The sequence below is a fragment of the Hymenobacter persicinus genome, from assembly GCF_004167665.1.
Taxonomy (GTDB): domain Bacteria; phylum Bacteroidota; class Bacteroidia; order Cytophagales; family Hymenobacteraceae; genus Hymenobacter; species Hymenobacter persicinus.
In genome coordinates this window covers 1-57,671 of sequence record NZ_SEWE01000028.1, presented here as the reverse complement: position 1 = coordinate 57,671, position 57,671 = coordinate 1, and the positions used below count along the sequence as shown (strand labels likewise).

Below are 57,671 nucleotides of genomic sequence, written 5' to 3'. Positions count from 1 at the left end.
TGCCGGTACGGAGCTGCATCCAGCCCGAGCAGGGCCGCCAGCTCGGCGGCCCGCTGGTTGGCGAAGTAGTTGTAAGCCGACGAATGGGTGACGCCGCCCCCGCTGTACTGCAGGGCGTCGGAAGCCCAGATGGCGGCGTAGGCGTCGTAGAGGCCGTCGTGGTCAGGGTCGAAGTTGCGCTTTTCCCAGGCCAGGTGGCGCTCCAATACCGGCCACATTTCCCGGGCAAAGGCTAGGTCGCCGGTCCAGCGCAGGTGGCGCAGCAGCTCGTCGATGTAGACCAGGTTCATGTCGTAGTGGTGGGGCCGGAAGTCGCCGCCGGGGTTGCGGCTCACATAGCCGCGGCTGTACACGCTGGTGCCGAGCTTTTCCTGGCTGCGGGCCAGGTTCCGGGCCGTATCCATCACCACGGCCCCGGTGGCGGGCTCCGTCAGCTGGGACTGGGCGTAGGCCCGGAAGTGGGTCTGGGCCCGGTCGTGCCAGCCCAGCGGGTCGGCGGCGTAGGGGCCGCGCCAGCCGTTGAGGCGCATGCGCCAGGCCACTGCCCCGTGCAGGTACGAGGGCGCTTCCCAGATGGCGTCGGCGGCCACGCTCAGCGCCCCACCCAAGGTGTTGAGGTAGGCATCGGGCGTACTCACCCGCACCCGCCCGGCCAGGGCCTGCCGGGCGGCTTCAGCCTGGGCAAACAACCCGGGCAGCTCAGCGTAGCGCCGGACGGAGCCGGTTTCGGACTTTTGCACCAGCAGGTACAGGTCCTGGCCGGCTTTTACCGGCACCGAACCCACCAGCACCGGCGCGGCCCCGGCTTTCGATTCCCACAGCTGCTGCGGGCTCAGCTGCTGGCCGGCATCGGCCACGCGCAACTCGGCGCCGGCGGGCCCTAGGCCGGCCAGGGTTTTGCGCTCAGCCTTGGGGACGGCCTCCCCGGGTTTGGCCTTGGCGGGCAGGCCGTATTCGAGGGTAAACGCGTTGCTGCTCAGCTTGACCACGTTGCCCTGGCAGTACTCGGGCTTGAGGTCAAAGCTGGATTCAGGGTCGGCCCCGATGTCGCCGTCGCGGCTGAATTTCTTGCCCGTTGCGCCCCCGAAAGCCCAGAGCAGGCGGCCGGTACCGGCAGGCACGTTCTCGAAGCGGGCCTTGACGATGACGCCCTCGGCGGCAGCCAGGGCCAGCACTTCGAGGTGAAGCTTACCGGCGGAACCCAGCAGCGGGTCCTGGATGGTGTAGAGCATGGCCCCGGGCCGGTAGCGGGCCTCGATGCGGGCGGCCCGGGTAAGCCACTTGCTCTGCCCATCGAGTAGCAGCCCCAGTTTGAGGTTGCCGCCCATGCCGGGCAAGTAGAGAGCAAACTCGGGCAAGTCGCCGGCTTCCACCCGGAAGGCGGTGTTGGTGCCGTACAGAGCCCGGGTGAAGCGGTGGGTGCCGTTGTGAATCACGAAGTCGGAGCCCTCGGGGTGGTAGCGCAGGGTGCGGGCCTGGTTGTGCCAGAGCGGCTCGGGGGCCGGGCCCGGCTGGGCGAGCAGAGGCCCACTGGCCAGCAGCGTCCCGGCCAGCAGCGCGCGGCCAGCCAACGTGGCTGCCCGGCGCAACCCCACGGCGGCAACTACTTTCCCTAAAACATCAACGACACTTCGACGCATTCAGCTGGCAGTAAGAGGCTCGGCCCGCCCGTTCTCAGAACTCCTGAAAACGTGCAGGCCGAGCCCGTAAATCACCTCAAATTTAGTTGTAGCCCGGGTTCTGCTTGTACAGGTAGCCCGAGGCCGCCATTTCCGACTGGGGAACCGGATAAATCAGGTCGTTGGCGTTGATGGGCTTGCGCATCCGGTTGCGGATGTCGTCGGCCGCAATCCAGTTGTTCATGATGTTCACGGCGCTGGGGGAGCGCAGCAGGTCGTGCCAGCGCAGGCCTTCGCCCACAAACTCGCGGCGGCGCTCTTCCATGAGCTGGTCAAACGTGGTACCGGTCACGAGCGGAGCGTTGGCAATGCCGCGGCGGCGCACCTGGTTCATGATGCCGTCCACGTCGCCGGCCCCACCGCCCTTGAGTACGCACTCGGCCTTCATCATCAGAATGTCGGTGTAGCGCAGCACAATGAAGTTGATGGACCAGTCGGTGCGGGAGCTGCCGCGCTTGGGCACGTCGAGGTACTTCTTGAAGGCCGCCCGGGGTTCCGTGACGGCGGGCGTGCTGCCGCTGGCCGGCACCGTGAAGCCCACCTGCAGGGCCTGGGCCCGGCGCAGGTCGTTTTGGGCGTAGGTGTTGATCAGGTTGTCGGAGGCCGCGCGCAGCTCGTCGCCGGTGCTGAAGCCCGAGGTGTTGGCCACCACCGAGTTGAAGTAGTTGCCCGTCACCAGGATTGAGGGGTAGCTGGCACCCAGGCCGGTACCGCCGGAAATGTACTGGATGTCAAACAGGACCTCCTTGTTGTTCTCGTTGGTGTAGGAGAAGATGTCGGCATACACCGGCAGGAAGGTGAAGAGCTTGCTGTTGATAATCTCGTCGAGCAGGGTGTTGGCGGCGGCGTAGTCGTTGGTACCGCGGCCGGGGCCGTCGATGCCGTGCGTGGGGCCCGAGCGGGTGATGTAGACGCGGGCCAGCATGCCCTTAGCGGCCCACTTGGTGGCCCGGCCCACGTCGGCGCCGGTGTAGGACGAGGAGAGCTTGTCGCCGGCCGTCTGCAGGTCCCGAATAATCAGGTCGTAGACCTCCGCTACCGGCGTGCGGTTGATGGTGCGCACCGCGGCCGGGTCCAGGGGCTTGTCGACGAGCGGCACGGGGCCGAAGTACTGCACGAGGTTGAAGTAGTAAAAGGCGCGCAGAAACTTGGCCTCCCCTTCCATCCGGTTGCGGGCGTCGTCGGTCAGCACCGAGCCGTTCTGGGCCAGCTGGTCGAGCAGCACGTTGGCGCGGAAGATACCGGTGTAGTTCGAGCTCCAGGCATCATCCACGTACTCGCTGGTGGCCAGCGTGGTGGCGAAATTGTTGACCGACTCCCAGGGCCGGATGCCCTGGGTGCTCACCCCGTAGATATTATCGGAGCGGGTTTCGGACAAGGTCAGCTCCCGGTCGGGGTAGCCGCGCAGCACGCTGTAGGTGGCGCTCAAGGCCTGGTTGAAGTCGGTGGCGGAGCGGTAGAAGGTCGGTACTGAGCCGCTGGAAATCGGGGACTGGTCCAGCTCGTCTTCGCAGCTGCTGAAGGTCAGAAACGCGGCGGCGAGCAGCAGGTAGGATATCTTTTTCATGGGTGGGAATGCTTAGAAAGTAACGTTCAGGCCCAGGGTCATCGACTTGGTCAGCGGGAGTCCGCCGTAGTCGGTGGCCACCGAGAAGCCGTCACTGCTGTTGCTGGAGTTGGTGGCCTCCACGTTGTAGCCGCCGGTGTAGTTGTCGTGGCCGAAGAAGTTCTCGGCCGACAGGTACACTCGGGCGCCCTGGGCGATACGCTTGTTGAGCACGTTGCCCAGGTTGTAGCCCACCGTGATGTTGCGCACGCGGTAGTAGTTGGTCGAGTACAGCCAGGAGCTGCTCAGCAGGGGGCTGAAGTTGGCCCGGGCCTGGCCGCGGATGCCGGCGCCGGGGCTGTCGACGGAGCGCCACCGGTCCCGCTGGTTGCCCGACACGTTCTGGTTGTAGCCCATGCTGGTGCCGTCGATGGCGCGGCCGATGAGCGAGTACATGCTGCCGCCGTTCTGGCCCTGCACCAGCACACTCAAGTCGAAACCCTTGTAGTTGAAGGTGTTGGTGATACCCCACACCAGCTTGGGGCTGGGCTGGCCCATGATTTTACGGTCGGCCACGCTAATGATCCCGTCGCCGTTGGCATCGAAGTACTTGGGGTCCCCCACGGTCTGGCCCTGGATGATGGGCGTGCCGTTGTCGAGGTCCTGCTGGGTGAGGATGCCGGTTTGCTCCACCACGTAAATGGAGTACATGGGCTGACCCACCTGCAGCAGCACGCTGGCCGCGCCGTAGGCTGCCGTCCCGATTTCAATCGGGGCGTCGCCGGCGCCCAAGTGTTTCACCTGGTTCTGGTTGTGGGTCAGGTTCAGGGCCGTGTTCCACTGGAAGGCGCCGGTCAGGTTGCGGGTGTTCATCTCCACTTCCCAGCCGCGGTTCACCACTTCGCCGATGTTGACGAGCTGGGAGCCGAAGCCCGACGAGCCCGGTACCGGCTGGTTCAGCAGCAGGTCGCTGCTGGTTTTGGTGTAGTAGTCAAACGAGCCGAAAATGCGGTTTTTCAGGAAGCCGTAGTCCAGGCCGAAGTCCACGGTGCGCGACTTTTCCCAGCGCAGGTCGGGGTTGGCGGCAATGTTGGGGGCCTGGCCCGTGCTCAGCGCGTTGCCGAACACGTAGTTGTAGATGCCCAGCGTAGGCACGCTGCTGTAGTCGCCGATGCCGTTGTTGCCGGAGTAGCCCAGGCTGGCGCGCAGCTTCAGCTCACTGACGGGCTTGACGGCCTGCATGAAGCTTTCCTGGGAAATGCGCCAGCCCACCGAAGCAGCCGGGAACACGCCCCACTTGTCGTTTTCGCCGAAGCGGGACGACCCGTCGCGGCGGACGCTAGCCGAGAGCAGGTACTTGCCGTCGAAGGCGTACTGCAGGCGGCCGAAGTACGAGAGCAGCACGTTCTGGGTCTCGGAAGTGCCGTTGTCGGCGGTGCCGCTGATGTTCTGGGCCCCGTTGAGCGTGGTCACGGCCCCGTTCACGAAGCCGCCCGACGACTTAAGCTTGTCGGTTTCGGTTTTGAAGAAGTTGTAGGAATAACCCGCCAGGGCCGAGATGCTGTGCTTGTCGAACAGGGTGCGGTTGTAGCCCAGGGTGTTTTCGTTCACGAAGGCCTGCTTGCGGTAGGCGCTGAACGTGCCGGTGGCGCCGAGGCCGCCGGAGGTGGCGTTGGGCACGTACGACTTGTTGCGGGCGTCGTTGTTGTCCAGGTTCAGGGTGGTGCGGAAGCGCAGCCCCTCAATGATTTGCAGCTCGCCAAACACCGTGCTCAGGGTGCGGAAGTTGGTGCTGCGCTGCTGACGGTCGGTGAGCAGGCTGTAGGGGCTGTTGTTGGAGTTGGCCCACAGATAGCGGTCAAACTTGCCGTAGTTGGTGTTCAGGCCGGCCGTCGACTCCACCACGGGAGCCGTGGTGATGAGCTTTTGCAGGATGTTGTCCTTGCCTTCCACGCCGGGGTCGTTCGAAATGGAGTACGAGGGCGAGATGTTCAGGCCGAACTTGAGGCGCTTGCTGGCCTGCACCTCCATGTTGGCCCGGGCCGAGTAGCGTTTGTAGTTGACGCCAATGACGATACCGTCCTGGTTGGTGTAGTTGCCCGACACGTAGTAGTTCACGTTGTCGGTGGCGCCGGCGGCCGACACCTGGTAGTTCTGCACTTTGCCGGTGCGGAAAATCTCATCCTGCCAGTCCACGTAGTCGAGGCCGGGGTGGCCGGGCTGGCTCCACCGGTCGTCGGGCATCAGGCCCGGGTCGTAGGCGCCGGGGGCCAGCTTGAGGGCCGCGCGGCGCACGTCGTTGTTGTCGGAGGCGCTGCGGCCGGGAGCCGAGCGCACCCAGGCGCCGTTGATGAGTTCGGTGGCCCGCTCAATCCACTCCTCCGAGCTGAGCAGGTCCATCTTGCGCACGGCCTGCGAGACGCCGGCGTAGGTGTTGAAGCTGATCTGGGGCTTGCCGGTCTTACCGCGCTTGGTGGTCACGAGCACCACGCCGTTGGCGGCCCGGGAGCCGTAGATGGCGGCGGCGGCGGCATCCTTGAGCACCTCAATCGACTGAATGTCGTTGGGGTTGATGTTGTCGAGCGGGCTGCCGTTGGCGTAGTTGCCGTTGGAGTTGGGGCTCACGGCCTCCAGGGGGAAGCCGTCGATAACGTAGAGGGGCTGGTTGTTGGCCGTAATCGAGCCGTTGCCGCGAATCTGGACCGTGAAGCCCCGGCCCGGCAGGCCGGTGTTCTGCTGCACCTGCACGCCGGCCAGCGTGCCCACCAGCGCCTGGTCGACGCGCAGGATGGGGCGCTCCTCGAGCTTGCTGGCGTCGAGCGTGGCAATGGCGCCGGTCACGTCGGCCTTTTTCTGGGTGCCGTAGCCTACCACCACTACCTCGTCCAGGGCCTTGGTGTCTTCGGCCAGCTTCACGCTGAACGACTGGGCCCCGGTGAAGGAACGTTCCTGGGTCAGGAAGCCGATGGAGCTGAAGACCAGCGTGCCGGCCGATTCGGGCACGGCGATGGTGAAGCTGCCGTCGGCGCCGGTGGTCGTGCCCCGGGTCGAGCCCTTCAGCACCACGGTCACGCCGGGAATGCCTTCGCCGTTGGCCGAAGTAACCTTACCGGTCAGCTGCCACTCGGCAACTGCTTTGAACGAGGCACGGGCCTGCACTGCGGTAACGCCCGGGCCGGCTAGCAGCAGCAGCGGCAGGCACACCACGAGTGGGCCGCGCCGCCAGGTGTAACTTTTCTTCATAGGTGTATGGGTAGGATTTGAAGTGAGACAACCGGAGGGAAGGACTTTAACTACCGCTAAAGTATTGGCTCACTCACCCGGACCCGTCCTGTACTCTACCGGCCCGCTCCTATTCCCCAAAAATATTTTTTTCAGCCGGCAGCTACCGCAACCTTTTACATACCAAAAAACACATATACCTAACCGACTGCCACTTACCCGGCGCATAAAAAAACTCCCGCCCTGGCCCGAAAGCCAGCGGCGGGAGTTTCGTCCGGTTTCGGCGCGGGCTCAGGAGCCCAGGTAGTTGCCGATACCCACCACTACAGTCGACAGCACCACGGTCAGGATGCCGAGCTGAATGGTGCGCATGGTAGGGCGGTTGGCCCCGCGCCACTCGTGCAGAATCAGGCCCCACATCGAGCTGAAGGCAATGATGAAGGCCATGTGCAGGGTCCAGCCCGAGAAGCGGTACTCGCCCATCTGCGAGTCGCCCATGCCGTAGAAGAAGAACTGCAGATACCAGGTCAGGCCGGCCAGGGCGCAGAACAGGATGTTGCGCAGGGCCGGGAAGCTGGGGTTGGCGTAGTCAGTGTAGGTGCGGTTCTTGACGTTGAGGTAGATGCACCAGATGGCGTTGGTGGTCAGGCCGCCGAGCAGGATAATGACCAGGGAAGCATTGTTGACGTAGAGCGGGTTGGTGCCGTTGGCGGCCGCCAGCTTGGCAATGGGCTCCCCGGCGGTGAGGCCAAACGACATGCAGGCGCTCATGATGCCCGAAAACACGGCCACCAGCAGGCCCTTGCGCAGGTCGAATTCGGCGATGGTGGCGGTTTTCTCGTCGGCGGTCAGGTTTTTCTCCTTCATCATGCCGGCCAGCCCGCAGATGATGATGCCCAGCACGCACACGCCCAGCCCGGCCACAATGACCTGCCCGGAGGTGCTCTGGATCAGGCGGGAAAACTCTCCTTTATAAATAGGCGGCACCAGCGTGCCAAACACGGCGCACAAGCCCAGGGTGAAAGCCATGCCCAGCGAGAGGCCCAGGTAGCGCATGGCCAGGCCAAAAGTGAGCCCGCCCAGGCCCCAGAGTGCCCCCCAGAGGTAAGTCCAGAGCAGGGTTTCGCGGCTGGTTTGGGCCAGCACCTCAAACAGGTGCGGAACGGTAACCGAGCCCAGCACCAGCGGGGCCACCAGCCACGAGACGATGCCGCCCACCAGCCAGTAGCTTTCCCAGGCCCAGCCTTGCACTTTTTTGTAGGGCAGATAAAAGCTGCCGGAGGCGAAGCCGCCGATAGCGTGCAGGATTACTCCGAGTAAAACGCTCATAGAAAGGAATGTCGTGGGTGTGGGTTCAAAGCTGCCGGATTCACGAGCCGGAACCTTCCTGCTCTCTCCTGAAAGCAGGAAACTACCCGTGAGTAAGCCCTCACCCCAGCTAGTTGAAAGAAAGTTCAGCTTTTTCGGGTTCGAACAGGAGAGTGCAGGAGTTTTGCCGCCGCCCGGTCCGCGTCCTTTGTGCTCATCATCCCCCACCTCTGTTTTCGACCTTCAAACCGAAGCCTCAATATGGAAAAAACGCTCACCTTTCAGCACGTCAGCTACCTGTGGGACGAAGCCCGGGCCCTGGAGCTCAGCGGCGACGAAGTAGCGCTGTTTATCTACCGCTCCAACCTGCTCGGGGCCGACCTGCGCCTGACCAACTACGCCGGCGGCAATACCTCGTGCAAGATTACGGAAACCGATCCGGTTACGGGCCAGCCCGTGGAAGTAATGTGGGTGAAGGGCTCGGGCGGCGACATCGGCACGCTCACCAAGGCCGGCTGCGCCAACCTCTACGTGGAGAAGCTCCACCAGCTCAAAAACCGCTACCGGGGCCTCGAATTTGAGGATGAGATGGTGGCCCTGTTCGAGCACTGCCTGTTTGACCCCAAGTGCGCCACGCCTTCCATCGACACCCCGCTGCACGGCCTGCTGCCCTTCAAGCACATCGACCACCTGCACCCCGACGCGCTGATTGCCATTGCCGCCAGCAAGGACGGCGAGCAGATCATGAAGGAAATCTGGGGCGACACCATGGCTTGGCTGCCCTGGCAGAAGCCGGGCTTCGACCTGGGCCTGCAGCTGGAGAAAGTGGTGGCCGAAAACCCTGGCCTGCGCGGCGTGATTCTGGGCGGCCACGGCCTGTTTACCTGGGGCGACACCTCGTACTCGTCCTATATCAACACGCTGGAAGTCATTGAGCAGGCCGCGGCCTACCTCGAGGAAAACTACGGCAAAAACCGGCCGGTTTTCGGCGGCCCGAAGCTGGAAAGCCTCTCCCCCGACGCCCGCCGCAGTGCCGCCGCAGCTTTGCTGCCGACTTTGCGCGGGCTGGCTTCCCAGCAGCGCCGCATGCTGGGCCACTTCACCGACGACGCCCGGGTACTGGAGTTCATCAACTCCCACGACCTGGCCCGCCTGGCTCCGAAAGGCACCTCCTGCCCCGACCACTTCCTGCGCACCAAAATCCGCCCGCTGGTGCTGGACGCCGACGTGATGCAGCAAGCCGAAGGCGTGCAGGACTACCTGAAAGCGCAGTTTGAGGCCTACCGCCAGGACTACACCGCTTACTACGAGCGCAGCAAGCACCCCAACTCCCCCGCCCTGCGCGACCCGAACCCGGTCGTCATTCTGTGGCCCGGCGTGGGCATGTTCACCTTCGCCAAGGACAAGCAGACCGCCCGGGTGGCTGCCGAGTTCTACACCAACGCCATCAACGTGATGAAGGGCGCTGAGGCCGTGAGCGAATACCAGGGCCTGCCCGAGCAGGAAGCCTTCAACATTGAGTACTGGCTGCTCGAAGAAGCCAAGCTCCAGCGCATGCCCAAGCCCAAGAGCCTCTCGGGCCAGGTGGCCTTCGTAACCGGCGGCACCGGCGGCATCGGCAAGGCCATCTGCGAGACGCTGCTCCAGCACGGCGCCTGCGTGGTAGCCGTCGACCGGGACCGGCTCGACGAAACCCAGGCCGAGCTGCGCAAAAAGTACGGCAAGGACAATGCGCTGTCGGCGAAAATCGACGTGACCGATGCCGACAGCATCGCCGAATCGGTGAAGCAGACAGTCTTGCAGTTCGGCGGCCTGGACATCGTGGTGAACTGCGCCGGCCTCTCGATCAGCAAGCCCCTGGGCGAAACCACCCAGGCCGACTGGGACATCCTGCAGGACGTGCTGGTGAAGGGCCAGTTCCTGGTGAGCCAGCAGGCCGTGGAAGTCTTGCGCAAGCAGGCTTTCGGGGGCAGCATCGTGAATATTGCCAGCAAAAACGGCCTGGTGGCCGGCCCCAACAACGTGGCCTACGGCACGGCTAAAGCGGCCCAGCTGCACATGTCGCGCCTGCTGGCCGCCGAGCTGGGCCCCGACAAAATCCGCGTCAACACCGTTAACCCCGATGCCGTGCTGCGCGGCTCCAAGATCTGGGAAGGCGACTGGGCTGCCGGCCGGGCCAAGGCCTATGGCGTGTCGGTCGAGGATTTGCCGGCCCACTACGCCAAGCGCACCCTGCTGGGCGAAGAAGTGCTGGCCGAGGACATTGCCAAGGCCGTGCTCGTGTTCGTCGACGACCAGCTGGCCAAGTCCACCGGCAACGTGCTCAACGTGGACGGCGGCGTGGCTATGGCCTTCGTGCGCTAGGCTCACGTTAGCCAGACGTTTTCCTTCGGGCCGGCTGCAGAGCCGGCCCGTTTGGTTTGCGGCCCGACGGCAGCCCGACTCCGGGTGCCAAGGCTGTTTTGGGAACGTTCCCGGTAACGATTGCGCAAGTAAGCCGGGCCGAAGCTTCCCGTTTTAGCCGGTTCTGTGTAAATTAAGCCCTATTCAGCCCTTCCCACCCGAGCCAGGAGTTGCCGCCGGACGCTTGTTTGTCCGGCTTCGACTTTCCCCTATTGCCTGGCTTTCCCACCCTTAACAAGGCTGAATGCGCGGGCTCATGGCCACTATCCTTCCCACCCAAGGCATGTACAAGCTGCAGTTCAAACCGTTCGACAAAACGCCCAAGTACAAGCAGATTGTGCAGTCCGTCATCACCGACATCGAGCGGGGCACCCTCAAGAAGGGCGACCAGCTGCCCAGCATCAGCGAGCTGAGCGCCGAGTACTACCTGGCCCGCGACACCGTGGAAAAAGCCTACCGGGAGCTGCGGGAGCGGGGCTTCTGCACCTCGGTGCAGGGCAAGGGCTACTACGTGCAGGCTCCCGACAACAATAAAATCAAGATTCTGCTGGTCTTCAATAAGCTCAGCTCCTACAAGAAAATCATCTACTACGCCTTTCTGCAGGCCCTCGGCGACCGGGCTACGGTCGACCTGCAGATTCACCACTACAGCGCCTCGCTGTTTCAGGAAATCATTGAGAAGAACCTGGGCAAGTACAATTACTACGTGGTGATGCCCCACTTCACCCAGGACCTCGACAAAGCCGACTACCGGGCCGTGCTCAACTCGATTCCGGCCGAGGAGCTGGTTTTCCTCGACAAAGACCTGACCGACTACAAGCGCGACGTGCTGACCGTGTACCAGGACTTCGACAAGGACATTTTCACGGCCCTGGAAGGCGTGCAGGACCTGCTCGAAAAGTACCAGAAGCTGGTGCTCGTGCTGCCAAGCGTGGGCAACAACTACCCGGTGGAAATTGCCTGGGGCTTCCGCACGTTCTGCATTAACGCGGGCAAGGAATTCGCGGTGAAGGAGCACGCCCTGAATGAGGTGCTGGAGCCCGGCACGGCCTACGTGGTGGTCGAAACAACCGACCTGGCCGAGCTCATCAAGAAAGTGCGGCAGACGCCCTACCTGCTGGGCCGCGAAATCGGGATTCTTTCCTTCAACGCCAGCACCCTCAAGGAGCTGCTCGGCATCACGGTCATCACCACCGATTTCGAAAGCATGGGCCGCACCGCCGCCGAGCTGCTGCTCGACAAGCAGCGGGTGAAGGTCAAAAACCCGTTCTACACCATCCGCCGCGGGTCGTTGTAACCTCCGTCCTGTTTATGATTTAAGAACGTCATGCTGAGCGAAGTCGAAGCATCTCTACCGCGCCGTTAGAATTGTAGCGCAACGAAGCGGTAGAAATGCTTCGCGGGGCTCAGCATGACAACACTATTGCAACATCAGTACGCGAGATTCCTCGCCAGGCTCGGAATGACGCTCTGATTTGCGCTGCTGAACAACCCAGCCCGGGAGAAACTAGCAACTCCCGGCCCGCTAAAAAAGCCTCGAAACAGGAGAGTTCAGAACAGTTTCGGGCGGGGGCGGCCGTAGGTTGCTCCTCCTTAACGCCGCCCGGCTCTGCCCGCCCGCCGGCCCTTTCCTCCCACCCTCGCCGCCGATCCGCTATGCTTTCCGACGACCAACTCCAGGACCTGAACCGCCCTTTGCTCGACGAGCACCAGTTCCGCTACCAGTATCTGCGCGACCTGCTGGCCCGCCGCCACGTCGATGCCCAGGATGTGGTGCAGCAGCTCAACGCTTTCCAGGTGGCCATTCCGAGCTGGGCCCTGGGCACCGGCGGCACCCGCTTCGGCCGCTTCTCCGGGGGCGGGGAACCGCGCAGCCTCGAAGAAAAGATTGACGACGTGGCCCTGCTCAACCAGCTCAACGGCTCCTCCAACTCGATTTCCCTGCACATTCCCTGGGATATTCCCCAGGACGTGCCCGCTTTGCAACAGCAACTCAAAGCCCGCGGTCTGACGATTGATTCGATGAACTCGAACACGTTTCAGGACCAGCCCGGCCAGTCGGTTTCGTACAAATTCGGCTCCCTGAGCCACACCGACGCGGCCGTGCGCCAGCTCGCCGTGGAGCACAACATCGAGTGCGTGCGCTACGGGCAGCAGCTGGGCGCGGGCGTGCACACCGTGTGGCTGGCCGACGGCTCCAACTTCCCCGGCCAGCAGCACCTGCGCCGGGCCTACCAGCGCACGGCCGAGTCCCTGGCCAGCATCTACGAGGCCATGCCCTCGGACATGACCATGCTGATTGAGTACAAGCCCTACGAGCCCAATTTCTACTCCATGGTGATTCCCGACTGGGGCACCTCCTACTCGCTCTGCCAGTACCTGGGTAAGCAGGCGCAGGTGCTCGTTGACCTCGGCCACCACTTGCCCAACACCAACATCGAGCAGATTGTGGGCCGCCTGCGCCATTTCGGCCGCCTGGGCGGGTTCCATTTCAACGGCTCGATGTACGGCGACGACGACCTGACTACCGGCAGTACCAAGCCCTTCCAGCTGTTTTTGATTTTCAATGAGTTGGTCGACGCTGCCCAGGACGACACCGTGAATCAGGAAGCTGCCGTGGCCTACATGATTGACGCCAGCCACAACACCAAGGACCCGCTGGAAGATTTGCTGCAGTCGGTGGAAAGCATCCTCGGGGCTTACGCCAAGGCGCTGCTGGTGGACCGCGCCGCCCTGCACGAAGCCCAGGAAAACAACGACGTGGTGCGGGCCGAGGAAATCCTGCGCGACGCCTTTCTGACCGACGTGCGGCCCCTGGTAGCCGAATCGTACCGGCAGAGCGGCGGCGCCCTGCAACCCGTGGCCGTGTACCGCGCCGCCCGGGTGCGCGAATCCCTCATCCAGCAGCGCGGCAAGCTCAGCCTCAGCACCGGCCTATGAAAAAGTCCATCTACGCCGTGTTCGACGTTGGCAAGACCAACAAGAAAGTTATCCTCTTCGACGAGGACCGCCAGATTATTGACGAGCACCAGCAAATCTGCCTCGATACCGTCGACGACGAGGGCTTCCCCTGCGAAACCCTGACCCGCCTCACCGACTGGGTGCGCGACAACTGGAACCAGCTGCGCCAGAGCCCGCACTACAACCTGAAGGGCGTGAACTTCACGTCCTACGGGGCCAGCTTCGTGCATCTGGGGGCCAACGGCCAGCCGGTGCTGCCGCTCTACAACTACCTCAAGCCCCTGCCCACCAACGTGGCCGAGCGGTTCTACGCCGAGCTGGACTACCACCCCACCGAGTTTGCCACCGAAACCTGCTCGCCCCGCCTGGGCATGCTCAACTCGGGCATGCAGCTCTACTGGCTCAAGCACACCAAGCCCGAGCAGTACGCACGCATCCGCACGTCCCTGCATTTGCCTCAGTATTTGTCCTACCTGATTACCGGTGAGGCGTTTAGCGACTACACCTCCGTAGGGTGCCACACCGGCCTCTGGGACTTCGAGCGGGGCCAGTACCACGACTGGGTGTACCGGGAAGGCATCGACGACAAGCTCGCGCCCCTGACCCAGGACTCCATTGCCTCGGTCGTGGACGGGATTCTGGTCGGCGTGGGCCTGCACGACAGCTCCGCGGCCCTGGTGCCATACCTGCAGCAGCGCGACGAAGAGCCGTTTTTGCTGGTTTCCACCGGCACGTGGGCCGTGACGTTCAACCCGTTCAACCGCCAGCCGCTCACGCCCGAGTTGCTGGGGCGCGACTGTCTGAGCTACCTCTCGCCCAAGGGCGAAATGACCAAGGCTGCGCGGGTGTTTTTCGGCCGGGAGCATGACTTTCAGGTTCAGCGCATTGCCAACCACTTCCACGTCAAGCCCGACTTCTACCACTCCCTGATGGTGGCCCGGCCCTTCGACGCCACGGCGGAGCCCTTCACGCCCTGGTGCATGCACGGCACCGGCCCCTTCCCCGAGCAGCCGGCTCAGGAGTGGGACTTGTCGGGCTTCAACACCGCCGCCGACGCCTACCACCACCTCATGCACGGCCTGCTGACCCTGCTGACGGCCTCCATCCGCCTCGTCCACCAGGGAGAGCAGCTGATTTACGTCGACGGCGGTTTTGCCCGCAACCCGCTGTTCATGCAGATCCTGGCCGCCAACTTTCCCCAGGCCCGCATCCGCACCCTGGAAGTCCCCCAGGCCACGGCGCTTGGCGCGCTGATTCATCTGGAACAGGGCGAGGCCTGGAAGAAAACCCAGCTGTTGTTTTCATAAGAGTCAGAACGAATTCCCCTCCTTTTTTTTCAAGGAGGGGTGCCCGAAGGGCGGGGTGGTAAACTTGTTGAACGACCTTTTAGAACTAGCTCTAGAGTCGTTCAACGCAAGTTCAACCACCCCTAGCCCCTCCTCATCTGAGGAGGGGAGCTAGCTTGTAGTTCCTAGTTCAGTACATGAAAGTCGCTTTATTCCTGCCCTGCTACATCGACCAGTTTTACCCCCAGGTCGGCATTGCCACACTGCAACTGCTGGCAAAGCTGGGCGTGCGGGCTGATTTCCCCCAGCAGCAAACCTGCTGCGGGCAGCCCATGGCCAACAGCGGCTGCGAAACCGACGCCATACCCGTGTACCGCCACTTCGTCGATACGTTCCGGGACTATGACTACGTGGTGGCCCCAGCCGGCAGCTGCGTCTACCACGTGCGCAAGCACTTCGACATCATCGAGCAGACGCCGCAGGTGCAGCACGTGCGCACCAGCACCCGGGAGCTGTTCGACTTCATTATCAACGTGCTGGGCGTGACCGAAATTCCGGGCTCGTTTCCGCACAAAGTCGGGCTGCACCTGAGCTGCCACGGCCAGCGCGGTTTGCACCAGGCCAACGAGTCGGAAATGACGCCGGTGCGCGACGGGCAGCTGCGGCGCCTGCTTTCCTCGGTGCAGGGCCTGGAACTGACCGAGCTGGACCGCAACGATGAGTGCTGCGGCTTCGGGGGCACGTTTTGCGTGAGCGAGGCCGGCATTTCGGCCCGCATGGGCCAGGATCGGGTCCAGGACCACGTGCGCAACGGCACGCGCGTGCTAACCGGCGGCGACATGTCGTGCCTGATGCACCTGGAAGGCATTGTGCGCCGCCAGCAGCTGCCGGTAAAAGTGCTGCACGCGGTAGAAATCCTGAACGGCGCCGTTGTATGAGTCACTCCCAGAAGTCCGACCTGTTTTTGCTCGACCAGGAGCGCACCACCTGGCACGACGAGACGCTGTGGTTTGTGCGCCAGAAGCGCGACAAGGCCGTGTACGCCGTGCCCGAGTTTCAGGAGTTGCGCCAACTGGCCTCCGACATCAAGGACCACACCCTGAGCCGCCTGCACTTTTATTTGCAGCAGTTTGAGGAAAATGCCCGCCGCAACGGCGTGCACGTGCACTGGGCCGCCGACGCCGACGAGCATAACCGCATTGTGCTGGATATTATTCGGTCCCAGGGTGCCACGCGGGTCGTGAAGAGCAAGTCCATGCTCACGGAGGAGTGCCACCTGAATCCCCACCTGATTCAGCACGGCGTAGAGGTTATCGACACCGATTTGGGGGAACGAATTATTCAGCTCCGGGACGAGGCACCGAGCCACGTGGTGCTGCCGGCCATTCACCTGAAGAAGGAGGACGTGGGCGAAACCTTCTGGCAGCACCTGGGCACTGAAAAGGGCCTCACCGACCCCCAGCAGCTCACCGAGGCCGCCCGTCAGCATTTGCGGGAGAAGTTTCTGGCCGGGGAAGTTGCCATTTCCGGGGTCAACTTCGCGGTGGCCGAAACCGGCTCGGTGGTGGTCTGCACCAACGAGGGCAACGCCGATTTGGGCGTGAACCTAGCCCGGGTTCACATTGCCTGCATGGGGATGGAAAAGCTGATTCCGCGCCTGTCCGATCTGGGCGTGTTCACCCGCCTGCTCACCCGCAGCGCCACCGGCCAGCCCGTGACCACCTACACGTCCCACTTCACCCGCCCCGCCGAAGGGAAGGAAATGCACGTGGTCATCGTCGACAACGGGCGCACCAAGCAGCTGGGCCGGCCCGACTTCCGGGCCTCACTGAAGTGCATTCGGTGCGGGGCCTGCATGAATACCTGCCCAGTGTACCGGCGCAGCGGCGGCCACAGCTACGACTTCACCATCCCCGGCCCGATTGGCGCGATTCTGTCGCCCAACATCGACATGAAAAGGCACGCGTCCTTGCCCTTTGCCAGCACGCTCTGCGGCTCCTGCACCGACGTATGCCCGGTTAAAATCGACATCCACACCCAGCTCTACAAGTGGCGGCAGGTGCTGGGCCAGGCCGGGGAGCTGCCGGCCAGCAAGAAGTGGAGCATGAAGCTGCTGAGCCGCGTTTTGGCTCGCCCCGGCATCTTCGGCGCGGGTGGCAAAATGGCCCGCCACGGCCTGCGCTTTTTACCCCACGGCCTCACCCACGCCCCCGGCTACAACCCCTGGGCCATTGCCCGCGAATTGCCGGCGCCCCCCAAGCAAAGCTTCCGCGAATGGCACGCCCAAACGGTGAAATAGTGAGATGGTGAACTGGTGAGTTGTCGTTCCGCAGGCGCAAACCGCGCGGAACTGCGCCTCCCGAACCCCAAGCTCACTATTTCACTATTTCCCCATCTCACCACATGACCTCCCGCGAGAAAATTCTGGCCGCCGTGCGCGCCAATCAACCTTATGAAACGCCGCTGCCCGACGTGCCGGACTTTGGCGGCGACAGTTCCCTGGACCGGTTTACGGCCGTGCTCCAGGGCATCGGCGGGCAGGTGGTGGAGGTTGCGGATGCTGCCCGCCTCGACGAAGTAGTGCGCCACCTCTACCCTACTGCCCGGACCGTGGCGGCCGAGGTAATCAGCGCCACCGTGGCTGTGACGCCGGAGACGCCCATCGAAACGCTGGCGGCCGTGGATTTGGCCGTGCTGCGGGGCGAGTTTGGGGTGGCCGAAAACGGGGCCGTGTGGCTGCCCGGGGCCAACATGCTGCACCGCGCCCTACCAGTGGTGAGCCAGCACCTGGCCCTGGTGCTGCGCCGCGCCGATATCGTGGCGACCATGCACCAGGCCTACGCCCGGCTGGGTTCGGTAGACAGCTACGGTATCTTCCTGGCCGGCCCTTCCAAAACCGCCGACATCGAGCAGTCCTTGGTCATCGGCGCCCACGGCGCCCGCAGCCTGACCGTGTTTTTGGTGTAGAAGCAACTTTGCTCTTGGGCCAATTGCTTCAACCAAGGTTGTCTTCTTACCCAGCGTTAGCCAGGGCCCGGTCCAGGTGCACGTAGCCGCCGTCGACGTGCAGGATCTGGCCGGTGGTGTGGCTGCTGCGCCTGGAGAGCAGAAAGGCCGTGGTGTTGGCAATTTCCTCGGCGGTGGTCATGCGCTGGCCGAGGGGAATGCGGGCCGTTATTTCGCGCAGCTTCTGTTCGGCGTCGGGCAGATTTTGGATCCACTTTTCGTACTGGGGAGTCCAGCACTCGGCCACTACAATGGCGTTGACGCGGATATTGTACTTGAGCAGCTCTACGGCCCACTCCCGGGTCAGGGCGTTGCGGCCGCCGTTGGCCGCGGCGTAGGCTGAGGTGTTACCCTGGCCGGTTTCGGCCGTTTTGGAGCTGATGTTGACGATGCTGCCCCCGCTTTTTTTCAGGGCTGGCAGCGCGTGCTGGGCCATCAGGTAGTAGTGCACCAGGTTGGAATGCAAGCTTTGCAGAAAGCCCACGTAACTGCCGTTTTCCAGCCCTACCCCGTCGTTTACCCCCGCATTGTTGACCAGCCCGTCGATGCGCCCGAACCGGGCCAGTACGGCCGCCACGGCCTGCTCACTGGCCTCCGGGTTGGCCAACTCGGCCACCACCTGCCCGGCCCGGCCCCCGGCGGCTTCCAGCGCCGCCACGGTGGCGAGGTTATCGGCCTCGCTGCGGCCCACAATGACGGGAATGGCGCCCTCGGCGGCCAGCACCCGGCAGATTCCCTCCCCGATGCCCTTAGCCCCGCCCGTGACGATGATAACGTGGTCTTTGAGCTCTAAATCCATGACGAGGCAGAAGTTAACAAGTTTCCAAGGGGCGGTGGTGGCGCAGCGCCAGCCACGCAGTTCGCGCTACTAGCCTTTCGAATAGGATTTCAACACTTGGCGGGAAGTACCCAGGCCGTCGATGCCCAGCTCCACCACGTCGCCGGGTTTAAGGTAAACGGGTGGGTTGAAGCCCAGACCTACGCCGGCAGGCGTGCCGGTGGAGATGATGTCGCCGGGCAGCAGGGTCATGAACTGGCTGATGTAGCTGATCAGGAAGGGAATGCGGAAAATCAGGTTGGCGGTGGTGCCATTCTGCATCATCTGCCCGTTCACGCTCAGCCACAGGCGCAGGTTGTCCACGTCCGGGATTTCGTCGGGCGTGACCAGGAAGGGACCTACCGGCGCGAAGGTGTCGCAGCCTTTGCCCTTGTCCCAGGTGCCGCTGCGCTCGAGCTGAAACTCCCGTTCCGACACGTCGTTGTGCAGGGCGTAGCCAGCAATGTACTCGTGGGCCTGGGCCTCGGTCACGTAAGAGGCCCGCTTGCCGATAACCACGGCCAGCTCCACTTCCCAGTCGGTCTTGACGGAGTTGCGGGGAATGATGATGTCGTCATTCGGGCCCACCAGCGCGGTGGTTGACTTCATGAACAGCACCGGCTCGGGCGGGGGCGTGGCGCCGGTTTCGCGGGCGTGGTCGGCGTAGTTGAGGCCCACGCACAGAATCTTCGAGGGCCGCGCCACCGGCGGGCCCAGCCGCGCGCCGTCGGCCACTTTGGGCAGCCGGCCTTCGTTTTGCCGCACGAATTCCGCCAGCCGGCGCAGCCCGTCGGAGGCGAAAAAGGCTTCGTTGTAATCCTCCCCAAAGGCGGAAACGTCGAAGTGCTGGTCGTGGAGGATGATTCCGGGCTGCTCCTGGTCGGGCCGGCCGTGGCGAATGAGTTTCATGGGGTGGCGGTTGGTTCTTGGTTGTTAGTTTTTGGCTTTTTTGGGGTGACTGGTGGGTATTTGGCCAACAACCATAAACCCAAAACCGAAAACCAATTCCTAAGTATTCAGCTTGATAAACCCGCCGTCGAGCGGATAGTCGCAGCCCGTGATGAAGGCGGCCTCATCGGAGCACAGGTAGAGGGCCAGGGCGGCCACTTCCTCGGGGCGGCCCATGCGGCCGATGGGCTGGCTTTTGGAGAGTTTATCAAAGATTTCCTCTTCCTGACCAGGGTAGTTTTTGGCCACAAAACCATCCACGAACGGGGTGTGCACCCGGGCCGGGGAAATGCTGTTGCAGCGGATGCCGGCGGCCAGATAGTCGCGGGCTACCGACAACGTCATGGCGAAGATGGCGCCCTTGCTCACGGAGTAGGCAAACCGGTCGGTGAGGCCGACATGGGCGGCAATGGAGGCCAGATTCAGCACCACGCCGCCGCCCTGGGCCCGCATGCCCGGCACGGCCGCGCGCAGGCAGTGGTAGGCGCCCTTCACGTTGACGCCGTACACCCGGTCGAAGTCGGCTTCGGCGGTGTTTTCCACGTTGCCCACGTGGGCAATGCCGGCGTTGTTGACCAGAATATCGACGCGGCCAATGGCCTGAAAGGCGGCCTGCACCGGCTCCGACTGGCTCACGTCGGCGGCGTACACGTGGGCTGTGCCCCCGGCCTGCCGGATCAGTTCAGCCGTTTCTTGGCCAGCTTCCGCCGTCAGCTCAATAATGTGGACTGTGGCACCCTGCCGGGCAAAAAGCGCGGCAATGGCTTGGCCGATGCCGCTGCCGGCGCCGGTGATGACGGCCTGTTTTCCCAGTAAGCTGAACATAGAGTAGTTGGGTTGAATCGGGCTAGTGCGCGGCGGCCACCAGCGGCACGTGGCGCACGGCCAGATTGCGCCAAGCAAAGTAGAAGACCACCACAAAGCACAGGGCCGGCACCACGTAGGCCGTTTGAATGGAGGTAAGATCGGACACCTGGCCCATGATGACGGGAAACACGGCCCCGCCCACGATGGCCATGATGACCAACGACGAGCCCGGCTTGGTGTTGGCGCCCAAGCCGCGGATGCTCAGCGAGAAGATGGTGGGAAACATGATGGACATGAAAAACTCCACGCCCACCAGCGCCAGTACCGCCGTTTTGCCGCCCGTGAGCATGGCCACGCCCGCCAGCACCACGTTGATAACGCTGTACAGGGCCAGCAGTCGGGCTGCCGCCACGTAGCGCAGCAGGAACGTCCCGATGAAGCGCCCGGCCATGAAGCCCAACAGCGCCCCGGACAGGTACAGCGCCGCCGACTTCTCCTCGATGCCTGCCACCCGGCCGGCAAACCGGATGAAGAAGCTGCTCACGCACACCTGGGCCCCGACGTAGAAAAACTGCGCCACCACGCCCCACCACAGGTTCTGCTCCCGCCACAGCGAGGTTTCGGCGCCGGGCGTAGCAGCCGTTGCCTCCTGGATTTCGGGCAGGCGGGTGAAGTAGAGCACCACGGCCACTATCAGCACCACCCCGCCGATGAGCAGGTAAGGCAGCTGCACGGCCTGGGCTTCCCGGGTTAAATAAGCCTGCAACTCGGCCGCGGGCATGGCCGCTTCCTGTTGGGGCGTGAGCGAAGTACCGGACAGAATAAAGTACCCGCCCAGCAGCGGGGCCAGCGTGGCAGCCAGCCCGTTGAACGACTGGGCAAAATTCAGGCGCTGGGCTGCACCTTCGGGGGCTCCGAGCACGGTGATATAAGGGTTGGCGGCAGTTTCGAGGAAGGTCAGGCCGCAGGCAATAATGAAGATGGCCGTCAGGAAAAAGCCGTAGTGCCGGGCCGCGGCGGCGGGGTAAAACAAAAAGGCGCCGACGGCAAACAGCAGCAGCCCCACAATGATGCCGCCCTTGTAGCCGTAGCGCTGCATGAACCTGCCCGCGGGCAACGCCAGCAGGAAGTAGGCCACGTAGGAGGCCGAGTCGATAAAGGCCGACTGGGCGTCGGTGAGCTGGCAGGCTTTCTTGAGGTGGGGAATCAGAATCGGGTTCAGATTCAGGGCAAAGCCCCACAGAAAGAACAGCGAGGTTATCAGACCGACGGCAAACAGCCGGTTGCGGGCGGGGGCAGTCATGCGCTTAGGCCGAAGCTAAAAGCTGACGCTGGAGCTGTTTTTCACGGCCACCGGCTGGTTGTCCTGGGCCTGGATGCTCACCTTCTGCAAGTTCCAGCCCTGGGCAAAGTCGACGGTGCCGGCCTTGGCGGTGCTGATATTGATGTTGTCGAGCTTGAAGTCGAGCAGCTTGGAAGTGGCCACGCCCTCGGCCGAAATGCCGGTGCCGGCCCCGGTGGCCGTCAGGTTCGAGATGCGCACGTTCTGGAAGTGCGGAATGCCGCGCTCCGCGGGCTCCACTTTGGCCAGCATGGCTTTCCAGTGGGCGGGTAGGGTCGCCTGGGTGTAGCCGGCCGGCAGCTCGGAGTAGCTGTAGCTCGGGTTCCAGTTCATGGTCATGATGATGGGCACGCGCACGCCGTCCATCTTGATGTTTTCCACCACAATGTCTTCCACGGTACCTCCGCGGTTGGTGGCCGACTTCAGCCGAATGCCGTACTTGGTGCCCTTCGCCGACAGGCCGCGGGCAATGACGTGGCGGATGCCGCCGGAGGTTTCCGAGCCGCAGGTGAAGAGCCCGTCGCCGGCCCCGGCCACGCAGTTCTGAATCAGGATGTACTCGGTGGGGCGGTTCACGCGCAGGCCGTCCCAGTCGCGGCCGGCTTTGAGGCAGAAGTTGTCGTCGTTGCAGTCGATGTCGCAGTTCTGCACCAGCACGTAGGAGCTCGAATCAATGTCGATGCCGTCGGTGCTCGGGCCGTGCCCGCCGATGTTGTTGCGCACGGTCAGCCCGTCGGCCGTCACATTTTTAGAGTACAGGATGTGGACGGTCCAGAACCCGGCCCGCTGGAGGGTAATGCCCTTGAGCGTGATGTTGGAGGAATTAGAAACCAGCACCGTGCGGGGCCGCTGGGCGTCGTAGTCGACAATCCAGCGCAGGCCTTTCGGGTCGTACTCCTTGCGCATGGCCCAGTATTTCTCCCAGAACGGCTTACCCTGCCCGTCCACGGTGCCCGCGCCGGTGATGGCCACGTTGTCCTGGTCGAGGATATTGATCAGGGCCGCGGGCCAGGTCATTTCCACGCCGGCAATGCGGGTCGGAATCTGGGGGTAGTCTTTCAGCTCCTGGCTGCCCAGCAGGGTGACGCCCCTGGGAATATCGAGCGTGACGCCCTTTTTCAGGAAGATGGAGCCCGTCACGTATTGGCCCGGGGCGAAGGTCACCACGCCGCCCTTTTTCGCGGCGGCATCAATAGCCTTCTGGATGGCCTGGGTGTTGAGGGTTTTGCCGTCGCCGACGGCCCCGTAGGTGGCGGCAGAGAAAAGGGTTTTGGCGGCCGGCCGGGTTTTGGCGCCGACCTGCTTCACCCAGGCGGGGTCTTGGTTGGCAGCGGGCGCCGGGGCGGGCGCCTCTAACGCGGTGAGCCAGGAAAACAGCGGCAGCAGAAACGAGAACAGCAGAGTCATAGCGGGTGGGATTTTGGCGGGTAGCGCACGGAAGACCAGGAAAAAAAGTCTTTAACTGGATGCGCGGCCGGGCGGCGGAACAACGGATTCCCACGGCCGCAGCTCCCAAAGCCTCGGCCACGCATCAGTTAAAACTCACTCTTTTTCACTCAGCCAAAGCTGCGTTTCTTCCCGGGTCTTACTCTCCCGTACCCTCCTGAAAATTCCGCCGCCGGGCCGAATATCCGCCGGCGCCGCCCCGGTGGGTGGGCGGTAATGGGCTGCTGGCAGCGGCAAACCCGGTTTTTTCTACCTTCACGGCAGCTACTTATAAAATTCGGGCTTCCCACCCTGCCGCGCTATTCGCTCCCCGATTATGTCTCTTGCCCCCTGGCTTGGGCTGCTCTGCGGCAGCCTGCTGGTGGCCGCCTGCCAGCCACCAGCCCCCGCACTGTGCGTGAGCATGGTGGGCGACGTGCTGCTAGACCGTGCCGTGCCCGCCGCCCTGGCCCGCGACAGTGCCGCCCTCTTGCAAACCACCCGGGCGTTGTGGGCCGGCAGCCGCTACGTAATCGGCAACCTGGAGTGCCCACTGACGATAGAAAACCAGCCGGCCCGCAAGCCTTTCGTATTTCGGGGCTCACCTTACTACGCCTGGTTTTTGCGAGACCTGGGCTTCACCCACGTTTCCCTGGCCAACAACCACACCCTCGACCAGCACGCCGGCGGCCTGTATTTTACTAACCGGGCTGTGCAGACGGCCGGGCTGCACCCGCTGGGCTATCAGGCTGACTCCCTGGCCGGCTGCCGCCCCACGCTGCTGGGCCCGGATAGTAGCGTGGCCGTGTTTGCCTACTCGGCTTTTTATCAGCGCGTGGCCGGGGAAGGCTGTCTGTGCGGGCGCGACTTTGCAGCTCTTTGCGAGCGGGTGGCGGCCTACAAAACCCTGTTTCCGGAGCGGGCCGTGCTGGTGTATCTGCACTGGGGCACCGAGTACGCCGACCTACCCAGCGCCGTGCAGCGCGCCCAGGCCCGCACCCTCATCGACTGCGGGGCGGCGGCCGTTGTCGGCTCCCATCCCCACGTGGTGCAGCCGGTGGAGTTTTACCGCGGCTGCCCCATCCTCTACAGCTTGGGTAATTTCCTCTTCGACCAGCAGGGCCGACAAACCGACCTGGCTTTGCAGGTCGACTTCGAGCTAGCCCAGGGCCACGTCATGGCTACCTACCTGCGCCCCCTGCAGCTGCACCGCGCCATTCCGTATGCGGCGGAAACTGCGGCCCGGGCGGCCCTGCTCACTCGGATCCAACGCTTGTTGCCGGAGGGGCCCCTCGGCCTTGACCCCGACGCAGCCCGCTGGCAGCTACGGGCCCCGGTGGCGGCGCCTGCTGGGCCCGGCTACTTTCCCCGGGAGCAAGTGCTGGCCGATTCGATGAGGGCGGGCACGGCGGTTCGGCTGCGCTTTCTGCCGCGGGCGGGATACTTTCAGGCGCATATTCGTACGGGTGCCACCCAAACGGTGCTGCCGCTGGGGTTTCCGCTGTATCAGTTTGCTCAGGGCGACGTGGACAACGACGGCCATCCCGATCTGCTAGCCGGACCCGTCAAGACCACTCACTTCGATTCCACGATGCGGCGGCGGCTGTTTGTGTACCGCGTGGCGCAGGGCCGGGCCACGCCCCGCTGGCTGGGCTCCCGGGTAATGTACCGGCTGCTGTACTTCAAAGCCGTGCGTGCTGCCCACGGCCTCACCTACGTGCGCACCATCGAGCAGCAACCCGACGGCCGGTACTGCATTGGCCACTATTCCTGGCGAGGCTTCGGCCTTATGCTCGACGCCTTCCCCGCCCGCAGCCTGACGCTGGAGGCGGCCTACGACCATTTTATTCGTTAACCTGCGCCATGAACCGCAATACGCTATGGATTATTCTGGCCGCTCTGGCCCTGCTACTGGGTGGCGGACTGTTTTTCTGGCTGCGCCCCAAGCCCGCCGCTCCGCCTACTGAAGCCTCCCAAACGCCTGCACCTATTCAGCCCGTCGGGGCCGGCCTGACGGCCACCGAGCACGACAACGGCTTCGGGGAGAAAATCCCGGTGACGCTGACCGAGGACAAAGCCCGGCTGGCCCAGCTCTATCAGCGCGACTACGTGAAGGAGTACTACCAGGGCGCTTCGCCCGAACCGGGCTCCGAAAGCAGCAACCGCGCCCCGCTGCCGGCATTCAATTATCGGCAGGAGTTGGCCGGCAAAAGCTACCTGGAGTTGCTGCTGCTGCGCAATACCATCTACGCCCGCAACGGGTACTGCTTTCTTAATGCTGCGGCCCGATCCTACTTTGCCAAGCAGAAGTGGTACCGCCCGCTGTGGACCTACGAGGACTCGGTGGAAATTCGGGTGCCGCTCAACCGCCAGGAGCTGGCCTTCGTGCAGCGCGTGTACGCCCAGGAAACCAAGCTACTGGCCCACCGCGTTTCCTCCCCAGCGGGCTTCCCCATGATTGGCTTCGACTTCGTGACCAACCAGCGCGAGCAGCTCGTCACGCCCGCCATGCGCACGGTGCTGAACCGCAACAACTTCGTGCTCGTGCCCACCCAGGAAGAGCAGATTTTCTACCTCTACGACCAGAACCAATACGACTACACGCCCAGCTTCGTGACCACCGACCTGGTGCTGCAACTGCTGCACAAGTACCTGAACGGCATTCTCAGCGACGTGGAAGAAAAGCGGCTGGTACCGGTAGTAAGCAGCATGCTGCGCAATGGCGCCACCCAGGCCATTGCCTTAGCCCAGCGCAGCCAGAACCCTCAGGCCCGGGCGGCGGCCGAATGGACGGCGGCCTACTACGGCGTGGGCTACACTCTGCTCACTGGCGGCTCCACTCCCGTCCCGGCCCAGTACGCTGACCTGGTGGCCGCCGAAGTGGCCCGCTGCACCGAAGCCGAAGGCAAGGGCTCGGTCCTGCTCCAGGATTCGCTGTTCGACTATTCTATGTGTAAGCCCCGGGGCATGTACACGCTCAACGACACCACCCGCCGCTATTTCCGAGCGGTAAAGTGGCTGAATACGGCCCCCATATTCCTGGATTCGGACGCCGGGCTGCTGCGGGCCGTGGCGCTGGCCCAGGCCCTGGCGGCGAGTCCGGCCGGCGAAAAAAACTTCCAGAACCTGACCCGGGTGCTCGACGTGCTGGTCGGCGACGAGGACAACCGCTCTTTGACCAACCTGCTGGCCGTGCTCAAAACCCGCTACGCGGGCCAAACCCTCGACCAGCTGACCGCGCCCGAGGTGCTGGCCCGCCTGCGCCCCGCCCTGGTAGCTACCGGCACCGACCGAATCCGGCCCCAGGGCGCCACGGCCAAAGCCACCGTGGCCCTGGAGCGGCCGAAGCTGTTGTTCACCGCTGGCCGCTACACCTTCGACGGAGAAATCCTGGGGCGCCTGACCAACGTGCTGCGCCCCAAAATGCCCCGCCCCTTCCCCAAGGGCCTCGACGTATTTGCCACCTTCGGCAACCGCACCGCCCAGGGCATCCTGCTCACCGATTACCGCGAAGCCCAGGCATGGCCTGCCTACCCCGATACGCTCCGGGCCTTGCAGCGGCAGTTTGCGCCGTTTAAGGCTTGGAATCAGAACCTGTATACCAAGACCATGCAGGCCCTGCTGGCGCTCAACCAGCCCTTCCAGGGCACCAATCCGCCTTATTTCACCCGCACTCCGGCCTGGCAGAAGCGCAACCTGAGCACGGCCCTCGGCGGCTGGGCTGAGTTGAAGCACGACTTGCTGCTTTACACTGAGCAACCCGCCGGGGCGGAGGCTGGCGACGGGGGCGACGGTCCGCCCCGCCCCCAGCACTTGGGCTACGTGGAGCCCAATCTGCCTTTCTGGGACGCCGCCCTGGCCTTGCTCATCCAGCAGGACCAGAGCCTGACCCACCTCAATGCCAACACCCAGCACCTGGCCGGCCTAAACCAAGAAATCCGGGAGCTGGTGACTGGCCTGCGGAATATGGCCCGCAAGGAAGTAAACCACCAGCCCCTGACCAACGAGGAAATGGACAAGATTTCCTGGATTGGCGGTGAGGTGGAAGGCCTGACCATCAACATTTTGAAAACTGCCCAGCTCCCCGACCGGGAACGGCATCTGGGCCTGGTGGCCGACGTGTACTCGTTCAACGGCGACGGGGCCAAGCGCGGCATCCTGGAGGAAGCCGTGGGCGCGGTGGATGCCCTGTACGTGGTAGTCGAAATCAACGGGGCGCCGGTGCTAGCCCGGGGGGGCGTGTTCAGCTACTACGAGTTTATCAGCCCCAGCCGCCTCACCGACGAGGAATGGCGGATGCAGCTGGCCCGGCAGGCCCCGCCCCGGCCCCAGTGGCTGCGCGAGCTGATTGTGCCCGTCAAGGAGCTGAGCGGCAAACAAGGCAGCCCGCTCGAATAACGGTTACCGTTTGCCCTGGGTCGGCGTGGGCCAGGCGTCGGTGCGGAAGGGCGAGGCGGGCAGGCCGGCGGCGTTGAACAGGTTGGGCATTGGCGACTTGCTCCAGCCGAAACGCACGGCCACCGGCTGCTTCACCGCGTCGCTCCAGACTACCACCGCGTTGCCCTCAATTACGGCCTGGGCGGGCCGGAATACGCTGTCGGGGCCGGCAATGGTGAATTCGCGCAAGGCTCCGCCTTTTGCCTGTAAACCGGCGGCGTGGTCGAATTGCAGCTTCACTCTGCCCTTACTTACGCTCAGGCTCCGGTACAGCGGGCCGGAATACGCCCGCTTCGGCTGACCGTAGTCGTGGCTAAGGGCCCACAGGGCGAGGCGGTGGCCCACGGTCTGCTTGTCGCGGGGGTGAATGTCGAGCGAGTCGCCCACGTCGGTGGTCACCACCATGCCGGTGTGCGGCACAGTTTGCAGGGTATGGAGCTGGGCCTCCCGGATTTCGGGGTTCTGGCCCTTGTGCGGGGCAATCTGGACGAAGTAGAAAGGCAGGGCGGGCTGCTGCCAGTCGTGGCGCCAGTTGGCAATCAGGGCCGGAAACAGGGTGCGGTACTGCCAAGCCCGCTCGGCGTTGCTTTCGCCCTGGTACCAGATGACGCCGCGCAGCGTGTAGGGCTGCAGGCCGCGAATCATGCCGTTGTAGAGTTTGTAGGGCGACTTATTGCTGGTCGCTTTCTGGGGCTCGGCGGGCTTGGGAGCTTTGGAGGCCGGGTTAGCGGCTTTTTCCGTTTTCCAGGCCGCCAGCGCCGTTTCGTAGGCCGGGCGCTGGGTCAAACCCAGGTCGTAGCGGGTTAGGATGGGGCGCAGCTCGGAGTTCTGCTCCAGCACGTCTTTCCGGGTCCAGGACTCGGCCGGCGTACCGCCCCAGGACGAGTGAATCAGCCCCACCGGCACGCCGAGCGTGGCGTGAATTTCCTGCCCGAAAAAGTAGGCCACGGCCGAGAACGAGCCGACAGTCTGGGGACTGCACACCACCCAGCTCCCCCGCACGTCCCGCTCGGGCGCGTCGGCCACTTTCTGGGCCACGGTGAACATGCGGATGGCCGGGTAGTTGGCGTTAGACACTACCTCAGCCTCGTTCACGACGCCCGTCATCCACTTCGAGCTGCCTTTGGCCACGGGAAAATTCATGTTCGACTGCCCCGAACACAGCCAGACCTCCCCCAGCAGCACATTACTTACCACCAGCCGGTTGTGCCCCTGAAACGTGAGCGTGTATGGGCCGCCGGCCTTGGTCGTGGGCAGGCGCACCAGCCAGTTGCCCTGTGCGTCGGCGGTGGCTTTAGCCGGCTGCTTGTGCCACCCGGCCGTGACGGTTACCACCTCCCCCGGCGCCGCCCAGCCCCAGAGCGCCACGGTGGTTTGCTGCTGGAGCACGAGGTTGTCGGTGATGAGGGCCGGCAGCGTAACGTCGGCGAAGGCGGCGCGGGCGCAAAGCAGGAACAAGACCAGCAGCAAGCCGGAAAATCGTAAGGGCTGATTCATAAAGCAGGGGTTAGCAGAACGGCACTCCGAGCATGCGGCGAATTAATCCAGGGACCGGGGAATTCCGCGGGCTGACGTCCGATTAGCAACTCAACGTCAATGCGCGAGATGCTTCGGCAAGCTCAGCATGACGTTCTTTTATTGTGGGGCTTGATTTGGCCGCCGTCCCTCAGGTAATCCGGAACACAAACGAAGACGAGGTCATGTACTTACCGCCCTGGGAGGCACCAAACAGGTATTCGGGCTTACCGTCGCGCAGCAGCAGCTGGGGCCGTTCGAGGCGGCCGTAGCGCTTGAGCTTGGCCGGGGCCGGGGGCTGCTGCACCCCGTAGTCGCGCAGGGGCAGGAAGGCAATTTTGGGGTAGGTCCACGCCTTGCCGTCCCGGGATTCGAGGTAGAGGCCGACTTCCTGGTTGTAGACCCCCATGTCGCGGGCCAGCAGGTGAAATTTGCCGTGCTGCTGCCACACGAAGGCGTCCTCGAACTGCTTGTTGTGGCCCAGCTTGGAGAAGTCGATAACCGGGTTGGCGGCGTCTTTCACGTAGGGTCCTTCCAGCTTATCGGCCACGGCAAGGCCGTATTTGCGGTTGCCGCGGATTTCCTGGCCTTTGGCGTCCTCGTACTCCCGGGTGTTCCAGGATTTATAGTAGAGCCAGTATTTGCCCGCGTGCTTCACAAAGGCCGGGTTGGTGGTGCAGTGGTCGTCCCAGGCGCCTGCCGGGCCGGGCAGCAGCAGGGGCTCGTCGGGGCGAGTCCAGGGGCCTTCGAGACTGGGCGCGGTGGCCAGGCCGATGCGCTTAGTGTCGGTTTTGCCGTTGGAGGTGCCCATAAAAAACAGGCAGTAGCGCCCATCCACGAGCTGAATGCTGGGGTTGTGGCAGGTGGTGGCATCCCAAAACCCGCCCCCCCGCGGGGCCAGCACCACTTCCCGAAACTCGAACGGACCCGCGGGCGAGTCGGCCACGGCCCGGCAGATTTCCGAGCCCCGCAGCCAGCCGCCCATGCCCCTGCTGGCTTCCCAGCGGGAGAAAAAGACGTGCACTTTGCCATCGGGGCCGTAAATCGGGCTGTTGCACCAGACGTAGTAGCCCTCCAGCTCCAGAGCCCGGCCCACGGGCTTCAGGTGCTTGCTGAAGCTGGAAAAGTCGGCTTTGGGAAAGTCGATGAGCCGACCGGCGGCAATGCCCGCCGCGGCCCGCGCAAACGGCGCCAGGGCCAGACCAGTGAGAAAAGTGCGGCGGGTGAGCATGGGGTAGAATTGTTGAGTCAGCTAAAAGGCTATTCTGGTTCCCCTCCTCAGATGAGGAGGGGTTAGGGGTGGTTGACCACGCCAGAACAATGACTGGAGCTAGTTCTAAAGGCCGTTCAACGATTGAACCACCCCGCCCTTCGGGCACCCCTGCTTGAAATAAGGAGGGGAACTAGCCTTGGAAACAACGCTACTGCACTTTCCCCGGGCTGCTGGTCGAAGTGGGCGTGAGCGTGACGGGGCCGAGCAGGCCAGACTCGCGCGGGGCCCATTTTTCGGCCGTGAACAGGCCGTCGGGGCCCCGGTTTTCCTTAAGTTTGCTGGCCATGTTGATGTTGTAGGAATTCTTGTAGGGCACGTGGCGACGGTCCATATCACTGGCGCGGTTGGCCATGCCGTTGCTCACGCTGACGACGAGCGTGTTGCTGGCCTTGAGCTGGCTTTGCGGAATGTAGACCTGGTAAACCGGCCCGATGAGCGTGCCCAATTCCTGGCCGTTGAGCTGGACGCGGGCACTTTCGGCCACCCGGCCCAGGTCCAGAGTCCAGCCTTCCGCGGTGCCGGCGGGTTGAGCAAAAGTAGTCGAGTAGGTGGCCGTACCGGAGAAGCTTTTCGCCGCGTCAGTACCGAGCGAGGTCCAGGAGCCGAGTGCCGGCAGTTGGGCCGGGGCCGGCAGCTCCGGGCCGCCCGCCACGAAGCGCAAATTCCAGGGGCCGGGCACGGGCTGGGCGGGGCCGGCGGCCTGCTGGTAGGCGTACAGCGGGCCGCTGAGGGCGGCGGTGCTGGTTTCGAGCAGGCAGGACTCGCCGGGCGCCAACTGCACGTAGGTTTCGAGCCGGCCCTGGGCCGAAGTGCGCCAGCGGGCCAGGCCCAGCTTTTCGGTCATTGGGTTGTAGAGGGCCACGGATTTGGTGCCCGCGCTTTGCAGCGGCACCCAGGCGGCCACCGGCTTGTCGCCCCAGTTAGTCACGAAGTAGTAATGCCCCTTGGCGTGGCGGCGGCGCACGAATTCCAGCCCGTTGTCGACCATGGTTTCGCGCTGCACCCCAGCGGCGGCCAGCAGCTTATCCACGTCCGAGCCGACGAGCACCGCGCCCTTACCCAGCGCAGCTTTGCGGATGCCGTTGGCTTCGGTGAAGTTGAACTGGCCCAGCAGCTTTTTCAGGGCGGCGCGGCGGTTTTCCAGGTTACCGAGGCCGGGCACGTCGGTGGGCAGCTGGTTTTGCACCACCAGCGTAGCGCCGTTGCGGGCCAGCTTCACGAACTGCTCCAGGGTCGCCAGCGGCACGAGGCGGGCGTCGGGCAGCAGAATAGTCTGGTAGGTGGCGCCGCCGGTTTGCAGAGTCTTGCCGGCGGTGGTTACCCCCTGCAGCTGTTTATCGGAAATGAAGTCGAAGCCGTAGCCGCGCTTGAGCAGCAGCTCCCCGGTGGCCCCCACGGGCAGGCCCTTGAAGCCGTGGTCGATGCCGTCGAAGTGCTGGAGCAGGACCTTGCCGGGCCGGGCGTAGGCGTCGTAGATGGGCAGGTACACCAGCACATCGTTTGAGGGCTGGCCGGCCTGCAGAAAGCTCTGGCAGTGGGCCACGTAGCGGTTGAGCTGGCCAAAGTCCGTCCAGAACGAGTTGTTGGGGTTGAAGTGGACGGCGGCGTAAAACAGCCAGCCCGGCCAGGCCGCCGCCTGGGGCGAATAGTTGGTGCCGTGGTAGAAGGTGTGATTCACGCCCCCGAGCAGCATCCGGTCCATGGCCTTTTTCACGTCCGAGAGCTTGGACAGGAAATGGTCATTTTCCCAGGTCGCCGACTCCGACGAGGTCAGCGGCTTGCCCGTGACGTGGGCGGCGGAGGAGGCAAACTTGATGCGCAGCAGGTCCTCCCCTTCCGTCTCGGGAATGTCGGTGGCGGCGTACAGGTCGAGGATGTTGGCCGGGGAGCCGTGGGCCTGGTTGCGAATCAGCTGCCCGCGGCCCTTGGCCCACGCGTGCCAGGTCTGGGTGTAGTTTTCGAGCAGCAATTCGGATATGGTTTCCCGAAAGTCGCTGAGCACGCGCTGGTGCTGGTCGGAAGTGGCGTCGGTGCTGAACAATGCCGGCAGCTGGGGGCGCAAGTCGTAGCCGCGGCGCTTTTGAAACTCCGTGAACATCAGCGGAGTCCAGTTGGCCTCGCCCTGGGCGTCGTCGACCTCGTAGGAATCGTTGAAAAAGGCCCGCACGCCTTTTACGTTGCGGCCCCTGAAGGCCTCGTCGAAGCGGGCCAGGTAGTGCTCGGTGGCCGTTTTGGAGAAGTGGTCGATAACGTCACCCTCGCCGCCGGGGCCGGCCCGCTCCACCTGCTTGCCGTGCCAGCCCTCGAATACGGCGTAGAGCGTCCACGAGCCCGCGCCGGCCGGGGCCGTCCAGGCCAGCTTGCCCGCGGCATCCACCTGGCTGGTCAGGTCCAGCGTCTGGCCCTTATCCGAATACGCCATCAGCGCCTGCAAAGGTAAAGGCTTCTCAAAGCGCACCTGGTCGAAAGCGTGCAGCTGCAGGTCTTTGTTGGTAGCAATGGGGTCGGTGAGCTGCTTGAGGTCAATGGGCACGCCCACGGTTTTGAGCAGGGGCTTCTGCACGTAGCCCACGGTTTCCGACAGGTTCTGGCCGCCCGGCACGACGTAGGTTTTGTAGGCCACGTACTTGCAGGCGTCTTGGGGCGTCACCCAGGGGCCGCCGAAGGGCCAACCCGAGGCCTGGGCCATGTCGACGCCGATGCCCAGGCGGCCGGCCTCGGTGAGCGTGTGCGTCAGCATATCCACCCAGCGGGGCGAGAGAAAGTTGATAAACTGGCTTTCGGTGCCCTTCACCCCGTAAATCGGCGTGATTTCGACCCCGCCCAAACCGGCCTGCTGGTACTGGGTGAGCAGGCGGGTCAGGTCGGCCTCGTTCACCGCGCTGCCCTGCCACCACCACCGCGTCCAGGGCTTGTTTTGCTGGGTGATTTCCGGCCAGCGCGGAGCCTGGGCCTGGGCCTCGGCCGGGTGCTGGGCCAAAGCAGCGGTGAGCAGCAGGGAAAGGGCGAGGGTGGTTTTCATAGGTCGGAAAGGGACACGGTTTCACTCTGGAACGTCATGCTGAGCAAAGCAGGGCGGAGCCGAAGCATCTCTACCGCAGTGGTAATTTCAACGAGGCGGTAGAGATGCTTCGCGGGACTCAGCATGACAGTTACTTTGGCAACATAAGCACGCGGAATTCCTCGCGGGGCTCGGAATGCCGTTCAATTGGCAGGAGTCTACTTCAGCTTGTAGAGCTCGGTGCCGGCCAGCAGGAAGCAGCCCAGGCCATAATCTTCGAAATCGGGCTGGCTGGTGAAGCTCACCGGCTGCCCGTCCTTGGGCTCCTTGCCGGTGCCCTGCACGTAGCCCAGGAAGCCGTTGGGATGCACGCACTCGGTGGCCATGCTGTTCCAGGCCTTAGTGATAATGGGCCGGTACTGCTTCTCGTCGAGCAGGCCGTGGTTGATGCCCCAGGCCATGCCGTAGACGAACAACGCCGTGCCGGTCAGCTCCTTGCCGCCGAAGTGGTTCGGGTCGTGCAGGCTCACATTCCAGTAGCCGTCCGGGCGCTGCAGGGGCGGCAGGGCCTTCATCATGCTCAGGTACATCTGCTCATACTCGGCCCGGTGGGGCGCGCCCGGGGGCATGATTTCCAGCGTCCGCACCATGGCGGCCACCACCCAGCCGTTGCCCCGGCTCCAGTAGCAGTCCTCGCCGTTGGGCTCCTTGTACGGGGGCACGAAGTCCTTGTCGCGCCACCAGAGCTGGTCTTGCGGGTTGTAGAGGCCGTTGCCGCCGTGCTTGGTTTTAGAGTAAGTGTAGAGGCGGTACATCTTCTCGTAGTAGGCCGTATCCTTGGTCATGGCCCCGAGCTTGGCGTAAATCGGCATGCCCATCTGCAGGGCGTCAATCCACCACCAGTCGTCCACTTGCGGGCTCTTGACCATCAGGTCGATGCTGGCCTTGATGTCGCGCAGGCGCTCGGGCTGGGGGTCCAGGTCGTAGAGGGCGAGGTAGGTCTGGCCGGCGGCCTGGTTGTCGGCGTTGCGGGTTTCAACGCCCCGGTTCAGCCCCCACTGGTGCTTCTGGCCCCAGTCGACGGCGTAGTCGTAGTAGGCCTTCTTTTTGTCAATGCCATAGAGGGCCATCAGCCCTTCGTAGTACACGGCCCGGGTCCAGATGTTGCTGGGGCGGGCCTTGTTGGTCACGATTTCCTTGCCCGTATCGGGCCACTTCTGCATAAAGTAGCGGTTGGCCAAGGTCAGGGTTTTGAGAATCTGCTTTTTCTTGGGCAGGCTCTGCGCCGGGGCGGGCAGCGTGAGCACAGCCAGCAGCAGGGCGCAGAGAGTGGACTTGAGGGGAAAGTTGAGCATAATAGAACGTTGTAGAGACGCATACTTGCGTCTCAATCGTTGCTGATGTTGTTGGTTTCGAGCCATTCCGGTCGTTCTGACGGCAGACGCAAGTATGCGTCTCTACAGTATGTTCAGACGGGATTTCACGAGGCGGCCTTGGCAATTTCGACGGCGTAGACCTGGCTTTCGCCTTCGAAGTTGGCCCGGAAGATCAGCCATTTTCCGTCGGGCGAGTAGTGCACGTTGGGCTCGAGGTGGTAGTTGTGCTTGGCCAGGTTGACCAGCTTTTCGGCCACGAACGTGGAGCCGCTGGGGCGGAACAGGTAAATCCACTGCCCGTTGGGCGAGTGGGCCACCGACGAGGGGTAGCCCCCGTCGCCGGCGAAGGTTTGCTGGTCGGGGGCGCTGGTGTAGTGCACGCTCCACTCGTCGCGGCTCAGCTCGTAGCTTTTTTCCTTGCCGGTTTTCACGTCGGTGCCCGTCACGAAGAAGGTTGCGCCCCGGGGCCGCTGGTGGTCGAAGTAGATGGTCTTGCCGTCGGCGCTAAACCACTCGTGGCCGAAGATTTCGCGGTCCATCGTGCGCTGGTGCACCTTTTTCACCTGCTTGGTCTTGGTGTCAATGGTCCAGATGCGGTCCACTAGCTCCCAGGGGCCCTCGTGGCAAAACATGAGCAGGCGCGGGTCGGTGGGCGAAAACTGCACGTGGTTCAGCCAAGCCGAGTCGGTAAAGAGCTTGGTCAGGCCCGCGCCCTGGGTACTCACCGTGAACAGCGTGCGGGGCAGCTTGGAGTCGTAGATGCGGCGGAAGTAATCCTTTTTCTCCGGGTACTGGCGCGAAATCTCCTTCTCGGCATCCGACGACCAGGCCCCGCCGAGCTGGGTTTCGTCGGCGTTCAGGGTGGTGATGTTGGCGCGGAAATCGGGCGGAAACACGAACACCAGCCGGGTCCGGCGGGTGTCCACGTGGGTGGCGTAGACCGAGTCGCCGGTCTGGTAAAACACCTCCCGGCGCCGAGGGGCCACAATTTCGCCGCCCACCTGCTTGAAGTAGCGGGTCAGCGGCACCACCTCCCGGGTTTTCAAATCGAGGGTGCGCAGCTGCTTGCCGCGGGCGTCGGAATGGTAGAACACCATGCGCTCCGCTCCCCCCTTGCCCGTGAGAAAGGGCCGGTTGTGGAAGTAGAAGCTGTTGTTGTTGCCGTCGAGGGGCGTGAGGCGCACCACGCGGTGGCCGGTGTCCTGGTCGATCCACTCGGCGGCCGGCATGGGCGACTGGGAACCCGTCACGAGGCGGGTCTGGGCCGGGGCGGCGGCACTGAGCAACGTAAGCGCGGTAACAAGGGCGGTTGTTTTCATGGGCGGGTAGTTGGCGGAGGCGAGAAACCGGCAGGTTCTTTCAGGTGGGCGTAACTGGGCACGATGCTGCGGGAGGCCGCGGCCGGGTCCACGTAGCGGCTCAGGTCGCGCAGGGCAATGACGCGGTAGTGGTGGTCGTGCAGAAACCTCAGGTACTGCTCAAACAGCGCGGGCGGGGTCGTCACCCAGTCGTGGGCCAGGTCGGGCACGCCGTGCACGGTCAGCACCACAATGCGGCCGCCGTGGGCCTGGCGCAGGGCCGAGAATACCTTGGCCGAGTCCGGGCCGGAAGTGCTGAAGCTCGGAATCAGCAGGGGGTGGTCGGTCAGCGGGTCGTAGGCCCGGGCCCCGCCGGCGCGGGCAAAATCGTAGTGGCGCGCCGTGAGCACAGCCGTGGACATGGGGCCCGCGTCGTAGCCGGGGTAGGCAAAGGTGGTGGGACGCGGCAGGCGGTAGGTGCGGCAGCGGGCCTCCAGTGAGTCCAGCTCGGCCCCAATCTGGGCGGCACTCATTCTGTTCACGTGCTTATGCGTGAGCGTGTGGCTGCCGACCTCGAAACCCTGCCGCTGCAAATCCTTGATTTGCGCCCAGCTCATATACTTGGTCTTGTCGGCAAAGGCCGGCTCCCGGAATTCGCAGACGAAGAACGTAGCCCCAAACCCGTATTTGCGCAGCAGCGGGGCCACGTAGGTGGCGTGGCTGAGGGCCGCGTCGTCGAAGGTCAGCACCACCAGCTTATCGGGCACGGGCCGGCGCAGCACCTGGGCGCGGACCGGGCCGGCCGCCAGGCTCAGCGCCAGCAGGCAGCCAATTCGAAGCAGATAAGGGGACTGAAGCACAACAGGTCGGGATGGGAACGTGGCACAAGGAAGTACTGCTGCCCCGGCCAACCCTCCTGTACTGTGTGGTCCGGGGATTTTCTGCCCATAACCACCCCGCCATTGTGTTGGGCTGTTTCTTCTCATGCATAGCAAAAACAGCCCAACATAGCTACCCCTGAGAAGTAGGGACAACTCCTTGAGGGCAACCCACCTCACAAGGGGCCCTAAGCTCGTTGTGCCAGCGACCAGACCCGATTTGTGCCGTTGCCTTTCCAACTGACTTCGCGGCCGGGTGCCAACTTTTCGGCAACCTTTGCCCCGCGGCGGCTGTTGGGGCCTCTCCTTGTCGCCTACTCCCGGCCGCCGGTGCGGCCCCTCCCCTTGTGCATGACCAAGCAACGCTATTTTTTCCTGATTCTGATTCTGGGCTCCCTGTCGGCGCTCGGACCGTTTTCCATTGATATGTACCTGCCGGGCTTCCCGGCCATTGCCCAGGACCTGCATACCACCGTGGCCCGGGTGGGCATGTCCCTGTCGAGCTACTTCGTGGGCGTGTCGGCCGGGCAGCTGCTCTACGGACCCTTGCTCGACCGGTTCGGGCGCAAAAAGCCGCTGTACTTCGGCCTGGTGCTTTACGGGCTGGCCTCGGCGGGCTGCTACTTCGCCCAGAGCATCGACTCGCTGATTCTGCTGCGCTTCGTGCAGGCCGTGGGCAGCTGCGCCGCCACAGTGGCGGCCGTGGCCATGGTGCGCGACCTGTTTCCGGTGGCCGACGCGCCGAAAGTATTTGCCCTGGTGATGCTCGTTATCAGCGCCTCACCCATGATTGCGCCCACCGTGGGCGGCTACCTGGTGGCGGGCTTCGGCTGGCAGTCGGTGTTTGTGGTGCTGCTGGCCATGGGCCTGCTGCTGCTGGCCACCGCGCTCTGGCTGCCCGACACCTACACCCCCGACCCCACCCTTTCCCTGCACCCGCGCCCCATCCTGACCACGTTCTGGACCGTGCTGCGCGAGCCGCAGTTTTTCACCTACGCCCTCACCGGGGCCATGACTTTCGGGGGGCTGCTGGCTTACGTGTCGGGTTCCCCGCTGGTGTTTATGGATATCTTCCGCGTCAGCACCCAGGTCTACGGCTGGATTTTCGCGGGGCTCTCGGTGGGCTTTATCGGCTCGAGCCAGGTCAACAGCTGGCTGCTGCGCTACTACCGCTCCGAGCAGATTGTGCTGGCCGCCATGCTCAGCCAGTCGGTGATAGGGCTGCTGTTTGTGGCGGGCACGGCCCTGGGCTGGTTTGGGCTGGCGGGCACGGTCACGATGCTGTTTCTGTTTTTGTGCTGCCTGGGCTTCGCCAACCCCAACGCCGCCGCTTTGTCCATTGCCCCGTTTGCCAAGAATGCCGGCAGCGCCGCCGCCCTGATGGGCGCCACCCAGATGGCCGTAGGCGCGCTGGCCTCCTACGCCGTCAGCTTGTTTGATACCCGTTCGGCCCTACCGATGGTGGCCGTCATGGCCGCCACGGCCCTGCTGGCACTGCTGGCGCTGGTAGTGGGCCGCCGCTTTATTGCCGAACCGGTGGCCGCTGCCGAGGGTGGCGCGGTGGTGGCCCATTAGGGCCGGCCTGGTTTTAGAGCCGGTAGAAAGCCACGGCGGTGCCGCCCCAGAAGCCCGCCTGCTCGGCGGCAGAAAACGGGCGCAAATAGTCTTCCAGTAGCCCCAGGGCCCGGGCGTAGCCGCCGGCCACCTCGCACACCGGCCAGTCGGAGCCGTACATCACCCGCCCCGTACCAAAAGCCTCGAACACCACGTCGAGGTAGGGCCGGAAGTCGGCGGGCTGCCAGCGGTGCCAGTCGGCCTCGGTCACCAGGCCCGACACTTTACAAAGGACGTTTTCGCAAGCCGCCAGCGCCCGGATTTGCTTCGCCCACGGCTCCATTGCCCCGCTTTTAATGGGCGGCTTGGCCAGGTGGTCCACTACGAAAGGCTGGGTGGATAACGTGTCGGCCAGCTCGGCCGTGTAGCCCAGCTGGTCGGGCAGAATCAGCAAATCGTAGGCAAAGCCGTAACGGTACAACGCCGCAATGCCCCGCCTAAACGCAGGGGTCAGCAGCAGGGCGCGGTCGGCTTCGCCCTGCAGGATGTGGCGGAAACCTTTGAGTTTGTCGAATTGGGCGTAGTATTCCAGCCGCTCATCCACGCCAGGGGCCCGCAAATCCACCCAGCCCACCACGCCCCGGATAAACTCGTGCTCGGCGGCCAAGCTCAGCAAAAACTCCGTTTCAGCCTCCGACTGGTCGGCCTGCACGGCTACGCAGCCCGCAAAGCCGTGCTGGTGCAGCAGCGGGGCCAGGTCGGCGGGCTGGAAGTCGCGGCGCAGGGTGGCCATATCCTCCCCGATCCAGGCGTCGCGGACGGGCTCATACTGCCAGAAGTGCTGGTGGGCGTCAATTTTCAGCATCTGCCGGGACTCGTTTACGCTTGCACTCCGAAGCGGTACTCGGTCTGGCTGCGAAACACCGAGCCGGGCCGCAGAATCGTGCTCGGAAACCCGGGGTGGTTGGGCGAGTCGGGAAAGTGCTGGGTTTCGAGGCAGAAGCCCGCGTGCCGGCCGTAGCGCACGCCGTGCTTGCCGGTGAGCGTGCCATCGAGGAAGTTGCCGGTGTAAAACTGCACCCCGGGCTGGTCGGTTACCACTTCCAGCGTCCGGCCCGAAACGGGCTCCACCACCCGGATAACCGCCTCCCCGGCCCCGGCCGGCTTGAGCACCCAGTTGTGGTCGTAGCCCCCGCCAGCCACCTCCCCGATGCGGGTCCCGATACGGTGGGGCGCCGTAAAGTCGAAGGGCGTGCCGGCCACGGCCCGCAGCTCCCCGGTCGGAATCAGCGTCTCGTCGACCACGGTGTAACGGTCGGCCCGCAGTTCCAGCTCGTGGCCGAGAATGTCGGCGCTGCCCCCCAGGTTGAGGTTGAAGTAGGTATGGTTGGTCAAGTTCAGGGGCGTGGCCTGGTCGGTGGTGGCCTCGTAGGCAAGGCGCAGGGCGTTGGCTGAGGTCAGGGTGTAGACCACGGTCACGCTCAGATTGCCGGGGTAGCCTTCCTCCCCGTCGGCACTCAGGTAGCGCAGCGTCAGGGTCGGGCCGTCCGCCGACTCCCCGGCCTGGGCCGTCCAGAGCACCTTGTCGAAGCCTCGGCGCCCGCCGTGCAGGTGGTTCGGGGCGTTGTTGCGGGCCAGCGTGTACTCTTGGCCGTCGAGGGTGAAGCGGCCCCGGGCAATGCGGTTGCCGTAGCGCCCGATCAACGCGCCGAAGTAAGGCCCCGACTGCAGGAATTCCGGGCTCTGGTAGCCACGCACGTCGTCGAAGCCCAGCACCACGTCGCCGAGGCGGCCGGCTTGGTCGGGCACGAGCAGGCTGGTGAGCGTGCCCCCGTAGGTGCTGATGGTAGCCGTCAGGCCGTGGGCGTTGGTGAGCGTGTAGAGCTGGGCCGCGGCCCCGTCGGTGGTCAGGCCAAAAGCGGAGGTGGAAACCGGCATGGGAAAAAGAGTAGTGGCAAGGTCGCAACGAGGCCGCGCCGGGAAAAGTTGGGGCTCCTAGCGCCCGAAGTCATCCTGCACCCGCACGATGTCGTCCTCATCGGAAGGATGGGCCGCGTCGGTGTGCTGCCAGATTTCGGCCACCACGCCCCAGCCCCCGAGCCCCACGAGGCGGTGCCGCTCCCCCTGCCGCAGCACAATCCGCTCGCCGGGAGCATAGGTTTTCACCTCGCCTTCGGCGTCGGTGGCGCTGGTCGCCACGCCCACGGGGCCTTCCACCACCTGCCAGATTTCGGCCCGCCGGTGGTGATACTGCCACGAAAGGCGCTGGTGGGGCGCCACGAGCAACACCTTGGGGCTGAGCTTGCCCGCAATTTTCAGCCCTTCCACCGACAGTCCGTCGAAGTAGGTGTCGGCAAACTGCTGGGCCTGGCCCTCGTCGAGTACGAAAAACCCGCCCCAGGGCCGGTTTTGGTCCTGCTGGGCAATTCCGAAGCCCTGGCGCTGCAGGCGCTCGGCCACCTGCTCAAATAATTGCTGCTTCTGCGCGTCACTCATAATCTGCATGCTGCGGACCTGATTTTTTCAGCCCGTAAGATGCAAGTAACCGAAAACCCCTCAAAACCCCGCCATCGGTTTTTTCCGCCCTTAGTAGCCCGTACCAGCTGGTTTAGTCGAAGCTCAGGGCCGCGTCGCCGCCGACGGGATACCCGGTGCAGGTCAGCACCAGCCCCCGGCTCAGCTCCCGGTCGGTCAGCACCTCGTTGTTGCTCATCCATATCTGCCCGCCGGTGCAGCGGGCGGCGCAGTTGCCGCACTGGCCCACTTCGCAGCTGTAGGGCAGGCGCAGCCCCTGCTGGCGGGCGGCGCGCAGAATCGTGAGCGGGTACTGCACCGGGACCTGGTGGACCTGCCCGCGCAGCGTGAGCGTGACCTGGTGGGGCGCCGTGTCGGGCGGCAGCGCGGGCGGGGCGGCGGGCGCGGTGAAGAACTGCTCCCGGCGGATGTGGCTCAGCGGCAGCCCCGCCTCGTGGAGGCCGTAAGTACCCATGCGCATGTAGTTGAGCGGGCCGCAGACGTAAGCCAGGGTGCGGGCGGGCGAAGCCGGAGCGTGTTCCGCCACGAGGCTTTTGAGCAGGTCTTTGTGCAGGTGGGCGCGGTAGAGCTCGGGATTGGTGCTGTAAAACAGCTCCAGCCGCAGCCGGGCGGGAAACTGGCGGGCCAGGGCATTGAGCTCGGACAGAAACAGCGTTTCGGCGGCCGTGCGGTTGCTGTAGAGCAGCAATACGCGCAGGTGAGCATAGTCGTGGAGGGCAGATTTGAGCACCGAAAACAGCGGGGTGATGCCGCTGCCGGCCCCGAGCAGAATCAGCTGGTCGTAGTCGGTGGGGGCGGGTGGCAGGGTAAAAAAGCCCCCCACCCCGCTGGTCTGCACCTCGTCGTCGACGCGCAGCTCATCGACCAGCCAGCGGGAGAACAGGCCGTTATCAACCCGCTTAACCGTAATGGCCGCGGGCTCGCCCAGCGTGGGGGCCGAGCTGAACGAGTACGAGCGGCGCACTTCGGCCCCGCGCAGGGTCCGCACCAGGGTCAGGTACTGCCCGGCCTGGTAGCGCAGGGTTTCGCCGGGCCGGGGCGCCAGCACCAGCGTCCGGGCCTCGGGTCCGGGCGTGTGAATGGCCGTAATGGTCAACCGTTGGTAAGCGTCGGGGAGCATAAAATAACAGCAGGTTCATTCTTCCGACCGGCCCAAACTCTGCGCTACCGGCCTAGGATGCGAGGCTATACGAACCACGGGCCCAAGATGCCCAAAAAGCGGGGCTGCAGTTCCGGATTGTTGCTTTTTGGGCGCCGCCAGTAATTCAGCTCCCAGCCTGCTTGGCCACCGGCGGCTGCCCCGGGCGGGCATAGTCGAACCGCACTGGCTCCTGCACCGCGTGGTAGCCGTCGAGGCCCGAAATGCAGGCGCTACCCAAGGCCACCAAGTCCAGGGTGCCGTCGGGGCGCAGGCCTTGTTCGCGCAGGTACACGTGCTCGACCTCACCCACCAGCAGCACCGTGCCGTTGAACACGGGCAGCTCCTGGCGCAGGCGCAGTCCGATGCTCAGAGGGCTTTCGGCCACGTAGGGCGCGGGGAAATCGTCGCGGTACTCGGCCGTGAAGCCGCAGGCCTCGAACTCGGAAACCTCGGCCGGGAAGTTGGCCGAGGTGTAGTGGGCCGCCGCCGCCCGCTCGTGCGGTACGTGGTTGAGGGTGAAGCAGCCGCTGCTTTTCAGGTTTTGGTAGGTATGGCGGGGCACCGTGGTGGGGCGCGTCACCAGCCCGAGTACGGCCGGGTCGGAACCCAGGTGCAGCACCGAGCTGAACACGGCCAGGTTGGTCAGGCCCGCGCCCGACGCCGTGCCCACCAGGTTGGCGGGCTTGAAGCCGGGCAGGCCATTAACGAAGTTGAGGCGGTAAATCCGTTCAAAGGCCTGGATATCGGCGGCGGTGAGGTGGTGCATGGGCAACGGGCTGGGGAAGTAACCCCGCTATGACCACCGACCGGGGCCGTTTGTTCAGCGCCGCTACCGTTCGGGGGTGCCAATGGCGAGCTAATCCGGGGCGGCGGCCTAACTTTAGCCGCTCAAAACGCTTATTGCTCCAGCCCGGCCCCCCGGCGCCGGACCCGCCCGTTTTTTTCTTGTCCCGACTCATATGCCCACATTCCGCCAGAAGCTGCTCAAAACGTTTTACCCGCTGATTATGCGCCTGTCGAAATCCGGCAGCAAGGGCCGGGTGCTCACCAACTCGCAGGGGGCGGCGGCGCCGGTGCCCTTCTACCAACTCGAGAGCCAGCTCAACACGGGCCAGGAACTGTCGTTTTCGGCCTTGCAGGGCAAAAAAGTACTGGTCGTGAATACGGCCTCGAACTGCGGCTACACGAATCAGTACGCGGAGCTTCAGCAGCTTGCCGAGCAGTTTGCCGACGAGCTGGTCGTGCTGGGCTTTCCGGCCAACGACTTCAAGGAGCAGGAACAGGCCGACGATAAGGCCATCGAGCAGTTTTGCCAAGTGAACTTCGGCGTGACGTTTCCGCTGATGAAAAAAAGCGTGGTGGTGAAGCAGGACCGCCAGCATCCGGTGTACCGCTGGCTGAGCGAAGCCCGGCAGAACGGCTGGAACGAGCAGGCTCCGGACTGGAACTTCGCCAAGTACCTAGTCAGCGAAGACGGCCGCCTGACCCATTATTTCGGGCCCGCCGTGTCGCCGCTCAGCGCCGAGGTCACCCAGCAGCTGGGCCGCCGCTAAGTCCGTTTTTCACCCTTCTCCCCGGTTTATGTTCGCCCAAACCACCTACCGCCAGCGGCGCCAGCAGCTCTGCCAGCGCCTCGGCCACGGCCTGATCGTGCTGCTCGGCAACGACGAGTCCGGCATGAACTTCCGCGACAACTGGTATCATTTCCGTCAGGACAGCAGCTTCTCGTACTATTTCGGCCTGAACCTGCCTTCCCTGGTGGCCGTGCTCGACGCCGACAGCGGGGAGGAAATTCTGTTTGCCCCCGAGCAAAGCCTCGACGACATTATCTGGACCGGCCCGCTGCCTTCCATGGAGGAGCAGGCCGAGCAGGTAGGCGTGCGCACGGTACGGCCCCTGGAGCAGGCCGGGGCGTACCTGGCCAGCAAGTCGACGGTGCACTACCTGCCGCCCTACCGTCCTGAGCACGTGCTGAAGCTGGCTGCCTGGACGGAAAAAGCTCCCGCCCAGGTGGCGGCCGGCGCCAGCGTGGCCCTGATTGAAGCCGTGGTGGCCCAGCGGGCAGTGAAGTCGGCGGAGGAAGTGCAGGAGCTGCACGCGGCCGCCACCGGCTCGGCCCGGATGCAGCTGGCCGCGCTCCACCAGGCCCGGGCCGGCATGCGCGAGTTTGAGGTGGCCGCCGAAGCCTTGCGCAGCGCCCAGAGCCAGGGCTTGCAGCTCTCCTACCCCCTGATTCTCACCACCCAGGGCCAGGTGTTGCACAACCATTACCTCGGCAACACCCTGCAAGCCGGCGACCTGCTGCTCTTCGACGGCGGCGTGGAAACGGCCCGCTACTACGCCGGCGACCTGACGCGCACCTTCCCCGTCAGCGCCACGTTCAGCGCCCGCCAACGGGAGCTTTACCAAGTCGTGCTCGATGCCCAGCTGGCTGCCATTGCCGCCCTGCGGCCCGGCGTGCGGTTTCTGGACGTGCACCTGCTGGCCTGCCAAAAGCTGGTGGAGGGCCTGATTCAGGTCGGGTTGATGCGCGGCAATGCCGAGGAAGCCGTGCGGGCCGGGGCGCACACCATGTTCTTTCAGTGCGGGCTGGGTCACATGCTCGGCCTCGACGTGCACGACATGGAAAGCCTGGGCGAAACCTACGTGGGTTACACCCGAGAGCTGCGCAAAAGCACGGCCTTCGGCCTCAAATCACTGCGGCTGGGCCGGGAGTTGCAGGCGGGCTTTGCCGTCACCATCGAGCCCGGCATCTATATCATTCCCGAGCTTATCGACCAGAAGCGCGGGGATGCCACCTTTCAGCGCTTCATCAACTTCGAGCGGCTCGACACCTACCGCGACTTCGGCGGCATCCGCATCGAAGACGACTTTATTATCACCGAGCACGGCAGCCAACTGCTGGGTGAGCCCCTGGCCAAGACGGTGGCCGAAATCGAAGCCATCCGCGGGCAGGCCCTTAGCTAAACCCACGTTGCGGGCTGGATTGGGGCTTCAAACGACGCTACGGGCCCGTAGCACGGCCTTGTAGCCCTCAATCCAGCCCGTGCCGAGCAGGGCGGCCAGCCCGCACCAGGCCAGGGACGCCGGACTCACCGGCCCGAAGCCGAACAGCCGCTGGGCGCCCGGCAGCAGCAGCGTGGCCAGCAGCAAGGTCAGGGTGAGGCCCAGCATCAGCCACAGAATGCGGTTGGGCGTGCCCATGGTCCGGAAAACGGACTGCGTAAACGAGCGGTTCACCAGCGTAAGAACCAGGTTGCTGAGCACCAGGGTGGCAAACGTGAGCGTGCGCACCACCGGCGCGGGCAGGCCCTGCCGCATACTCACGTAGTACACGCCCAGCACGCCCGCGGCAATGCCCAGCCCCTGCACGATGCTGCGCCCCAGCTCAGCCCGGCCCAGGAAAGTAGTGGTAAGGGGCCGCGGGGGCTGCCGCATCTGCCCGTCTTCGGCCGGCTCGTTTTCGAAGGCCACGGAGCAGGTAGGGCCCATCACCAGCTCCAGGAAGATGATGTGCACGGGCGAAAACAGGTTGGCCAGCGGCCAGTTGGCGAGCAACGGCACGGCCACAGTCAGCACAATGGGACTGTGAATGGAGACGACGTAGAAAACGGCCTTTTTGAAGTTCTGATAAATGCGTCGCCCCTGGGCTATGGCCGTGACCATGCCCGCCAAATCGTCGTCGACGAGTACCAGCGAAGCCGCCTGCCGGGCCACTTCCGTGCCCCGCCGGCCCATGGCCACCCCGATATGCGCCGCCTTGAGGGCCGGGCCGTCATTGACTCCGTCACCAGTCATGGCCACCACCTCGCCGTTGGCTTTGAGGGCTTCCACCACCCGCAGCTTGGCCTCGGGAAACATGCGGGCAAAAACGGCCGTGCCGGTTACCTGCTGCCGGAGCGCGGCGGCCGGCAGCGCCATCACCTGCTGGCCGGTGAGCAACGTGTCGGCGCCGGGAAGGCCCACCTGGCGGGCAATGGCCTGGGCCGTTTCGGGAAAGTCGCCGGTTATCATCTTCACCCGCATCTGCGCCGTTAGAAAAGCCTGAAGCACGGCGGCGGCGTTGGCCTTGGGCGGATTTTCGAGGGCCACCAACCCCAGAAACTCCCAGGCAAAGTCGTCCTGCCCCTCTGGAAAGGCTGTGCCATCGGAATGAGCCCGCGCCACGCCCAGCACCCGGTAGCCCTGCCCGGACAGCTTCCGCGTCACCTGTCGGATTTCCTCAGCCCGAGCTAGGGCCAGGCGGCAGACGGCCAGAATATGCTCCACGGCGCCCTTGCCGGCCACCACGGTTTCGGCGCCCACCCGGCGCAGGTGGGTCATCATGGGCGGGGTGCCAGCCAGTGGGTACTCGTGCACCATCGGGCAGGGCGCAGCGGCCGCGGCCGGGTCAGCAGCGGCGTAGGCCTCCACAATGGCCTTTTCCATGGCATCGAAGGGCTCGGTTTCGCTGGCCCAGCGGGCGCAGGCCAGCACGGCCGTGGCCGTGGCCGGGAGCGGGCCGGGCACCGGCAGCAGGCGGGCGGCAGTGCCGTCGTAGAGCTGCCGCACTTGCATGCCTTCCTGGGTGAGGGTGCCGGTTTTGTCGGCGCAGATGACGGTGGCCGAGCCCAGGCTTTCCACGGTCTGGGGCTGCTTGGTCAGCACGCCCAGCCGGCTCAACCGGGCCGCCCCCAACGCCATAAAGGAGCTGAAGGCCACCGGAATTTCTTCGGGCAGAATAGACATAGCCAGCGTGAGGCCGAAGAGCAGGGCCGTGACCCAATTGCCGGAGTGCGCGTAGTTTACGGCCCACACCAGCGCAAACGCCCCGGCGCCCACCCAGGCCATGCGCAGCACAAATCGGCTCACCTGCCGCTGCAAGGGAGTTTTCTCCGGCACAATGGCTTCCATGCTCTGCCCGATCAGGCCGAGCCGGGTGCCCGCGCCCACGGCCGTAACTGTCAGCCAGGCCCGGCCGGCGGCGGTGCTGGTGCCGGCAAACACCGGGTCGCCCTGAGCTTTGGCAACCGGCACGGCCTCGCCGGTAAGAATGGCTTCGTCGACGGCAAAGTCGCTCGGCTCGGTTACGAGGCCGTCGGCGGGCAGGCGGCTGCCTTCCTCCACCAGCACGGCATCTCCCACCACCAAGTCCTCCACCGGCACGGTCACGACCACACCGCCGCGGCGCACCCGGGCGCGGGGCTGGGTGAGCTCGCGCAAAGCGCTCAGGGCCCGGTCGCTGCGAAGCTGCTGATACACCGAGATGCCCGCCACGGCCAGCATGGCCACTCCTAGGGTAATGGCCTCGGCGCCCTCCCCCAGGGCAATGTACACTGCGCAGGCCGTCACGAGCAGCAAAAACATGGGTTCGGTCACGACCTCGCGCAGCGTACCGGCCAGCCCCGCCCCAGCAGGGGCCGCAACCACGTTGCGGCCGTAAGATGCCCGCGCCGCCACGACGCCCTCTTCCGTCAGGCCGGAAAAGGAAGCGGGGGCGGGCAGGGTCGTGGGCCTAGGCATGGCGGCGGGTTGGTTGTGCGGGTCAGGCATTTAAGATTGTGGTTGGCCAGGGGGTTGCCAGCGGCTTGGCCGAGGAGCGGTTCTCCGCCCAAAGAACCGGTTCACCATTTTTCCCAGGCCGAAGCTTCGGTTGTGTTCCTTGTAGACCGGCCGCGGCCAGGTCGGAGCGCACCATGCGCTGCACGCCCGCCGACCAGCGCCAACTGCCGGTTGTTGAGCTGCCCAAAAGTCCGGGGGAAGGTTTGGGTGGTCATCCGCGGTACCGGGTAAGGGTGAGCTGAACAAGGTTAGATTCGGGCCGCGCGGCCCGCTTGCGGCCGGTCTGACCAAGCTCGGAGGGTGAGCCCGGAAAAAGAAGAACAAAAGTCATGGCCGGACCTGAGTTTCGTCACCGCCCGGGCCCGGCTGCAGGCTGCACCTTGGCCTGGTTCAGCTGCTTACCCGGCGCGGGCCTGGCAGCCTTTTCTTCCCTCCTTCCACGTTCTGCCCATGCTCCCTCAACCCGCCCCCGGCCACGGAAGACCGTCTGGCCGATGCAGACATCACCGCGGCCATTACGCAACTGCTGCTACGCCAAGGCATTCGTGCCAACCTGATCCGGCTCCGCTGCCAGCAGGGCATCGTGGAGCTGGTCGGGTTCACCGACAACCTGCTGACCCTGCACCGGGCCGAGGAAATTGCCACGGCCGTGCGCGGCGGGCGGGCGGTGGTCAATGCGCTGCTGAGTGCACGAGGGCCGCGTGACGCTGACCGGGACTGCGCGGCCGCGGAAGCCTACGCCTGCGGGGCCCGCGAGGTGAACAACCACCTGCGCCGCCCGGCCACGCCCTGACGGCTACATCGTGGGGCCTTTGGAAAGCGCCGGCAGCCCGGGCCAATGTAAAATGTCAGCGGCCCGGGATGATTTGCATCATGGCGCCGGCCCGGCCCGGCGCGCATCTTTACGGTAAGCTCACCGAAAGCCCTCCGCCGGCCGCTCTGGCCGCCGCGGGCGTTTCCCCACCAAGCCCTTGCCGCTATGTACGAGGCCTCCACTCCCGCCACCCCGCCCCCGGCCCCGCCGGCCGCGGCGACCCGCTTGAAAGTCAGCCTGCAGTTTCTCGGGGCCGCGCACTGCGTCACGGGTTCAAAGTACCTGCTGACCCTGGCGCGGGGGCGGCAGCGCCAGCAGGTACTCATCGACTGCGGCCTGTTTCAGGGCCTCAAGGAGCTGCGCCTGCGCAACCGGGAGCCCCTGCCCGTGCAGCCGGCCGAAATCGACGTCGTGGTGCTGACCCACGCCCACATCGACCACTGCGGCTACCTGCCCAAGCTGGTGCGGGATGGGTTTCAGGGCCGTATTTTCTGCACCGAGCCCACGGTCGACCTGCTCAGCATCATGCTCCTCGATTCGGCCAAGCTCCAGGAGGAAGAGGCGGCTTTCGCCAATGCCAAGGGCTTTTCCCACCACCACCCGGCCACTCCGCTCTACACCCAGGCCGACGTGCTGCGGGTGCTGCCCCTGGTGGAAAGCGTGGCGTACGACGCCCCGGTTTCCCTGTTTGCGGATGCTCTCACCTTCTGCTTCCGCGACGCGGGCCACATTCTGGGCTCCGCCATTGCCGAGCTGACCGTGCAGGGCGCCGAGCAGCGCAAGCAGCTGGTTTTTTCCGGCGACCTGGGCCGCTACGCCAGCCCCGTCCTCCACGACCCGACGGCCATCACGGCCGCCGACGTGCTACTGGTGGAGTCCACCTACGGCGACCGGGTGACGCGCAGCCAGGATCCGGAGGCCGAGCTGGTCGGGGTGGTGCACGAGGCCCTGGCGCGCGGCGGCATGCTGGTGGTGGCGGCCTTCGCCGTGGGGCGCACCCAGACGCTGCTCTACTACCTCAAAAAGTTGCGGCAGGAAGGCCGCCTGCTCCTGGTGCCGGTGTACGTAGACAGCCCGATGGGTATCCGGGTGTCCGACCTCTACCCGCGCCACCCCGGTGCCCACCGCCTCGGCCACGGCAACGTGTTCGACTTCAGCGGCCTGCGCTTCGTGACCGAAGCCTCCGAGTCCAAGCAGCTCAACGAGAAAAAGGGGGCGGCCATCATCATTTCGGCCAGCGGCATGTGCACCGGCGGCCGCATCATTCACCACCTCTACCACCACCTGCCCCGCCCCGAAGACACGCTGCTGCTCATCGGCTACCAGGCCGAGGGTACCCGCGGGCGCGACCTGCAGGACGGAGCCACGACCGTGAAGATGTTCGGGGAACTGGTGCCCGTGCGCTGCCAGGTAAGGCACCTGGATGGCTTTTCCGCCCACGCCGACCGCCAGGAATTGCTGCGCTGGCTCGGCAACTTCACCGTTGCGCCCAAGTGCACCTTCGTCGTGCACGGCGAGCCGGCGGCGGCCCAGGCCCTGGCCCACACCCTGCGGGAAAAGTCGGGCTGGCCGAACGTGGTGGTACCCGATTACCTGGAAACCCACGTGCTGTTCGAGGGCCTCTGAGCCCGGTTTCGGGCCGGCCAGCCTCGTTTTCGTCTTCTCCTTAACCTTCTCTCGGCAATGACTCCGCAACGCACTGTTTACCTGCTGGCCTGGCTGGCCCTGGCGCCCTTCTGGTCCCGGGCCCAGCAGCCGGCCCCTCCCGCCCCGGCCGGGCTGCTGGTGATTCGCAACGTCAACGTGGTGGACGTGGTCGGAGAGCGGGTGCAGGCCAACTGCATGGTGGTGGTGCGCGACGGCTGCATCGAATCGGTGGGCAACCGGGCGCCGGCCGGGCGGGCCGTGCAGCGCCTCAACGGGCGGGGAAAATACCTGATTCCCGGCCTCTGGGATGCGCACGTGGCGGCCCTGAGTACCGCCGTCGAAGCCCGGGTGGCCCTGCCGCTCTACCTGACCTACGGCATTACCAGCATCCGCAACTTCGGCACCGCCCGGCCCCTGCCCGAGCTGCTGGTCACCGTGCGGGCCGTCGAAACTGGCGAGCTGACGGGCCCGCATATTATGCTGGCCGGCGTCCCCATTGAGGAGCCGGTGGGTGCCCCGGCCGGGGCGGCTGCGCGGGTGGCAGGACGGCAGCAGGCCGAAGCCGGGCTGCTCGCCGGCTGGCAGGGCCTGACGATGGACCCATTTCTTTCCCGGGACACCTACCTGGGCGTGGCCGAAGTGGCCCGCGAACAGCACGTGCCGCTCGTGGGGCCCGTGCCGGAGGCCCTGACCAGCCTGGCGGCCGTGGAGGCCGGGCAGCGTGGCTTCGAGCCGGCCGATAAGCTGCTGCTGGGCTGCTCGGGGCAGGAAGCGGAGCTGGTAGCGAGCCGCTCGCGCCTGCTCACCGGCCCGCACCGCCTGGCAATCCTGCAAACCCAGCTCCGCACCCAGCAACGCGCGGTGGTCAGCTCGTTTAGCCCGGCCCGCTGCGCCGCGCTGGGGCAGGCACTGGCGGCAAGCCGGGCCTTCGTGGTGCCGATGCTGCTCAGCGACTTTTACCCCGACCAAGCCCTGGCCACTACCGACCCGCGCTTCCGCTTTTTGCCCGAAAGCGTGCGGCAGCAGTGGGCCCGTACCAACTTCAGCACCCGTAACCTGACCACCGCCCGTTACGCCACGCTTCGTCCCCTCGATTCGCTCCAGCACCTGATGGTCGCGGAATTTCAGCGGCAGGGCGTCACGATTGTGGCCGGTTCCAATGCCGGCTGGCAGAACCCTTACCGCTTCCACGGCAGCGGCTTGCTTGCCGAGCTGGAGCAGCTGGTAGCGGCAGGCTTCACGCCGGCCGAGGCGCTCCAGGCGGCCACCACCTCCCCGGCCGCGGCCCTGGGCCACCGCTACGACCTCGGCCATATTACCCCCGAATACCACGCCGACCTGGTGCTACTCGACGCCAACCCGCTTGACGACATCCGCAACCTGCGGCAGGTTCGGGCCGTGGTGCTCAGTGGCCGCGTATTCAACAAAAAGGCACTGGAAGCCCTCGAAGCCGAAGCCGAGCAGCAGGCCCGCGCCGTCGTTGCCCCGGCGGCGGCCGCCACGCGCTGACCTAGCGTAAAGCGGCGCGGCTACTCCCCCAGCCACCACCGGCGCCGGGGACGGCTCAGCCTGGCCAGCTTAAACTTCACCACGGCGTGCTGCTCGATGTGGGCCAGGGCTTCCGCCACGGAATCGGTGTAGGTCAGCAGCTCCAAATCGACGGCGGCGACCATGCCCTGCTGCTGCATCTGGGTGAGCAACGTCAGCAGCGGCTGCCAGTACTGGCGCCCGATGACAACGACCGGAAAATCCAGAATCTTTCGGTTCTGAATCAGAGTCAGGGCTTCGAACAGCTCGTCGAGGGTGCCGATGCCGCCGGGCATAATTACGAAGGCATAGGAGTATTTGATCAACAGCACCTTGCGCACGAAGAAGTAGCGGCACAGCAGCATCTTGTCCAGGTACGCATTGGCCTGCTGCTCCTGGGGCAGCACGATGTTGCAGCCCACCGATGAGCCGCCCACGTCGCGGGCCCCGCGGTTGGCGGCTTCCATAATTCCGGGGCCGCCACCGGTGAGCACCGTAAAGCCCTGCCGGCTCAGGCCCGCCCCCATTTCCCGGGCCAGCGTGTAAAAAGGGGAGCTTTCCGCCACCCGCGCCGAGCCGAATACCGAGACGCAGGGCCCCACGAAGTGCAGCACCCGGAAGCCGCGCAGAAACTCGCGCACCACGGCCCACAAGAAGCGCAGCTCACTGCGGCGACTCCGTGGACCGGCCAGAAACCGCTTTTCCCCGCGGGAAGGCCCGATAACCGGAACTGGAGCAGAATCAGGTTGGGCGGCAGCAGCCATGGATTCGTCGGGAATGGCTCCCATTGTTCACCATCAAGGTAGCGCCCCGCTCGCACTTTTCCCTGACTTTGCTGCACTACAACCGCGTGACGCGGCCACATACCTACCCAAAGGCCGGGCATAAAAAAAGGACGCCGATACGACGTCCCCTTTTCCACAACCAAAACACCTAAAAAACTATTCTTTCGGATTTTCAACAGCAATGTCTGTGCCAAATGCCGCGAGTACTGTGGCCTAGGCAAAAGAAATTTCGTCCGAAAACAGTTGCAATTATCGTCTTTCCGAACGGCTGCCTTGCATCAGGCTGGTTCGCCATTCCGGATACCGGGCTGAGCCGGCTCCTGCTGCGCTACGCACGCTATTGTCGGGAGCCGCTGCGAGTGGTTCGGGTTTGGTGGGTGGCGGACGGTGGGCGTATCTTGCGGGCTTTCCCCTTACCTTCCCTCCTATGGAATCCCCCCGCGACGAATTCATGCGCGAAGCCATTCGCCTTTCGATTGAAAAAATGCAGGCCGGCCACGGTGGTCCGTTTGGCGCCGTCGTCGTGAAAGACGGCCAGATCATTGCCCGCGGCTTCAACCAGGTGACCAGCACCAACGACCCCACCTGCCATGCTGAAGTCGACGCCATCCGCAAGGCCTGCAAAGAGTTGGGTACCTTCCAGCTCGACGACTGCGACCTGTACACTTCCTGCGAACCCTGCCCGATGTGCCTGGGCGCCATCTACTGGGCCCGCCCCCGGCGCGTGTTCTACGGCAACACCAAGGCCGACGCCGCCGCCATCGGGTTCGACGACCAGTTTATCTACGAAGAGTTGGACCGGCCCATGGAGTCGCGCAAGCTGCCCATGACGCAACTGCTGCGCGACGAGGCGTTGGCGGGCTTCGAGGCCTGGACCAACAAGGAAGGCAAGACTGAGTACTAGCCTACTCCACATTGCTCGCAAAAAAGCCCTGCCGCTCACGCGGCAGGGCTTTTTTCATTTCTCGGACGGCCGAAGCCAAACTGAAGGGCGGTTTACATCTTGCCCTTCATGCCCATCATCTTGGCCATCTGGGCCATGCCGCCCTTGGTGGAGCTCATCTTGTTCATGGTGCGCATCACTTTGCGCATGTCCTCGAACTGCTTCATCAGGTTGTTGACCTGCTGAATGTCGGTGCCGGAACCCTTGGCCAGGCGACGGCGGCGGGAGCCGTTGAGGATTTCGGGCGTGCTGCGCTCCTGCGGGGTCATGCTCTTGATGATGCTCTCAATCGGCTTGAAGGCGTCGTCGTCGATGTCGATGTCCTTGATTTGCTTGCTCATGCCCGGAATCATGCCCACTAGATCCTTCAGGTTGCCCATCTTCTTGATCTGCTCGAGCTGAGACAGGAAGTCGTCGAAGTTGAACTGGTTTTTGCGGATCTTCTGGTTGATGCGCTTGGCCTCGTCCTCATCGAACTGCTGCTGGGCGCGCTCCACGAGCGAAATAACGTCGCCCATGCCCAGAATCCGCTGCGCCATCCGGTCGGGATAGAACAGGTCGAGGGCTTCCATCTTCTCGCCGGTCGAGATAAACTTGATGGGCTTCTCGACCACGGCCCGGATAGAGAGGGCCGCGCCGCCGCGGGAGTCGCCGTCGAGCTTGGTGAGCACCACGCCGTCGAAGTTGAGCCGGTCGTTGAAGGTCTTGGCCGTATTCACGGCGTCCTGGCCGGTCATGGCGTCCACCACGAACAGGGTTTCGGAGGGGTTGATGGCCCGCTTCACCTGCTCGATTTCCTTCATCATCTGCTCGTCGACGGCCAGGCGGCCGGCGGTGTCGATGATGACGACCTTCTTGTTGTTTTTCTTGGCGTAGGCAATGGCATTCTGCGAAATCTCGACCGGATTCTTATTTTCCGGCTCCGAGTACACTTCTACGCCTACTTGTTCGCCCAACACCTTGAGCTGGTCGATGGCCGCGGGACGGTACACGTCGCAGGCCACGAGCAGCACCGTGCGGTTCTGCTTCTTGATGAACGTGGCCAGCTTGCCGGCGAAGGTGGTTTTGCCCGAGCCCTGCAGGCCCGAGAGCAGAATCACGGCCGGGTCGCCCTTCATCACCACGTCTTCCTTCTGCCCGCCCATGAGCTGGGTCAGCTCGTCGTAGACGATTTTGGTCATCAGCTGGCCCGGCGACACGGTGGTCAGCACGTCGCGGCCCATGGCCTCGTCCTTGATCTTGTCGGTGACTTCCTTGGCCACCTTGTAGTTCACGTCGGCATCGACGAGGGCGCGGCGGATTTCCTTGATGGTGGCCGCGACGTTGATTTCGGTGATGCTGCCCTGGCCCTTGAGGGTTTTAAAGGCTTTGTCGAGCTTGGTACTGAGGTTATCAAACATGGGAAACGGGAATTACGAAAGGGCCGCCGGGGTGGGCGGAAATGCAAAGGTCGTTTATACGCGGAAATATCCCATCAAAAGCGAAACCGAAACCGCGTCCAGGGGCTCATCGAAGGCTTCGCTGGCCAAGGCGGCCGTGGCCACGCCCGGAAAGGCCGACAGCAGGTTGATGCCGCTTTGCACAGTGTTATCCTCGCTGGGGTACAGATTGGTCGGGGTACCGGAAAAGTAGACGTTGCCCAGCAAGTTAGGCAACGGGCCGCCGGTTTCGGAGCCGGTTATCCAGCTCTTAGGCGCTGAGACCGGGGAGCCGGGCAGACTTTGGGCTCCACCGCGGCGCATGGTGCGCACGTGGGAGGCGTGGCGGGCTTCCACCGAGTGAATGCTCAGCGCCGCCTCGGTCACCAACTTGTTGACGAACAGCGTGGGCAGCGCCCCTTTGTAGGCGCGCACGCCCAGGTCCTCGAAGCACTGGGCCAGGCTCAGGAAGAGGTATGGGTTGGAAAACACGGTGGGAAAGGCCGGCGCCTGCCGGCCGCCCTTGCTGCCGGTGAAGTCAAAGGCGCTGAAGGGCAGCGGGGCAATGGCGGCCGTCCCGAGTACGGTGCGCAGGGTCTGGACGTGGTTGTTTTCGTCGTTGCGCAGTAGCGTGACGGCGGCCCGGTCTTCGGCAGTCAGCGGCAGCGGGCTGCTCAGGGCCAGACTGTAGAAGCTGTATTCGAGGTATTCGAGCTGCAGGGCCAAGTTCAGCACGTTGGCCACGTCGGCGGGCAGGCCGGTGCCCTGCCCGTAGGCGCGGCTAAAGAGGGCCGACAGCGCGCCCGGTACGGCCGCGGCCGTCAGGCGGCGGCCCACGGTGCCCAGGTGCTGAAATACGCGGCGGCGGCCGTCGAAGCGGGCGTACACTTCCGGGTCCACGGCTTCGATGTCGGAGAGCAGGTTGAATAGATTCATCGGACAAGAGAGAATAGCGGGTGGAATAGAAGTTACTGCAGGCCGGAAACGTCGAGCTTGGAGCCCACTTTCAGGTAGGAATTGGCCGCCGTGACGACCACCGCTGGCGTTTTGGCCGTTTCCAGCCCCGAGGTAGCCCCGATGATGTCGGCGCCCACGAACGTGTTGTAGGTCAGAAAGTCCCGGATCAGAGCCGCGTGCCGGGCTTCCACCGAGCTAATTTTACCCAGCACCAGCAGGTAGGTCGGCGTGGTGAGGTAGGCCGCGGCCCCGTTGTAGGCCGCCACGCCCAGGTCCTCAAACGACCGAGCTGCCGCCAGCACCGCCGCCCGGTCGCCGAAGTTGATGGCGGAAAAGTCCGTTTCCAGGTCCTTGATGGCATTGGAGCCCAGCACCGCCTTCAGATATTCGCGGTGCAGCAACTCGTGGCCGGCAATGTCGGTGAGGGCCGCTTTCTCGGCTGCCGAAGCCCCAGCGAAGTAGCTGCCCGCCTTCACGCTGGCGTAGAAGGCCGCTTCGAGCTGCTCCAGGGCGTAAACGTAGTTGAGCACGCCCAGGTCGCCGGTGCCTACGTTCACAAACTGGGGCAGCACGGTGAAGACCGTGGCGCTGCTGCCCGTGCCGCCGGGCGTCGTGACCACAAAAACGCCAGTCTGGGCCGTAGCGGGCACGGTCAGGGTGATGGTGGTGGCATTGACAACCGAAAACACGGTCGTGGCGCCCCCGAGCGTGACGCGGGTGGCCCCGGTGAAGTTGGTGCCAATGAGCGTGACGATGGTGCCGGGCAGGCCGGACTGGGGTGAAAAGCTGGTGATGGTGCTGGCCGGCGGCAACACCGTAAAGGGCGTGCTGCTGGTGGCCGTGCCGCCGGGCGTGGTCACGGCCAGGGCCCCGGTCGCGGCCGTCACTGGCAGCGTGACGGTGATGGTGGTGGCGCTGACGACAGTGTAGGGCACGGCCAAGCCGCCCAGGGTGACGGCCGTGGCCCCGGTGAAGTTGGTGCCCGTGATGGTGATGACGGTGCCGGGGGCGCCGGCCGCCGGGGTGAAGGCGTCAATGGTGGGGGCCGCCGTGATGGGGCCCGGGGTGAGGGCTTCTTTTTTGGTGCAGCCGGCCAGCCACAGGCTACCCAGTGCCACGCTGGCCCCACTGTAAAACAGAAACGAGCGGCGCCCCAGGGCGGGGCCCGCCACCCGGCCGGTGGGCTCGGGGAAGGCAGGAGTAGAAACGGACTTCATCGGCAGTAGGGTAGAAATAAAGGATGGGGAACGGGCAGCGAAGCGCCCGGGCCCGAGGGCATACGGCATCCTCCGCAAGTTAGGGGGAAACAGCCTTTTTGCCCCCAATAATTCACGCAGCCCCCGCAAACCGGGGCGGCTGCTTACCTTCGCCCCGCCAAACGCCCCAACTCTGCTCCCGCCTCAGCTATGCGCCTGCTCGTTATTACGTATTACTGGCCGCCCTCCGGGGGCGCGGGCGTGCAGCGGACGTTGAAGTTTGTGAAGCACCTGCCGTCCTTCGGCGTGGAGTGCACGGTGATAACCGTGGACCCGGACCGGGGCGCCTACCCCGTGCTCGACGAGTCGTTGGCGGCCGAAATTCCGGCTTCCGTCCGGGTGATTCGCACGGACACTTCCGAGCCCTTCGGCTCCTATAAAAAGCTCACCGGCCGCCAGCAGATTCCCTACGGCGGCTTTGCCAACGAAAGCAAGACCAGCTTCCAGCAGCGCTTTTTCAAGTTTGTGCGCGGCAACGTATTTATTCCCGACCCGCGCCGGGGCTGGAACGCCCACGTACTGCGGGCCGTGGCCGGGCTGCTGCGCGCCGGCGAAACCTTCGATGCGGTGCTCACCAGCAGCCCGCCCCACTCCACCCAGCTGATTGGGCTGGCGCTGAAAAAGCGTTACGGCCTGCGCTGGCTGGCCGACCTGCGCGACCCCTGGACCGACATCTACTACTCCAAGGAGCTCAACCAGACCGCCCCGGCCCGCTGGCTCGACGAGTGGTACGAGCGCCAGGTGCTGGAGCAGGCCGACGAGGTGCTGGTCACGAGCCCCGACACCAAGCGGCTGCTGCTGGGCAAGTCGGCGAAGCTCACGGCCGGCAAGTTTCACGTGCTGCCCAACGGCTACGACGAGAGTGACTTCCGCGAGCCGTCGGCACCGCCTACGGATTCGCTGCTGATAACGCACACGGGCACGATTTCGGAAATCTACCACATCGAGCTGTTCTTGGCCGCCTGCGGGGAGTGCAGCCGCCGCCACCCTGACGTGAACCTGCGCCTGCGCTTCGTGGGCAAGGT

Annotated in this window: 42 protein-coding genes (1 of these 42 running past the window's edge); 17 read left to right on the top strand and 25 right to left on the bottom strand. The window is 64.5% G+C overall.

All coding sequences use genetic code 11. The annotated features are described in order from the left end of the window. The 4 genes from EWM57_RS13650 to rhaT form a co-directional block, all read right to left on the bottom strand. Positions 1-1,640 carry the start of a DUF4450 domain-containing protein gene (locus tag EWM57_RS13650; protein WP_129921708.1) on the bottom strand. 1,864 nt of this gene lie to the left of the window's left edge, so the window shows 1,640 of its 3,504 coding nt (coding positions 1-1,640); the start codon lies at positions 1,638-1,640; the stop codon falls past the left edge of the window. 82 nt (positions 1,641-1,722) lie between these two features. Next, complete coding sequence (locus tag EWM57_RS13645; protein ID WP_129921707.1) at positions 1,723-3,246, bottom strand: RagB/SusD family nutrient uptake outer membrane protein; 1,524 nt, start codon at positions 3,244-3,246, stop codon at positions 1,723-1,725. 12 nt (positions 3,247-3,258) lie between these two features. After that, a complete protein-coding gene (locus tag EWM57_RS13640; RefSeq protein ID WP_129921706.1) occupies positions 3,259-6,468 on the bottom strand; it encodes a SusC/RagA family TonB-linked outer membrane protein in 3,210 nt (1,069 codons plus the stop codon). 270 nt (positions 6,469-6,738) lie between these two features. After that, positions 6,739-7,776, bottom strand: a complete 1,038-nt coding sequence (rhaT, locus tag EWM57_RS13635; protein WP_129921705.1) for an L-rhamnose/proton symporter RhaT — start codon at positions 7,774-7,776, stop codon at positions 6,739-6,741. Positions 7,777-8,016: 240 nt separating this feature from the next. Between rhaT and EWM57_RS13630 the strand changes: the two genes are divergently transcribed. The 7 genes from EWM57_RS13630 to EWM57_RS13600 all read left to right on the top strand — a co-directional run bounded on the left by EWM57_RS13630 (position 8,017) and on the right by EWM57_RS13600 (position 17,372). Beyond that, on the top strand, positions 8,017-10,119 hold the full coding sequence (locus EWM57_RS13630; protein ID WP_129921704.1) for a bifunctional aldolase/short-chain dehydrogenase: 2,103 nt from the start codon (positions 8,017-8,019) through the stop codon (positions 10,117-10,119). Between the two features lie 295 nt (positions 10,120-10,414). Beyond that, complete coding sequence (locus tag EWM57_RS13625) at positions 10,415-11,455, top strand: GntR family transcriptional regulator (RefSeq protein ID WP_242510067.1); 1,041 nt, start codon at positions 10,415-10,417, stop codon at positions 11,453-11,455. Between the two features lie 359 nt (positions 11,456-11,814). Then, positions 11,815-13,098 (top strand): TIM barrel protein, encoded by a 1,284-nt coding sequence (locus EWM57_RS13620; protein ID WP_129921703.1) that lies wholly within the window; start codon positions 11,815-11,817, stop codon positions 13,096-13,098. Next, a complete protein-coding gene (locus EWM57_RS13615) occupies positions 13,095-14,426 on the top strand; it encodes an FGGY-family carbohydrate kinase (RefSeq protein WP_129921702.1) in 1,332 nt (443 codons plus the stop codon). Before EWM57_RS13620 ends, EWM57_RS13615 begins: the two co-directional genes overlap by 4 nt. 176 nt (positions 14,427-14,602) lie before the next feature. Next, positions 14,603-15,343 (top strand): (Fe-S)-binding protein, encoded by a 741-nt coding sequence (locus EWM57_RS13610; protein ID WP_129921701.1) that lies wholly within the window; start codon positions 14,603-14,605, stop codon positions 15,341-15,343. Continuing rightward, on the top strand, positions 15,340-16,704 hold the full coding sequence (locus tag EWM57_RS13605; RefSeq protein ID WP_129921700.1) for a lactate utilization protein B: 1,365 nt from the start codon (positions 15,340-15,342) through the stop codon (positions 16,702-16,704). Before EWM57_RS13610 ends, EWM57_RS13605 begins: the two co-directional genes overlap by 4 nt. 104 nt (positions 16,705-16,808) lie before the next feature. Continuing rightward, the gene (locus EWM57_RS13600) at positions 16,809-17,372 is read left to right on the top strand and encodes a LutC/YkgG family protein (protein ID WP_129921699.1); all 564 of its coding nucleotides are present in this window, start codon (positions 16,809-16,811) and stop codon (positions 17,370-17,372) included. Between the two features lie 46 nt (positions 17,373-17,418). On the opposite strand, the gene EWM57_RS13595 is transcribed toward EWM57_RS13600, so the two are convergent. The 5 genes from EWM57_RS13595 to EWM57_RS13575 all read right to left on the bottom strand — a co-directional run bounded on the left by EWM57_RS13595 (position 17,419) and on the right by EWM57_RS13575 (position 22,732). Then, complete coding sequence (locus EWM57_RS13595) at positions 17,419-18,210, bottom strand: SDR family oxidoreductase (protein WP_129921698.1); 792 nt, start codon at positions 18,208-18,210, stop codon at positions 17,419-17,421. Between the two features lie 69 nt (positions 18,211-18,279). Further along, the gene (locus EWM57_RS13590) at positions 18,280-19,137 is read right to left on the bottom strand and encodes a fumarylacetoacetate hydrolase family protein (RefSeq protein WP_129921697.1); all 858 of its coding nucleotides are present in this window, start codon (positions 19,135-19,137) and stop codon (positions 18,280-18,282) included. A gap of 99 nt (positions 19,138-19,236) precedes the next feature. Next, positions 19,237-20,001, bottom strand: a complete 765-nt coding sequence (locus EWM57_RS13585) for an SDR family NAD(P)-dependent oxidoreductase (protein WP_129921696.1) — start codon at positions 19,999-20,001, stop codon at positions 19,237-19,239. Between the two features lie 22 nt (positions 20,002-20,023). Continuing rightward, a complete protein-coding gene (fucP, locus tag EWM57_RS13580) occupies positions 20,024-21,286 on the bottom strand; it encodes an L-fucose:H+ symporter permease (protein ID WP_129921695.1) in 1,263 nt (420 codons plus the stop codon). Positions 21,287-21,301: 15 nt separating this feature from the next. Beyond that, on the bottom strand, positions 21,302-22,732 hold the full coding sequence (locus EWM57_RS13575; protein ID WP_129921694.1) for a glycoside hydrolase family 28 protein: 1,431 nt from the start codon (positions 22,730-22,732) through the stop codon (positions 21,302-21,304). A gap of 355 nt (positions 22,733-23,087) precedes the next feature. On the opposite strand from EWM57_RS13575, the gene EWM57_RS13570 reads away from it, so the two are divergent. Both EWM57_RS13570 and EWM57_RS13565 read left to right on the top strand, forming a co-directional pair. Then, positions 23,088-24,605 (top strand): CapA family protein, encoded by a 1,518-nt coding sequence (locus tag EWM57_RS13570; RefSeq protein WP_129921693.1) that lies wholly within the window; start codon positions 23,088-23,090, stop codon positions 24,603-24,605. A gap of 8 nt (positions 24,606-24,613) precedes the next feature. After that, complete coding sequence (locus EWM57_RS13565; protein WP_129921692.1) at positions 24,614-27,148, top strand: DUF3160 domain-containing protein; 2,535 nt, start codon at positions 24,614-24,616, stop codon at positions 27,146-27,148. 3 nt (positions 27,149-27,151) lie between these two features. Here EWM57_RS13565 and EWM57_RS13560 read toward each other — a convergent pair whose 3' ends face one another. From EWM57_RS13560 to EWM57_RS13535, 6 genes are all read right to left on the bottom strand, one after another. Beyond that, positions 27,152-28,684: a sialate O-acetylesterase gene (locus tag EWM57_RS13560; RefSeq protein ID WP_129921691.1), complete on the bottom strand. Its 1,533-nt coding sequence runs from the start codon at positions 28,682-28,684 to the stop codon at positions 27,152-27,154. A gap of 169 nt (positions 28,685-28,853) precedes the next feature. After that, positions 28,854-29,933: a glycoside hydrolase family protein gene (locus EWM57_RS13555; RefSeq protein ID WP_129921690.1), complete on the bottom strand. Its 1,080-nt coding sequence runs from the start codon at positions 29,931-29,933 to the stop codon at positions 28,854-28,856. Between the two features lie 190 nt (positions 29,934-30,123). Continuing rightward, on the bottom strand, positions 30,124-32,997 hold the full coding sequence (locus EWM57_RS13550) for a glycosyl hydrolase (RefSeq protein WP_129921689.1): 2,874 nt from the start codon (positions 32,995-32,997) through the stop codon (positions 30,124-30,126). Between the two features lie 197 nt (positions 32,998-33,194). Then, positions 33,195-34,331 (bottom strand): glycoside hydrolase family 88/105 protein, encoded by a 1,137-nt coding sequence (locus EWM57_RS13545; protein ID WP_129921688.1) that lies wholly within the window; start codon positions 34,329-34,331, stop codon positions 33,195-33,197. Positions 34,332-34,456: 125 nt separating this feature from the next. Continuing rightward, a complete protein-coding gene (locus EWM57_RS13540) occupies positions 34,457-35,671 on the bottom strand; it encodes an oligogalacturonate lyase family protein (RefSeq protein WP_129921687.1) in 1,215 nt (404 codons plus the stop codon). Continuing rightward, positions 35,668-36,510, bottom strand: a complete 843-nt coding sequence (locus tag EWM57_RS13535) for a polysaccharide deacetylase family protein (RefSeq protein ID WP_242510066.1) — start codon at positions 36,508-36,510, stop codon at positions 35,668-35,670. Before EWM57_RS13535 ends, EWM57_RS13540 begins: the two co-directional genes overlap by 4 nt. 369 nt (positions 36,511-36,879) lie before the next feature. Here EWM57_RS13535 and EWM57_RS13530 point away from each other — a divergent pair, with 369 nt between their 5' ends. Further along, positions 36,880-38,103, top strand: coding sequence for a multidrug effflux MFS transporter (locus EWM57_RS13530; protein ID WP_129921685.1), 1,224 nt, complete (start codon positions 36,880-36,882; stop codon positions 38,101-38,103). A gap of 13 nt (positions 38,104-38,116) precedes the next feature. Here the strand turns inward: EWM57_RS13530 and EWM57_RS13525 are convergent, their stop codons facing one another. From EWM57_RS13525 to EWM57_RS13505, 5 genes are all read right to left on the bottom strand, one after another. Next, positions 38,117-38,947, bottom strand: coding sequence for an amidohydrolase family protein (locus tag EWM57_RS13525; RefSeq protein WP_129921684.1), 831 nt, complete (start codon positions 38,945-38,947; stop codon positions 38,117-38,119). Positions 38,948-38,961: 14 nt separating this feature from the next. Continuing rightward, positions 38,962-40,020, bottom strand: coding sequence for an aldose epimerase family protein (locus EWM57_RS13520; protein WP_129921683.1), 1,059 nt, complete (start codon positions 40,018-40,020; stop codon positions 38,962-38,964). Between the two features lie 57 nt (positions 40,021-40,077). Next, positions 40,078-40,578: a cupin domain-containing protein gene (locus EWM57_RS13515; RefSeq protein ID WP_129921715.1), complete on the bottom strand. Its 501-nt coding sequence runs from the start codon at positions 40,576-40,578 to the stop codon at positions 40,078-40,080. A 112-nt stretch (positions 40,579-40,690) separates the two neighbouring features. Beyond that, the gene (locus tag EWM57_RS13510) at positions 40,691-41,737 is read right to left on the bottom strand and encodes a ferredoxin--NADP reductase (RefSeq protein WP_129921682.1); all 1,047 of its coding nucleotides are present in this window, start codon (positions 41,735-41,737) and stop codon (positions 40,691-40,693) included. Between the two features lie 145 nt (positions 41,738-41,882). After that, complete coding sequence (locus tag EWM57_RS13505; RefSeq protein WP_129921681.1) at positions 41,883-42,524, bottom strand: flavin reductase family protein; 642 nt, start codon at positions 42,522-42,524, stop codon at positions 41,883-41,885. A gap of 193 nt (positions 42,525-42,717) precedes the next feature. Between EWM57_RS13505 and EWM57_RS13500 the strand changes: the two genes are divergently transcribed. Both EWM57_RS13500 and EWM57_RS13495 read left to right on the top strand, forming a co-directional pair. Further along, positions 42,718-43,311 (top strand): glutathione peroxidase, encoded by a 594-nt coding sequence (locus tag EWM57_RS13500; RefSeq protein ID WP_129921680.1) that lies wholly within the window; start codon positions 42,718-42,720, stop codon positions 43,309-43,311. A 28-nt stretch (positions 43,312-43,339) separates the two neighbouring features. Continuing rightward, positions 43,340-44,725 carry an aminopeptidase P family protein gene (locus tag EWM57_RS13495; protein ID WP_129921679.1) on the top strand — a complete coding sequence of 462 codons (1,386 nt, stop codon included), beginning with the start codon at positions 43,340-43,342 and terminating at the stop codon, positions 44,723-44,725. Positions 44,726-44,752: 27 nt separating this feature from the next. Here EWM57_RS13495 and EWM57_RS13490 read toward each other — a convergent pair whose 3' ends face one another. Further along, complete coding sequence (locus tag EWM57_RS13490) at positions 44,753-47,290, bottom strand: cation-translocating P-type ATPase (RefSeq protein ID WP_242510065.1); 2,538 nt, start codon at positions 47,288-47,290, stop codon at positions 44,753-44,755. A 382-nt stretch (positions 47,291-47,672) separates the two neighbouring features. Between EWM57_RS13490 and EWM57_RS21610 the strand changes: the two genes are divergently transcribed. From EWM57_RS21610 to EWM57_RS13475, 3 genes are all read left to right on the top strand, one after another. Continuing rightward, positions 47,673-48,092 carry a BON domain-containing protein gene (locus EWM57_RS21610; protein ID WP_129921678.1) on the top strand — a complete coding sequence of 140 codons (420 nt, stop codon included), beginning with the start codon at positions 47,673-47,675 and terminating at the stop codon, positions 48,090-48,092. 186 nt (positions 48,093-48,278) lie between these two features. After that, entirely contained in the window at positions 48,279-49,739 is a 1,461-nt protein-coding gene (locus EWM57_RS13480) for an MBL fold metallo-hydrolase RNA specificity domain-containing protein (protein WP_242510064.1), read from the top strand. Positions 49,740-49,796: 57 nt separating this feature from the next. Then, positions 49,797-51,269 (top strand): amidohydrolase family protein, encoded by a 1,473-nt coding sequence (locus EWM57_RS13475; RefSeq protein WP_129921677.1) that lies wholly within the window; start codon positions 49,797-49,799, stop codon positions 51,267-51,269. A 20-nt stretch (positions 51,270-51,289) separates the two neighbouring features. Here the strand turns inward: EWM57_RS13475 and EWM57_RS13470 are convergent, their stop codons facing one another. Then, positions 51,290-52,075, bottom strand: a complete 786-nt coding sequence (locus EWM57_RS13470; protein WP_242510063.1) for an LOG family protein — start codon at positions 52,073-52,075, stop codon at positions 51,290-51,292. A 424-nt stretch (positions 52,076-52,499) separates the two neighbouring features. Between EWM57_RS13470 and EWM57_RS13465 the strand changes: the two genes are divergently transcribed. After that, a complete protein-coding gene (locus EWM57_RS13465; protein ID WP_129921676.1) occupies positions 52,500-52,976 on the top strand; it encodes a nucleoside deaminase in 477 nt (158 codons plus the stop codon). 92 nt (positions 52,977-53,068) lie between these two features. On the opposite strand, the gene ffh is transcribed toward EWM57_RS13465, so the two are convergent. Genes ffh through EWM57_RS13450 form a run of 3 tightly spaced genes read right to left on the bottom strand, consistent with a single transcriptional unit; the run spans position 53,069 to position 56,607 of the window. Beyond that, entirely contained in the window at positions 53,069-54,415 is a 1,347-nt protein-coding gene (gene ffh / locus EWM57_RS13460) for a signal recognition particle protein (RefSeq protein WP_129921675.1), read from the bottom strand. Between the two features lie 54 nt (positions 54,416-54,469). Next, positions 54,470-55,369: a ferritin-like domain-containing protein gene (locus EWM57_RS13455; RefSeq protein ID WP_129921674.1), complete on the bottom strand. Its 900-nt coding sequence runs from the start codon at positions 55,367-55,369 to the stop codon at positions 54,470-54,472. Between the two features lie 32 nt (positions 55,370-55,401). Further along, the gene (locus EWM57_RS13450) at positions 55,402-56,607 is read right to left on the bottom strand and encodes a ferritin-like domain-containing protein (protein WP_165370512.1); all 1,206 of its coding nucleotides are present in this window, start codon (positions 56,605-56,607) and stop codon (positions 55,402-55,404) included. 189 nt (positions 56,608-56,796) lie between these two features. Here EWM57_RS13450 and EWM57_RS13445 point away from each other — a divergent pair. Continuing rightward, positions 56,797-57,671: glycosyltransferase (locus EWM57_RS13445; protein WP_242510062.1), on the top strand; the 875-nt coding region annotated here is incomplete at its 3' end.

What these genes read in the sequence shown, in the direction of transcription:
- EWM57_RS13495 (WP_129921679.1), top strand. Translation starts at nt 43,340, where the DNA reads ATGTTCGCCCAAACCACCTACCGCCAGCGGCGCCAGCAGCTCTGCCAG.
- EWM57_RS13585 (WP_129921696.1), bottom strand. Translation starts at nt 20,001, where the DNA reads ATGTTCAGCTTACTGGGAAAACAGGCCGTCATCACCGGCGCCGGCAGC.
- EWM57_RS13625 (WP_242510067.1), top strand. Translation starts at nt 10,415, where the DNA reads ATGGCCACTATCCTTCCCACCCAAGGCATGTACAAGCTGCAGTTCAAA.
- EWM57_RS13530 (WP_129921685.1), top strand. Translation starts at nt 36,880, where the DNA reads ATGACCAAGCAACGCTATTTTTTCCTGATTCTGATTCTGGGCTCCCTG.
- EWM57_RS13520 (WP_129921683.1), bottom strand. Translation starts at nt 40,020, where the DNA reads ATGCCGGTTTCCACCTCCGCTTTTGGCCTGACCACCGACGGGGCCGCG.
- EWM57_RS13610 (WP_129921701.1), top strand. Translation starts at nt 14,603, where the DNA reads ATGAAAGTCGCTTTATTCCTGCCCTGCTACATCGACCAGTTTTACCCC.
- EWM57_RS13470 (WP_242510063.1), bottom strand. Translation starts at nt 52,075, where the DNA reads ATGGGAGCCATTCCCGACGAATCCATGGCTGCTGCCGCCCAACCTGAT.
- rhaT (WP_129921705.1), bottom strand. Translation starts at nt 7,776, where the DNA reads ATGAGCGTTTTACTCGGAGTAATCCTGCACGCTATCGGCGGCTTCGCC.
- EWM57_RS13620 (WP_129921703.1), top strand. Translation starts at nt 11,815, where the DNA reads ATGCTTTCCGACGACCAACTCCAGGACCTGAACCGCCCTTTGCTCGAC.
- EWM57_RS13450 (WP_165370512.1), bottom strand. Translation starts at nt 56,607, where the DNA reads ATGAAGTCCGTTTCTACTCCTGCCTTCCCCGAGCCCACCGGCCGGGTG.
- EWM57_RS13545 (WP_129921688.1), bottom strand. Translation starts at nt 34,331, where the DNA reads ATGCTCAACTTTCCCCTCAAGTCCACTCTCTGCGCCCTGCTGCTGGCT.
- EWM57_RS13575 (WP_129921694.1), bottom strand. Translation starts at nt 22,732, where the DNA reads ATGACTCTGCTGTTCTCGTTTCTGCTGCCGCTGTTTTCCTGGCTCACC.
- EWM57_RS13560 (WP_129921691.1), bottom strand. Translation starts at nt 28,684, where the DNA reads ATGAATCAGCCCTTACGATTTTCCGGCTTGCTGCTGGTCTTGTTCCTG.
- EWM57_RS13475 (WP_129921677.1), top strand. Translation starts at nt 49,797, where the DNA reads ATGACTCCGCAACGCACTGTTTACCTGCTGGCCTGGCTGGCCCTGGCG.
- EWM57_RS13525 (WP_129921684.1), bottom strand. Translation starts at nt 38,947, where the DNA reads ATGCTGAAAATTGACGCCCACCAGCACTTCTGGCAGTATGAGCCCGTC.
- EWM57_RS13630 (WP_129921704.1), top strand. Translation starts at nt 8,017, where the DNA reads ATGGAAAAAACGCTCACCTTTCAGCACGTCAGCTACCTGTGGGACGAA.
- EWM57_RS13490 (WP_242510065.1), bottom strand. Translation starts at nt 47,290, where the DNA reads ATGCCTGACCCGCACAACCAACCCGCCGCCATGCCTAGGCCCACGACC.
- ffh (WP_129921675.1), bottom strand. Translation starts at nt 54,415, where the DNA reads ATGTTTGATAACCTCAGTACCAAGCTCGACAAAGCCTTTAAAACCCTC.
- fucP (WP_129921695.1), bottom strand. Translation starts at nt 21,286, where the DNA reads ATGACTGCCCCCGCCCGCAACCGGCTGTTTGCCGTCGGTCTGATAACC.
- EWM57_RS13570 (WP_129921693.1), top strand. Translation starts at nt 23,088, where the DNA reads ATGTCTCTTGCCCCCTGGCTTGGGCTGCTCTGCGGCAGCCTGCTGGTG.
- EWM57_RS13600 (WP_129921699.1), top strand. Translation starts at nt 16,809, where the DNA reads ATGACCTCCCGCGAGAAAATTCTGGCCGCCGTGCGCGCCAATCAACCT.
- EWM57_RS13505 (WP_129921681.1), bottom strand. Translation starts at nt 42,524, where the DNA reads ATGCACCACCTCACCGCCGCCGATATCCAGGCCTTTGAACGGATTTAC.
- EWM57_RS13540 (WP_129921687.1), bottom strand. Translation starts at nt 35,671, where the DNA reads ATGAAAACAACCGCCCTTGTTACCGCGCTTACGTTGCTCAGTGCCGCC.
- EWM57_RS13645 (WP_129921707.1), bottom strand. Translation starts at nt 3,246, where the DNA reads ATGAAAAAGATATCCTACCTGCTGCTCGCCGCCGCGTTTCTGACCTTC.
- EWM57_RS13465 (WP_129921676.1), top strand. Translation starts at nt 52,500, where the DNA reads ATGGAATCCCCCCGCGACGAATTCATGCGCGAAGCCATTCGCCTTTCG.
- EWM57_RS13640 (WP_129921706.1), bottom strand. Translation starts at nt 6,468, where the DNA reads ATGAAGAAAAGTTACACCTGGCGGCGCGGCCCACTCGTGGTGTGCCTG.
- EWM57_RS13555 (WP_129921690.1), bottom strand. Translation starts at nt 29,933, where the DNA reads ATGCTCACCCGCCGCACTTTTCTCACTGGTCTGGCCCTGGCGCCGTTT.
- EWM57_RS13595 (WP_129921698.1), bottom strand. Translation starts at nt 18,210, where the DNA reads ATGGATTTAGAGCTCAAAGACCACGTTATCATCGTCACGGGCGGGGCT.
- EWM57_RS13550 (WP_129921689.1), bottom strand. Translation starts at nt 32,997, where the DNA reads ATGAAAACCACCCTCGCCCTTTCCCTGCTGCTCACCGCTGCTTTGGCC.
- EWM57_RS13480 (WP_242510064.1), top strand. Translation starts at nt 48,279, where the DNA reads ATGTACGAGGCCTCCACTCCCGCCACCCCGCCCCCGGCCCCGCCGGCC.
- EWM57_RS13515 (WP_129921715.1), bottom strand. Translation starts at nt 40,578, where the DNA reads ATGAGTGACGCGCAGAAGCAGCAATTATTTGAGCAGGTGGCCGAGCGC.
- EWM57_RS13455 (WP_129921674.1), bottom strand. Translation starts at nt 55,369, where the DNA reads ATGAATCTATTCAACCTGCTCTCCGACATCGAAGCCGTGGACCCGGAA.
- EWM57_RS13615 (WP_129921702.1), top strand. Translation starts at nt 13,095, where the DNA reads ATGAAAAAGTCCATCTACGCCGTGTTCGACGTTGGCAAGACCAACAAG.
- EWM57_RS13605 (WP_129921700.1), top strand. Translation starts at nt 15,340, where the DNA reads ATGAGTCACTCCCAGAAGTCCGACCTGTTTTTGCTCGACCAGGAGCGC.
- EWM57_RS13565 (WP_129921692.1), top strand. Translation starts at nt 24,614, where the DNA reads ATGAACCGCAATACGCTATGGATTATTCTGGCCGCTCTGGCCCTGCTA.
- EWM57_RS13500 (WP_129921680.1), top strand. Translation starts at nt 42,718, where the DNA reads ATGCCCACATTCCGCCAGAAGCTGCTCAAAACGTTTTACCCGCTGATT.
- EWM57_RS13510 (WP_129921682.1), bottom strand. Translation starts at nt 41,737, where the DNA reads ATGCTCCCCGACGCTTACCAACGGTTGACCATTACGGCCATTCACACG.
- EWM57_RS13590 (WP_129921697.1), bottom strand. Translation starts at nt 19,137, where the DNA reads ATGAAACTCATTCGCCACGGCCGGCCCGACCAGGAGCAGCCCGGAATC.